This window comes from Streptococcus panodentis (assembly GCF_017884005.1).
Taxonomy (GTDB): Bacteria; Bacillota; Bacilli; order Lactobacillales; family Streptococcaceae; genus Streptococcus; species Streptococcus panodentis.
In genome coordinates this window covers 1-45720 of record NZ_QFAY01000024.1, presented here as the reverse complement: position 1 = coordinate 45720, position 45720 = coordinate 1, and the positions used below count along the sequence as shown (strand labels likewise).

Here is a 45720-nt window from a genome sequence, read left to right as displayed (position 1 = left end):
CAGCCATTGCTATAGTCTTACCCATCCTAGCGTTCGCAAGTCTAGGAGGATATATCATAAGTCAAAAAAGAAATCATCAGGAGAAGATAATCATATCTTCATCAAAAAAAGGCAACAAAGAAGCCATCAGGCAACAACAGCTTGCTTACCTCAAGAAACACGAGCAAGAAATCATCGATTTTGTAAAAGCCCAAAGTCCAAAGGTTGAATCAGTTCAGATTGATTGGGGGAGTATGCGTGTTGGGCAGTCAGGGAACGGAACACCACAGGGCGGAGGCTATAATTTAGCTATTTCTGGTAAGGTTAATAATTTAGATAATACAAAATTTTCGGTAGATTTTTACATAGAGCACCAAGACAGTATCCCAAATACTGGAGAAATGGGGATGTTTAATAAAATTTATATAATTGAAAATGGGGTCTGGAAGATATTTTCATAATATTATTGGGATTCAAATAAATTTATAGATTAGCTGAAAGTATTCGAATGAGGTGATATATGGTAAATTGGAATTTAAAAAGTTTTGATAATCTATATGTTTCATTAGCCGAGTCAGCTTACAGAGATAGACCCAAAAAGTTTCCATATGAACAATTAGATTTGGAAAGCTGAAAATACTTGATTCAGGGAAATCAATGTGACAGATACAGGTTTGTTAGCCATTCAAGAAAACAGCAGTAAAAAGGTTAAAAAGAAAAATTTTAACTTTCTTGGTGTTGTTAGAAGGATAAATTAGTAGCATAATATTAAAAGAGCAATACAAGGAGGCGCTATGGAGAAACAAACAAAAATCATAATTGCAACAATTGCATCAATAGTGGCGCTAGTAAGTATAGGAGGGTGCGCCATGACTCAAAAAGAAAGTAATAAACAAGATAAGAAAGTTGTTTCTTCAAAAAAGTTTATCAAAGATGACAAGGAAGCTATCAAACAAAAACAACTCACCTATCTCAAAGAACATGAGCAGGAAATAATCAATTTTGTGAAATCTCAAAGTCCAAAGGTTGAAACAGTTCAGATTGACTGGGGAAGTATGCGTGTTGGACAGTCAGGAAACGGGACACCACAGGGCGGCGGCTATAATTTAGCTATTTCTGGTAAGGTTAATAATTTAGATAATACAAAATTTTCGGTAGATTTTTACATAGAGCACCAAGACAGTATCCCAAATACTGGAGAAATGGGGATGCTTCATGATATATATATCAATGAAAATGGCGGTTGGAGAATATTTTCATAATATTTATTCATCTATCTCAGAAAGCTCCTACACATCTCGCCTGAATTTATTTCCTGAATTATATATTCAAAACAATTTACAGAAGTTGACTATTCAAAAAATAAAAAGACAAAGATGGCCCACTTACCCAAGATTGCAGCACTGATCTCCCCCGACCGCAGGAAGGTTTATCTTCAACCTGACAATGAAGGACTGCTTGAAAACCAAAAGACAGGCTACAATGCCTACTGTGTCACTAGTTAGGTATTTGAAGTTATTCAGGGGGACATTAGCCACAGGGTAAAAAATTGAGCTAATAACTTTCTTGATATTGTTAGACGAAAAAATTAGCGGTATAATATTAATAAAGCCATACAAGGAGACGTTATGAATAAACAAACGAAAATCATAATTGCAACAGTTGCATCAATAATAGCAGTAGTAAGTATAGGAGGATGTGCCATGATTCAAAAAGAAAGTAATAAACAAGATAAGGAAGTTACTTCTTCAAAAAAGGCTATCAAAGATGACGAGGAAATTATCAAGCAAAAACAGCTCGCTTATCTCAAAGATCATGAGCAAGAAATAATTGATTTTGTGAAGGCCCAGAGTCCAAAAGTCGAATCAGTTCAGATTGATTGGGATGGGGTTAGATGGAGTGAAGCGAGTAATGGTACTCCTCAAGGTGGGGGGGAAATGTTGCAAATTTATGGAGGCTTCAATAATGCTGACAGTTCAAGTTGGGGAATATTAATTCCAATAAATGATGATGGAACATTAAATATGGATGGGATGTTCCTTAGTAATCAATTAAGAATAAGAGGTGATCTTTTTGCCTAATTGGAATTTGAAAAATTTTAATAATATATATGCTTCATTAGCAGAATCAGCCTATAGGGATAGACCGAATGGATTTAGTTTTGAACAATTACTTCCTGAAGAACAAAAAATACTTAATTCTGGTAAGTCTTTAGTATTTGACTTCTCTAAAGATGCCAAAGATAAAAAAGGCCAAGTTACCCAAGGTGGTGGCACTGACCTCCCCAACCAAGGGAAGGTTTATCTTCAACCTGACAATGAAGGACTGCTTGAAGACAAAAAGACAGGCTACAATGCCTACTATGTCACTGATACAGATACGATTAACCAAAATACCAAACAGACCTATTTTGCCGTTCGTGGGAGCGATGGTTTCGGAATTGATATTGGTAAGGTACAAAAGGACCCAGTTGGGTACTTGAAAACTTATAATCCTAGCGATTTCAACTTCCAAGATTGGGTATACAATGATGCGGCCTTTGCTTTGACAGACGCGATTATTCCTCAAGCCAAGCATGCTACTGAAGGCATGAAGGCAAAAATAGCTGAACTAAACCAATATGCAGCACCAGATGCCAAGATGGATATAACGGCTCATTCGTTGGGGACGATGACTTCGATACAGGGAGTTGCAGGACTTAATGAGGAAGAGTTGAATAAGGTTGGCCATATTGTTCTTTTTGATGGTCCGGATCCTACTAAGAGTCTGGAAAAAGCAGGTTATGGCGATAAAATCCCACAATTAGATGCTAAAACAACTTATTATGTTAACCCTTTTGATCCTGTTAGTATGCTCAATCGTGAAAAGCCTTGGGATCAGCAGCTTGGTGATGTCAGAGTGGTAGTTCCCATTGAATATACAAATATGATGGATAAACACTCTTCCCATGACTTTGGCGCTTATCAGATAGATAGCAAGGGAAATATCTTGACTGTTTCTGAGGATTACCATCCTGAGTTATGGAAAGCTGGTCATAGACTTGCGGAATTAAACAAAAAGAGCATTGAAAATTTAAAAAAGTATATTCCGGAAAAAGCGATTGAAAAACTAGTAACCATGAGTCCGGAGGAGTTTAGCAGATTAGCAGGGCTGCTGCAAACGGGTTTAAAAGCGGAGGATCTGCTTCCTATTATAGCAGGTATAGAGAATATAAAAGAAAGATTGGGACTGAGTTGGGATGATTTTGCTGAAATTTCTAAAAATAAAGATAAACTCTCAAAAGTGTTTCAAGATTATCAAAAAGAGTATACGAAAATCATCAAGGATGCAAAGAAGGAGTCCTTGGAATGGAATCGAAAGAATCTTGACTTTAATAATCCCAATAATTTTCATGAAAGAATCAGGCGTGCAGGCAGTTACAACGAGCGCATTTTGCTGAGGACTCAGCTATTGTACATGGCTGTAGAATTGGCCGGCTCAGATATTGAACAAAAAATAGCTGAAGTAAAAACCACCTTGGCCGATGCTGAATCAAATCTTAAGGAATTTATCGAATCCAAGAGAAGTGCGATTCAGACTTTAGGGCACCTGCTGTCTGCTTCGGAGTTGGAGGATTTAATGTTGGAATTAACCTTTGAAAACTTGTGGGATTCTGGGATTTACGAATCAAATATTAATCATTTAAAAGAATTCGAAACCAAGATGACTGATTTTTCTCAAAGCATGATTCGGTGTGCACAGGCCCTTGAGGAAGTCGATGTTCAGGGCGCTGCAGATATTTTTGCAGCCTTCTCTTGATTCAGCCTAAATGCAAACGCTAGGAGTAAAGGACGATTATGGCCGAAAAAATAAATGAAAATCTAATAATACAACTATTAAAACATCAACAAAGAGCAGCTGTGAGAGCAGCAGTTACAGCCTCTGTAGCTGCTGCTAAGGCTAAGAGGGAGGCGCTTCAGCAGACGTTAAATAGCAAAGCGCAAGAACTTCAAGATTATGCAAAAAATACGTATAGCACAAATATTACGGATGGGCTGGAAGGGCAAGCAGCAGATGCAGCCAAAGACTATCTGTCGCAAATGCCAAAACCAGAGTTGACAAGCCCAATCAAAAGTTAGTCATAGGGAATAAAGATGAATGAAGAAATTTATAAACTAGATGAACAGTTTGATAAAAGCATGAGGGAGCTAAAGAAAAAAGAGGAATACCTAGAAGATAATTTGTCTTATATCCTTTATACGACGGAGCAGTTGAAAGATGAGGTTTACCAGATAGCAGATGGGGAATTGCCTGTAGAAGCCTATACAGATATTTTTCAAATGGATACCAATGCGGAACTGTTTCAAAAAGAGGTTCTGGAGCAAATCGATGATATCGATGAGAAACGTTCGAAACTTCGTTGGGATTATGAGGAGCATTTAGATGCGCTTTATAAGAAAAAAGCCAGAGAGCAAGATGACTAAGCAGGCATTGAAATTTTCTAGTTTAAGGGACGTAGGAAGCAGTTCCTAGCAGAAGTATATTTGCTGAGAATTGAGATGAAATCAGATGGAATGCTCATAAAAATGTCCCCCTGCTGCCAGCTGATGCTGTTTCACAAAAAAGCCCATTTGGTCTACACTGCAAGTAAAGAAAAAAGCAGAGGAAACCAAATGGGTATTTCTTTTATACAGCCAAACGCCGCTATCTTCAACTCAGCATGCTGCAGCTTGATCAAGTCTGCCCTGACATCGATCAAAGAATCGCTCCTGATGAGCTGGTCCACGTAAGAAGGTGAAAGAGTGCAAGTTTTCAGCTGTTTCTGTGTTGGCTTTGATGCTGTTCCAATCAGAAGCGGGTATCACATCTCATCGAACATGTTATCGTATGATTGGCAGTTTATTCGGGTTCACAGGATTTTCATCCTAATACAGAGTCCGATATTGAACATCCGCCGGCCAAATCTTTAGCAGGATTGCCATTGGAGCTGGAACGGGCTATTCGGACCTATCATTTAGGATACGTTGCCAACTGGCAGCAGGGGTAGCTATAGTTTCCGGCTATAGCTTTTTCTATTTAAAAGATTCTGATTTTTTTAATAAAAAGTGGTATAATAAAGGCGTTATATAGTCCCGATAAGGTGGTAGGAATTTCCTATCAGTGCTTTGTAACTCTATAACAATTTATTTAAGGGGGGACATTTCTATGTCAGAACGTAAACTTTTCACGTCTGAGTCTGTATCGGAGGGGCATCCGGATAAGATTGCAGATCAAATTTCAGATGCGATTCTGGATGCGATTTTAGAGCAGGATCCTGAGGCCCATGTGGCAGCTGAAACAGCTGTCTATACTGGGTCGGTCCATGTTTTTGGTGAAATTTCGACCAAGGCCTATGTGGACATCAACCGGGTGGTTCGCGATACCATTGCTGAGATTGGCTATACCGATACGGCCTATGGCTTTTCTGCTGAGACGGTCGGTGTCCATCCGTCGCTGGTAGAGCAGTCGCCGGATATTGCTCAGGGGGTCAATGAAGCGCTGGAAGTGCGCGGAAATGCAGACCAGGACCCGCTGGACTTGATTGGTGCAGGAGACCAGGGGCTTATGTTTGGCTTTGCCGTGGATGAAACGCCAGAGCTCATGCCGCTGCCCATCTCACTCAGCCATCAGCTGGTCCGCCGCTTGGCAGAATTGCGCAAATCAGGCGAAATCAGCTACCTGCGGCCTGATGCCAAGTCACAGGTGACTGTCGAGTACGATGAGCAGGATCAGCCGGTGCGCGTGGATACGGTGGTCATTTCCACCCAGCATGACCCAGAAGCGACCAATGAAGCGATTCACCGCGATGTGATTGACAAGGTCATCAAAGCCGTGATTCCGGCCCAATATCTGGATGAGCAGACCAAATTCTTTATCAATCCGACCGGCCGCTTTGTCATTGGGGGGCCGCAGGGGGATTCCGGTCTGACCGGCCGCAAGATTATCGTTGATACCTATGGCGGCTATGCCCGTCACGGCGGCGGTGCTTTCTCTGGCAAGGATGCGACCAAGGTTGACCGCTCGGCTTCCTATGCAGCCCGCTATATTGCCAAAAATATCGTAGCAGCCGGACTGGCCAAGAAAGCAGAAGTGCAGCTGGCCTATGCCATCGGTGTGGCGCAGCCGGTTTCGGTTCGCATTGATACCTTTGGGACAGGTGCTGTTTCAGAAAGCAAGCTGCAGGAAGCGGTTCGTCAGATTTTCGATTTGCGTCCGGCCGGCATTATCCAAATGCTGGATCTGAAACGGCCGATTTACCGCCAGACAGCGGCTTACGGCCATATGGGACGGACGGATATCGATCTGCCTTGGGAAAAAACGGACAAAGCAGCTGCTTTGAAAGCGGCCGTCCGATAGAACCGCTAGGTCTTGTAAATCGGACGATAGAAATATACAAAAAGGCTGGGCAAAAAGTCCGGTCTTTTGAGTTTATCGTTATTTCGTTTATCTTTTATTCCGTCGTTAGATCGCCTTGCTCCAACAGTCCGGAAGGACTGCTGGAGGCTGGGGATAAGGGCGGTGGGACAGAACTAAATTTTGAAAAAATTTAGTTCGTCGTCCCAGCCCCGCGAGGATGATTAGGAGCTTTTTGGAGTCTAAAAGATGAACAGTCTTGACACATCCTAACGGATGTTTCATCCGTAACCTCAAAGCAGTGCTTTGAGCAATCAGCTACCGCGTCAAAAGTTTTTTACCAAAACAAAGCGAGACTGAAGGACTTTTGTCTCAGCCTCGGCCCGAACCTAGAAATAGGATAGCGAGGTAGAAAGGTTGTGGATAAGTGAGGCTGGGACAGACTCCCATGATGGCTGTGTCCTCACCCACAGAGGGATGGATCTTTGGGAAGATACTGTATAAAAGAGTCCTTCAACCTCGCGGGGGTGGGAAGATGAACTCTGTTGACTTGTTTGGAGTTCTTTCCCGCCCCCCTCTTTTTTCTGTTTCAATCTTATTTCAATTTGCCCTCTCTGTCCTGATTTTTTCAAAAGTCTAGGAAATTTCGCAAATCTGTGATATAATAAATAGCAATACCTTGAAAGAGCTTAATATTCAACATGAAAAAAATTGTGATAAACGGCGGTCGCCCCTTAAAAGGAGAGGTGACTATTAATGGTGCCAAAAACAGTGTGGTGGCTTTGATTCCGGCTGTTATCCTGGCGGATGATATTGTGACGCTGGACGGCGTTCCGGCTATTTCGGATGTTGACAGCCTGATTGACATCATGGAGGCTATGGGAGCCAAAGTCAAGCGCAGTGAGGACAGCTTGGAAATTGATCCGCGCGGTCTGAAAAATATGCCCATGCCTTATGGAAAGATTAACAGTCTGCGGGCCTCTTACTATTTTTACGGCAGTCTTTTAGGCCGTTACGGCGAAGCGACAGTCGGCCTGCCCGGCGGCTGCGATTTAGGGCCGCGGCCTATCGATCTGCACCTCAAAGCTTTTGAGGCTATGGGGGCGCGGATGACCATGAGCGGCAATGCTATGCATCTGGCTACCGGCGGTCAGCCGCTTAAAGGAGCCAGTATTTACATGGATACGGTCAGCGTCGGTGCGACCATTAATACTATGCTGGCTGCTGTCAAGGCTAAGGGCCGTACGATTATTGAAAATGCAGCGCGGGAGCCAGAAATCATTGATGTGGCGACCCTCTTGAATAATATGGGAGCTCATATTCGGGGGGCTGGGACTGACATCATCACGATTGAAGGCGTTGAGCGCCTTCATGGGACCCGCCATCAGGTCATTCCTGATCGAATTGAGGCAGGGACCTATATTGCTCTGGCTGCCGCTATTGGCCATGGGATTCAGATCAGCAATGTGCTTTATGAGCACTTGGAAGGCTTCATTGCCAAGCTGGAGGAAATGGGAGTTCGGATGACTGTTTCTGAGGACAGTGTTTTTGTCGAGAAGCAGGAGAGTTTAAGAGCCATTCATATCAAAACCTCGCCTTATCCTGGTTTTGCAACTGACCTACAACAGCCGATTACGCCGCTTTTGCTGACGGCTGAGGGCCATGGAAAGATTATTGATACCATCTATGAAAAGCGGGTCAATCATGTGGCAGAATTGGCCAAGATGGCGGGCAGAATTGCCACCAAAGGGGACCAGATTGTCTATGAGGGCCCCAACCAGCTGCAGGGGGCATCTGTCAAGGCAACGGATCTGCGGGCCGGTGCAGCTCTCGTCATAGCAGGGCTCATGGCTGAAGGCAGGACCGAAATCACCAACGTGGAGTTTATCCTGCGCGGCTATTCCAATATTATTGAAAAATTGACGAGTCTGGGTGCGGATATCCAGCTCATCGAAGAATAAGCGGGTCTCGCTTATTTTTTGTAGAGGTAGCAGATGAATTTGTGGACACAGTTAGCAGCCTTTTCCTTTACAGAGACTGCCCATGCTTTTTTGCGGCCGGTCCTCTTTGAGGATGCGGCAGCCCTTTATAAAATTGCCTCCAATCCTGACAATACCCAGTTTATCTTTCCGACCGAGGCCAGTCTGCAGGAGAGTCAGTATGTAATTGCCAATTATTTTATGAAAAATCCCTTGGGGATTTGGGCTATCTGTGATAAGGAAAGTCAGGAAATGATTGGCTCTGTTAAGTTTGAAAAAATAGACGAGATAAAAAAAGAGGCAGAATTGGGCTATTTTCTGCGGCAGGATTATTGGGGACAGGGCCTGATGACAGAAGTTGTCCGAGAGATGGTTTTCCTGTCTTTTACCCAGTTTGATCTGAAGCGCTTAGCGATTATCACCCATGTGGAAAATCTGGCCAGTCAGAAAGTTGCCCAAAAGGCTGGCTTTAGGCTTTACCGCCAATTCAAGGGAAGCGACCGCTACACGCGAAAGATGCGGGATTACATGGAATATCGCTATGAGAGAGGAGATTTCAATGAGTAAGCATCAGGAAATTTTAGCCTATCTTGAAAATCTGCCTATTGGCAAGAGGGTCAGCGTCCGCAGCATTTCCAATTATCTGGGTGTCAGTGACGGCACGGCCTATCGGGCTATTAAGGAAGCGGAGAATCGCGGGATTGTTGAAACGCGGCCCCGCAGCGGCACGGTCCGGGTCAAGTCCAAGAAAGTGGTTTTGGAGCATCTGACCTATAAGGAAATTGTGGAGATTACCGGCTCGGAAGTGCTGGCCGGTGAGGCTGGTCTGAACAAAGAGTTCAACAAATTTTCTATCGGGGCTATGACCGAGCAGAATATCCTGCGCTATCTGACGGAGGGCGGGCTCCTGATTGTCGGAGATCGGACCCGGATTCAGATTTTGGCCTTGGAAAATGAAAATGCTGTGCTGGTGACCGGCGGTTTTGAGGTCAGTCCGGATGTTCTCAGGCTGGCCAACCGTCTCAATATCCCGGTACTCAGGACCAAGCATGACACCTATACGGTAGCAACCATGATCAACCGGGCCCTGTCCAACATGCAGATCAAGACGGATATACTGACGGTAGAGCAGGTCTACCGCTCTGCTCATGAATACGGCTTTCTGCACGATACAGATACCGTCCGCGATTATTTGGATCTGGTCCGCCGCAATCGGGCCAGCCGTTTTCCCGTCATCAATCAGCACCAGATGCTGGTCGGTGTTGTTACTATGCGGGATGCAGGTGATAAGTCGCCTCTGACAACCTTGGACAAGGTCATGACCCGCAAGGTCTTTATGACCGGCCTGTCAGCCAATATTGCCAATATCAGCCAGCGCATGATTGCAGAAGATTTCGAGATGATTCCGGTCGTGCGCGGTAATCAGACACTTCTGGGGGTCATTACCCGGCGGGATATTATGGAAAAAATGAGCCGGTCGCAGATTTCCAGTCTGCCGACCTTCAGCGAGCAGGTCGCTCAGAAGCTGCAGCGGCAGGATGATTTGTTTTCTTTCACCGTGGAGCCCTTTATGCTGGAGCAAAATGGAGTCCTGGCCAACGGCGTTCTGACAGAAATCCTGACCCGTATCACGCAGCAGCTCATGGTCAACAGCGGCCGCAGCCTGATTATTGATCAGATGATGATCTATTTCTTTCAGGCTGTTCAGATTGATGATCTGCTGCACATTCAGCCCCGCATTATCCGGCAGACCAGACGGACAGCCATTGTTGACTACGAAATGTATCTGGATGCCGTGCTGATTGCCAAAGCAACAATTACAGTGAAAATTAATTAAGAAGAGGAAAGAAAAGAAAGAATGATTACCTTAAAATCACAGCGTGAAATTGACTTGATGGACAAAAGCGGAGATTTTTTAGCTTCCATCCATATCGGTCTCAGAGATTTGATTCGGCCGGGGCTGGATATGTGGGAAATTGAGGAATATGTCCGCAGACGCTGCAAGGAAGACAATGCTCTGCCCCTGCAGATCGGAGTAGAAGGCTCTGTCATGGACTATCCCTATGCGACTTGCTGCTCGCTCAATGACGAAGTCGCTCATGCTTTTCCCCGCCACCAAAAGCTGGAGGAAGGCGATCTGATCAAGGTAGATATGGTAGTCGGTCTGGTGGACAAGGCCGAGCTGGATGTCTCCAAGCTGGATTTTGATAATGTGAAGCTCATGAAGCAGTATACTGAGAATTTCCGCGGCGGGGTGGCGGACTCTTGCTGGGCCTATGCAGTGGGGCAGGTCAGCCCTCAAGCTCAGCAGCTGATGGATGTGACCAAGGAATGCCTCTACCGCGGGATTGAAGCAGCCAAGGTCGGCAATCGCATCGGTGACATCGGCGCAGCTATTCAGGAATACGCTGAAAGCCATGGCTACGGCGTTGTGCGCGATTTGGTCGGCCATGGAGTCGGTCCGACCATGCACGAGGAGCCCATGGTGCCCCACTACGGCCGGGCCGGCCGCGGTCTGCGTCTGCGTGAAGGCATGGTCTTGACCATTGAGCCTATGATTTCGACCGGAACCTGGGAAATCGATACCGATTTTGAGACTGGCTGGGCCCATAAGACTCTTGACGGCGGACTTTCCTGCCAGTATGAGCACCAGTTTGTCATTAGCAAAGACGGCCCTGTGATTTTGACCAGTCAGGGAGAAGAAGGGACTTATTAGAAAGACAAAGGCTGGACTGACTCCAGCTTTTTTATAGGAGGCTGATATGAAAAGCTTTTTCAAGACCATAAGGGAACATCCATTTTTAAGGACCTTTTTCCGTTTTTACAAGTCGGCTGAGACGGATATGACCAGCATTGCGGTGGCCTATTATTTCCTGATATCGGCTTTTCCGCTCTTACTGATTGTGGCCAACATCCTGCCTTATTTCCAGATTCAGCCGGATGAGCTGCTGGCTGTCCTCAAGGACCTGCTGCCGGATTCGCTCTACAGCACAGTTGCTAAGATTGTCCAAGATGTGCTCACCAAGCCTTCCACCGGTCTGCTGAGCATTTCAATCCTGTCTGCTCTTTGGACCTTTTCCCAGAGCATCGCCTTTCTGCAAAAGGCTTTTAATAAATGCTATGGAGTCCGTCAGGGGAGGGGGATGATTTGGAGCCGGATATTTGGCTTTATCATGAGTCTGGGACTGCAGCTCCTGCTGGGTCTGTCGCTGGCTCTGACCATGTTTGGCCGCATGCTGGTGGGCTTTCTCTACAGCATGTGGCGCTTTGATCAAGGACTTTATCAGCAGCTGCTGACCATGACGGAGCCAACGGTTTACCTCATGCTCTTCCTGTCTTTGGTGCTGCTCTATTATTCCCTGCCCAATGTCAAAATTCCCAAGATTCGCTATGTCCTGCCGGGCGCAGCCTTTGTCCTTATTGTCATTTACAGTCTGATGAATCTTTTCAGTGCTTATGTAGAAGCCTATCTGAATCGCTTTTTGGATGCCCGCTTTGTCGGATCGGTCGTGCTGATTATTATTATGTTTTGGTTTATCCTCATTGCCAAAATTCTGATTGTCGGGGCTGTCCTTAATGCTAGTATCCAAAGCCTTTATGTAGACCAATTCCAAAGCCGCAGCGGAGAGCTCATCGAGCGCTTCAGGGAAGAAGAGGAGAAGATGGAGGGAGAGATGGAATCCGAAACCAAGTGTCTAAGCAGAAGAGAGAGGGGATAAAATGAAAAAAATAACCAAAGGAAAAATTATAGCACTTGCGGCTATCCTGCTTCTGGGATTTATAGGCTATCAGATCTGGGACCGATGGCAAAAGGCTCAGTTTCAGGAAAACTACGGCCAATATACTTACTATGCGCCCGAGTATCGTCTGAATTATGCCTTTTTTGAAGGGGAGAAAGCTATATTTTATAATTGGGAACTTGTCGAATCGGAAGAAGAGCAACAAATGGCCAAAGTTGAGTCGGAAGTTGGGAAATTTGATAATATAAGAACTTTTGAGTATGGCTATTTTATAAACACATACATGAAATTGAAAAACAGTCCAAAGCAATACAGCTTAGATGGATTTAACCGGAATGTACCGGAAAAGGGGGAATATTGGAAGTTAGCTGTTTATAAGCCAGAGGGAGAAAGATTAGAAAGAAAAGAATTTGATATCTTTAAGATGGTGCGTTCCTTTGATGGGAATCTCGTGCCTTCTGAAGTTGATTCAATCGGCATAAGAAAAAATGCGACTGACGAAAAGAGATATATTAGAATTATCCTCCACCCCAAACATGCTGAAAAAGATGAAGACTATAAGATTTACTTTATTGATTTGGATGAGGGGAAGATTGTGCCAGCTAGTGAGGTGAAGCTGGATAAGTCGTATCTTCAAAGTAATTTTGTTTCTGATACGAGCTTTCACGATAATCTTGAGAAACAAGACGTCGGTGTGTCTATGACAGGTGTCGACCTATATGATACTTACCCTCGAAAGAATCTTAAGAAGGCCGTTCTTGCCCAAGACTATCCAGAATTGTATAAGATTATGCAAAAGTCTGATTCTCATGTAGCTTTCTTAAAGGAAGATGTCGATATTGAGTGGGTTCAGAAGGTTGCCGAACTCTTCTTCCCTCCCGGCACCAATGTCTTTGAAAATGTGACCATTCCTGCCAAATACTCGGTAGACGGTCAAGAACATGTCGTTAATTCCGCAGAAGAGCTGCAACAATACTATAAGGAAAGGGAAAGCTAGTCAAATATATTTTTGTTAGATTAAGACAGTCACCAACTGGAAAGAGGCTTCTCCTCTTTTTCTTTTTTGGGTTATTTTATTGCATTTTCAATAAAAATATGCTATACTCGTTTCAAATAAAAACCAAAGGAGGGCTTATGTCAGTATTGCGTGAGATTGGAATCATCGCCCGGGCCTTGGATTCGATTGCCAATATTGAATTTCGCGACATAGATTTGGCGCGGGGCCAGTATCTGTATCTGGTGCGCATTGCGGAGCATCCGGGCATTATCCAGGAAGAGCTGTCCGAGCTGCTCAAGGTGGATCGCTCGACGGTGGCCCGCTCAGTCAGGAAGCTGGAGGCCAAGGGCCTGCTGGAGCAGCGGCCGGCTGCCCACAGCCGCAAAAACAAGGAGTGGTTTGTGACAGATAAAGGAGCAGCGCTGTATCCCCTCATTCTGGCAGAAAATAACTATTCTGAGCAGACAGCTCTGCAGGGATTTTCGGGCAGTGAGGCTGAGCAGCTGGAAGAGATGCTGGTTCGGATCCGCGAGAATATCACGGGCGACTGGGATTGGGTTAAAAAAGGACTGAAAAGAAAGTATTGAGGTTACACCATGAAAATTACAGTTGAAAATGAATTTTGGGAGCTTTTCCCGCAGGCACAGATTAGCATCATGGCTGTCAAGGGATTGGACAATCGTGTAGATGAGAGCAAGGATCCTTATTTCAAGTCGCTTTTGGATAAGGGAGCAAAGCGGGCGGAAGACTTTATTCCCGATGAGAACTTCACCCAGAATGAGGTTATTCAGGACTGGCGGCAGGCCTTCAGCCAATTCAAGACCAAGAAAGGAGCCCGTTCTTCTATCGAAGCCCTGCTCAAGCGGGTCAGTCAGGGACGGGAATTTAACCCCATCAATCCGCTGGTCGATATTTACAACAGCGTTTCTCTTTCCTATGCGCTGCCCTGCGGCGGCGAAGATCTGGACAAGATTGAGGGCGGTCTTCATCTGGGAAAGGCAAAAGGAGGAGAGCCATTCTTTCCGCTGGGAGCTGAGAGCGACGCGCCGGCTCTGCCAGAGGAAATCATTTACTATGATGATGAGGGAGCGGTCTGCCGCTGTCTCAACTGGCGGGAAGCCCAGCGGACCATGCTGACGGAAGAGACCCAAGATGCTGTTTTGGTCATTGAGGCCATTAATGGTGAGCAGGCAGCGCGTGCCCAGGCAGCCATGAAGGAACTGCAAAGTCTGGTGCAGGAATACTTTGCTATCAAGGGGGAGATTACCCATCTGACGGCGGAAAGTCCAAGTGCAGACATTTAAGGATCAAAAAACTGGATCAGAATTATCTGGTCCAGTTTTATTTATTAGGGCAAAGCAGCTTCAATCTATACCTCACTATATTTCTCTGCTTGGTAAGAAACTGCAGCTCATGCATTGAATGTGAATCATTATAGCCATGCTTTTTATAAAAAGACGGAGCTTGAAACTGATAAGTGTCCACAAATGAATATTTACACTTTCTTAATCTGGCTTCCTTTTCTGCCAAATTAAAAATTTTTGAGCCGATGCCTTGCCTTCGCAACCCCTCTTGCACATATAAATATTCTATTTCCAGCCAATTTCCGAAAGTTTCGGCTGCCATACCGGCAATGAGATTTCCTTCCTCATCTTCTAAATAGATGTCCAGGGCCTGACTGTCTGAGGGCTCTCTTTTGTTTCTAAGCTCAGGCTGAAAAGGTTCCCCAAACCTTTTCACTCCCAGCCCGCGAGGCTCTCACAGTCCGGGTGGACTGGGAGAGGTTGGGGATAAAACAAACGCAGTTTGTGTCAAAACAGTCCGGGTGGACTGGGAGAGGTTGGGGATAAAATAAACGCAGTTTGTGTCAAAACAGTCCGGGGGGGACTATGAGAGGTTGGGGATAAGGAAAACAGAGTTTTCCTCAATGTAGGAACTTTTTGGAGTCTAAAAGACGAACAGTCTTGACACATCCTAACCTCAAAACCTCCACTGGAGCTTTTGAGCAATCAGCTACCGCGTCAAGAGTTTTTTACCAAAACAAAGCGAGGCTGAAGGACTTTTATACAGTATCTTCCCAAAGATACATCCCTCTGCGGGTGAGGGCGCAGCCATCATGGGAGTCTGTCTCAGCCTCTGTCCCACCGCCAGTTTCTTATTTTTTATTTTCAAAGATAAAGAGTTTGCTGAAGATATAGTTGAGGACGATAATCAGCACTTGGGAGAAGAGGGATTCGATTGAATTGATCAGGCTGCGGTTGTTGCCGACAAACTGTCCGATGATATTTGGATAGATGTCCACCAGCACTTGTGCAAGGACAATGTCCAGCAAAAGTGTACCCGAGCGAGCCAAGGCAAATTTAATCAGACGCTTTTGCCAGCCCTTGCGTTCCTGCTTAAATACAACGGTGTCATTGGTGACAAAGGCAAAGAGAACGGCTGTGACATTGGCCGTAATCGTAGAGAATGTCGTATGGCCGCTGAGGGCGAAGATGGCCAGACGTGTGGACATGTAAACGAGGGTCGCTGCTGCACCGAAAAAGAGATAAGACAGGACCTCGTTGTCAAAGAAGCGTTTGATTAATTTTTTCATAAGATTAGTCTATCATATTTTACAGTTTTATGCTATACTTGAAATGCTGTGTAATTTGAATTCATGCAGCCCTTGACGCTTAGCTTCTTTCGTCAAGCATAGTAGAAGCGGTTTGGCCGCTAAAGGAGAATCTCTTATGCAAAAATTAACTGCACGCGATATGGCTCAGATTGCTGTTGTCGCGGCTGTCTATGTTGTCTTAACGGTCACACCGCCTTTCAATGTGATTAGTTTTGGAGCTGTTCAGTTTCGCATTGCTGAAATGCTGAACTTCACTGCTTTTTACAATAAGAAATATATCATCGGCGTAACGCTGGGCTGTGTGATTGCCAATTTCTTCAGTCCCATGCTGATTGATGTGCTGGTCGGCGGCGGCTCTACCCTGGTATTTCTGACTCTGGGAGTCGTTCTTTTTGGCAAATTCAAGGACCGCTTTATCTTAGGCGGCCTGATGCGTCTGGATCATTTTTACTTTTCCCTTTTCTTTTCCCTCAGTATGGTGACCATTGCTGCGGAACTGCATTTCCTGATGGGTGCGCCCTTTTTCTTTACTTGGCTGACAACAGCAGCGGGAGAGCTGGCTTCCCTCTTGATTGGAGCTCTGCTGATAAACAGACTGGCTGCTTATATTGATTTGACACAATAATCTCTTTCAACAACTGTGCGCTGTCATGGTTGTTTCTTCATTTTTGGGCATAAAAACGGGAAGATTTTGCCTACTTGTGATAAAATAGAAGTATGAAAAAGAGAATGTCAGAATTAGTAGAGTTGCTGAACCGTTACGCCCATGAATACTATACAGCGGATAATCCCAGCGTATCAGACAGCGAATATGATCAGCTCTATCGTGAGCTGGCGGAGTTAGAGAAAAAGTACCCAACTGATATCCTGCCCGACAGTCCGACACACCGGGTGGGTGGAAAGATTCTAGAAGGATTTGAGAAATATCAACACCAGTATCCTCTCTTTAGTTTGCAGGATGCTTTTTCACGTGAAGAATTAGTGGCTTTTGACCAGCGGGTGAGAAAGGAATTTCCTCAGATTTCCTATCTCTGTGAGCTAAAAATAGACGGACTGTCTATTTCTCTGGTGTATGAAAATGGCGTGCTGACAGCCGGGGCGACCCGGGGCGATGGTTCGGTCGGGGAAAACATTACCGAAAACCTCAAGCGGGTCAAGGATATTCCCCTGACTCTGAAAGAGCCGCTCAATCTGACAGTGCGCGGGGAGTGCTACATGCCCAAGGCTTCCTTTGATGCGGTCAATCAGCTGCGGCAGGAGAAGGGCGAGCCTGAGTTTGCCAACCCCCGCAATGCGGCAGCCGGGACACTGCGCCAGCTGGATACGGCGGTTGTAGCCAAGCGCAATCTGGCCACCTTCCTTTATCAAGAAGCCAGTCCGACTCAGGAGAGCAGTCAGGAAGCTGTCCTGCAAAAGCTCTCTTCCTATGGCTTTTCAGTCAATGACAGTTATGTTCTGGCGGCTTCTATCAATGAGGTCTGGGACTTTATTGAGCGGATTGCTCAGGAGCGAAACAGCCTGCCTTATGAGATTGACGGCATTGTCATCAAGGTCAATGATCTGGCCGTCCAAGAAGAGCTGGGCTTCACGGTCAAGGCGCCTAAATGGGCGATTGCCTATAAATTTCCGGCCGAGGAAAAGGAGGCCCAGCTGCTGTCAGTTGACTGGACTGTGGGGCGGACCGGGGTCGTGACGCCGACCGCTAATCTGACACCGGTCCAGCTGGCCGGCACCACTGTCAGCCGGGCGACGCTGCACAATGTGGACTACATCGCTGAGAAAGATATTCGCCAAGGCGACACGGTCATTGTCTACAAGGCAGGGGATATCATTCCGGCGGTCCTGCGCGTGGTGGAGGACAAGCGGGTATCGGAGGAGCCCTTGCAAATCCCGACAGCCTGTCCTAGCTGTGACAGTCCGCTGCTGCACTTTGAGGACGAAGTAGCTCTGCGCTGCATCAACCCGCTCTGTCCGGCCCAGATCAAGGAAGGACTCATCCACTTTGCCAGCCGTGACGCCATGAATATCACAGGGCTTGGTCCGGCAGTGGTAGAAAAGCTCTTTCAGCAGGATTTGGTCCGGGATGTAGCCGGTATTTACCGGCTGACCGCAGAAAATTTACTGCAGCTGGAAAATTTTAAGGAAAAATCAGCAAATAAATTGTATACTGCTATTCAAGCTTCCAAGGCGAACTCGGCTGAACGCCTCTTGTTTGGACTGGGAATCCGCCATGTGGGAAGCAAGGCTAGTAGGATTTTGCTGGAAACATTCCATGATATGATGACATTGTCTCAGGCAAGTCAGGAAGAGATTGCCGCTATTGACAGTCTCGGCACGGTGATTGCCCAAAGCCTGCATACTTATTTCGAGCAGGAAGGCTCCCAAATCCTTCTGGCCGAACTCAAGGAGGCAGGTGTCAACCTGGACTATCTGGGTGAAAAGGTTGCTGCTGATGCGGCCTTATCTGGTATGACAGTTGTCCTTACTGGCAAACTACAAAGACTAACACGGACTCAAGCCAAGGAAAAATTACAGAAATTGGGCGCCAATGTCTCAGGCAGCGTCTCTAAAAAGACAGACTTGGTAGTGGCCGGTGCAGATGCCGGCAGCAAACTGACCAAGGCTCAGGAACTGGGAATTGACATCCGCGGTGAGGACTGGCTTGACCGCTTATGAGGCTGAATATGAAGGATAAGACAAAACGAGCGCGACTGATTTACAACCCAACTTCCGGACAGGAAATTATCAAGAGAAATATTGCAGAGGTGCTGGATGTTTTAGAAGATGTCGGCTATGAAACCAGTGCCTATCAGACAACTCCGGAGCCCCTGTCTGCTCAGAAAGAAGCAGAACGGGCGGCCAGAGCTGGCTTTGATTTGATTATTGCCGCAGGCGGCGACGGGACCATCAATGAAGTGGTCAACGGAGTGGCCGGGCTGGAAAGCAGACCCAAGCTGGCTTTTATTCCGACCGGCACCACCAATGACTATGCTCGGGCACTGAAGATTCCGATGGGCGATCCTGTGGCCGCAGCCCGCATTATCGAAAAGAATCAGACGATCAAGATGGACATCGGCCGGGCCTACGGCAGCAAATACTTTATCAACATTGCAGCGGCTGGGACCCTGACGGAGCTGACCTACAGTGTTCCCAGCGAGGTCAAGTCCCGTCTGGGCTACTTTGCCTATGTCGCTGAGGGAGCCAAGATTCTGCCCCGCTCCAAATTCCGCAAGGTCCGCATTGAGCATGACCACGGTGTTTTTGAAGGGAAAATTTCACTGATGTTTGCTGCGCTGACCAATTCGATTGCCGGCTTTGAGCAGCTGGCGCCTGATGCCAAGCTGGATGATGGCAATTTCACCCTGATTTTGGTCAAAACGGCCAACCTCTTTGATATGCTAGGCCTGATGATGCAGGCCATTAACGGCGGCCAGCATGTAGGGGATGTCAATGTCGAGTATCTGAAAACCAGCAGACTGAAACTGGAAATTTTGGATAAAAAAGAGCCTTTCATGCTGAATCTGGATGGCGAATACGGCGGTGATACACCGGTCGAATTGGAAGTGCTGGGCAACCACTTGGAATTTTTTGCGAATATTGATGAAATAAATGAAAACGCTCTTTCCATAGAGTAACTAGAGAAGAGATTGATGAAAATGTTAGACTATAAGGTCTTAGTCCATTACCACAATCCAAAAGGAGATTATTTCTCCTATGATATGTGGCAGTGGCAGATGAATAAATGGGGCCAGGAGTCCTCCTTTTCAAAATTGGATTATTTCGGTATTCAGGGCGAGCTGTCCTTCCAGACTTGGGACCCCTTGGACCATGCCCATGTCATTATCAAACGATCGGACTGGTCCAGTCAGTCCTGCGACTACCGTATTGACCTGCTGCCCCCTCACTTAAGGACAGAGGTCTGGCTGATTGAAGGGGACCATCAGGTTTATTATTCCCTGCAGGCTGCAACGACGAGTCACCAGTATTCACGCCGGCGGCCTCATAACTTTGATATGGCTCTGAGGCCGGACTATTTTGACGAATGCTGGGGCTATCAGGGCTGGCTGGGACACCGTCAGACGGGGGAAAGCCACACCTTCAAGCTCTGGGCACCGACGGCTAAAAAAGTAGAATTGGTAATCTACCAGTCTGCCGGCAATGAAGCACCGGTCTATCAGACTTTTCCTATGGAAAAAGGGACCGTTTACTCTCAGAATCATGCTGATAATACCATCGGCGTCTGGACAGCGGAGCTGACAGAGGACTTAGCTGGGAAGGCCTATCAGTATCATGTCAGCTTTGAGTACAGGAACTTTTACAGCCGCGATCCTTATACCATAGCCACCAGTCCTGACGGCAAGCGTTCGGCTATTCTGACAGCAGAGGAGAGGCAGGTGCCGGGCTTTCATGTCCGTCAGGGCAGAGAAGCTGTCTGGCGTTTGGACAATCCCAATCAGGCCGTTATCTACGAGATGCATATTCGGGATTTCAGCAAGTCGGAGAGCTCAGGGGTTGCCGGCCGCCTGAGCGGGACCTTTCTGGGAGCCTGCCAGACCGGCACTGAAAATCATCTGGGTCAGCCTACAGGGTTTGACTATGTCCGAAAGCTGGGCGTCAATGTCGTTCAGCTGCAGCCAATCTCCGATCGGCACAAGGACTATGACCAGACAGGACAGGTCACCTACAACTGGGGCTACGACCCGCAGAATTACAATGCTCCGGAAACCAGCTTTTCCAGCAATCCTGCTGACCCAGCGCAGGCCATCCGTGATTTGAAAACGATGATTCAGGCCTACCATGATGCGGGGATCTCTGTGACACTGGATGTGGTTTACAATCATATCTATTCCACCTATGATTCGGCCTTTCAGGCGACTGTGCCGGATTATTACTATCGTATGAATGCCAACGGCTCTTTCCAAAATGGAACGGGAGTTGGCAGCGAAACGGCCAGTGAGCATGAGATGTTCCGTAAGTTCATGATTGACTCTCTGCTCTATTGGGTCAGGGAGTTCAATATCGATGGCTTCCGCTTTGATCTGATGGGCATTCATGATGTAGAAACGATGAATGCAATCCGTCAGGCGATGGATGAGGTGGATCCGCGTATCCTGCTCTATGGCGAAGGCTGGGATATGGGCACCGGACTGATGCCGGAAGACAAGGCTAAGAAAGACAATGCCTACCAGATGCCGCGGATCGCTTTTTTCAATGATACTGAGCGCGATGCTGTCAAGGGAGCAGAGGTCTATGGCGGCCTGAAAGCCGGTTTTGTCAGCGGTCAGGCTACGGAGGATATTGTGGCCAAGTCCATTCTGGGCAGCAGTGAGCTGGGCTCCTATCTGCTGCCGCAGCAGGTGCTCAACTATGTAGAAGCCCATGACAATTTCAACCTGCATGACCTGCTGGCGGATCTGCATCCGGATGATGATGAGCTGACCCGCACCAAACGGATTGAGCTGGCGACAGCTATGAACCTGCTCATGCAGGGCATGGCATTTATGGAGCTGGGGCAGGAGTTCTCCCGCAGCAAGCTGCTGGGGACCGGAGCAGAAGGCCAGATTCTGGCCAGCGACCGCGAAAGAGCTATGAACAGCTACAATGCGCCGGATGCGGTCAATCAGGTCAACTGGGACCTTATCAGCCAGCACCAGGACAGCATTGACTATATTAAAGACATCATTCATTTAAAAAAGACAGCGAAAGAATTTTCCTATCAGACCTATGAAGATATTTATAAGCATGTCTTTGTCAAATCAGCAGAGCAGGGCAGCGGCCTAATTATCTTTGAGATCAAGGATGAGCAGCATTATGAAATCATCTTTAATGCCAGCGGCCTGCCGTACTACCTAGCTAATGATGCTGACCGCCTGCGCTTAGTGGCCGGCAACAGCCGCCATAAGAAACCTTTCTATGTGGAAAATCTGACGGCAACTGTCTTTCAAGTCCTAGATGCAGAAAAAACGTAAGAATACCTGTTATTCTTACGTTGAGACTGAAGACAAAGTTATCCAAAGTCTTTCCTTAAGTGAGTGCGGACGGTAGCGACTTCCTTCGGAATTCCATACCTAAGATTTGAGCCTAAAGTCTCAAATCTTCCGAGCGCCTGAAACTAAAGAGTTTCAGGCGCTTTTCTCACAGCAGAAAGACTTGGTTGATCTTTGTTTTAATTATAGCAATGAGCTTTTTCTTAATTCTTTGTAAGAATTTATAAAATTTTTACAAAGAAAATGGAATTTGTCTACGTTCTGAGAGGCTGAGACAAAAGTCTTTCAGTCTCGCTTTGTTTTGGTAAAAAACTTTTGGCGCGGTAGCTGATTGGACTTTTTGTTCGTCTTTTAGACTCCAAAAAGCTCCTAATCATCCTCGCGGGGCTGGGACGACGAACTAAATTTTTAAAAATTTAGTTCTGTCCCACCGCCTTTTTCATTAGGATGGAGCAGCCACTGAGCTGGAGGAGGAAGAGCTGGAAGAGGCTTCCGCGCTGCCTTCTTCGTCGCTGCTGCTGGTCTGGAACTGCTCTGGATGGAGGGCGCGATAGCTTGGCGAGTTAAAGAGATCAACGGTTGATACTCCGCCCCGCTTAGAGTAAAGGCTGGTCGATTGGTCGCCCTTTTCCTTTTCAATGGCCAAGAGAGCCTTCATCGAATTGAGATAAGAGTAATCATCCGGATTGACCTTGCCCAAGTCATTGCCTTTATAGAAACGGATTAGATCGCCGGTTTGAATAGAGTCGCTGATATTGAGCTGGGTATTGGCCGCCGTCCGGATTTCTTCCAGTTCTTTCTTAATCGTTTCGTCCGGATTGGTGATTTCTTCGCCAGTCTGAGTGTAGTAGGTCCGGCCATTAAAGCTGGTGTACTTAGGGGTGACAAAGTTATTGCTGGAGCGAAAGGCAACGATTTGCTGGTGCTGCGGTGACAGCAAATCCTGACCGACCTGGAGATAGTTTTTGGAAGAGATACCTAGCAGGTGCTCCAGCGTCGGCAGCATGTCGATTTGGCCGCCATAAGTATCAATAATCTTTCCCTTGTCCATGCCCGGCACCACGACCATATAAGGGACGCGCTGCATCATGGCATTGTCATAGCTGGACCAAGTTTCCGAATTTTTGCCCAAAAGGGGAGCCAAATCCGGATTGCGGGACTGGGAAATCCCGAAGTGGTCGCCGTAAAGGACGATCACGGAGTTGTCATAAAGGCCGGATTCTTTTAGATAGTCAAAGAAAGACTTGATCGAAGCATCCAGATAATTGGCTGTCGCAAAATAGCCATTGATGGTTTCGTCCTTGGTATCAGCCAGCGGAAAGCCAATCTCATCGCCAATCAGGCTGGTGGTGTAAGGATAGTGGTTGGAGACGGTGATATACTTAGCATAGAAAGGCTGCTGCAGATGCTCTAAGTATTTGATGGAGTCTTTCAGCATGACCTTGTCATTCAGGCCGTATTGGAAGGAGTTGGTATCATCCTGCTTGGTGAAGTAGGAGGCGTCAAAGAAGTAGTTGTAGCCCCACTGCTTGTAGGCTGTGTTGCGGTTCCAGAAGCTGCCGGTATTTCCATGGAAAACAGCAGAAGTATAGTCGCCGTTTTTAGACAGGATGAAAGGGGCTGCCTGCTGGGTATTGGTTCCGCCGTAGTTGACCATAAAGGAGCCTTGGTTGAGACCGAAGAGGCCTGTTTCCAGCATGGTTTCCGCATCGGAGGTTTTCCCAGCCTTGACCTGATTAAAGATATTGGAGAAGGCCAGGGTTGAGTTGGAATGATAGAGAGAGTTGAGGAAAGGCGTTACTTCGTATTCTTTCCCGTCTTTCTGCAGCTTATAGTCGATCAGGAACTGCTGGAAGCTTTCCAGATGGAGATAAATCACATTGCGGCCTTTGGCAATGCCGTAATAGTCATTGTTTGGCTCGGCATAATGCGATTGGATATACTGAGTGACGGGTTCCAAATCTTTTTCTGAGGCCTTGGAGCGCTCTTTGTTGGCACTGTAGGTCTGATTGGCACTGTAGCCCAGAAAGGCCGGCAGGCCCAGAGCCCGGACGATATAGTAGTTGGAGAAGCCGCGGGTCAGCAGCTCAGGCCGGTCCACCTCTGCCAAAAAGAGATTGGCTGAAAAGAGCATGGCAGACAGCGAGGTGATGGCAAAGCCGGCACGCTTATTGAAGGGACGCGGATCAGTGCGGAGGTATTTCTTAAAGAATAAAAATCCTAAAATCGGGAAATCAAGGATATAGATAATATCCCAAGGCCGGAAGAGTTCCAGAGCGGCTTCGCCCAGACCTGCAGAAACACTGCTGGAAGCCAGCATGGTGTTGACCGTGACAAAATCACTGAATTCCCGATAGTAGATAGAGTTTGAAATCAGCCAGATACAAAGGAGACTGTAAATCCCCAGAGCAAAGAAATAGAATAATTTTGTTCTCTTCAGATAGAGAGCCAGCCCAATCAAGAGCAGAGCGATAGGGAAGGGATTGATAATTGCCAGAAATACTTGGTAAGCACTTTGAATGTCTAAATTAAAATCAATGGTATAGGCCCACATGGTTTTCAACCAGTAAAGGAGCAGTAAAACCAAGACAAAACCGAGTCTTGTACTCATGAAATTGAGCAAAATCTTGCTTGTTTTTTTCACAGAAAGGTACTTCCTTGTCTTATTTCCTAAAAATTTTCTTCTCTTAAGTATATCATAAAAAGACGGCGCAAGGAAAATTTGACCTCCTTTTGACGGAGGAAAAAATTTGCAGTAGTTAAATATTTAAGTTTTTTGATGGTGAAGGTTTTCTTAGGGAGATTGTGTGACAATCATTTTGCCACAGACATTAGTGAAACAGTATCGAATAGAGCTGGCCTGAAACTTGAAAAACAGCGGGAAAATAATCTAAAAAGCACTCAAAAACTATTTACAAAAAACATGGAAAAACATATAATAAAAACAAGTTGATATATCATAAAGTGGTTTTACAAAGTTTTATTACTAGTTATTAGTATGGTGTGAAAGTTTTTTTGGAAGCGCTTCAGATTGGCTATGGAGCAAAAATCTGCTCCAAAAAAGGCGGACAGGGTATATATAAGGAGGTCTCTATGAAAAAGGAATAATCGGCTGTGTGTTGCTGCTGACGGTCTTGCTGTCTGGTTGCGGCATTCTTGGCAATCAGTCTAACAAGGTAGACAGGGAGAAACTTGAGAAGGACTTGGATTTTTTGTCAGAGGTCTACCCGACAGAGAAGGTTTCGGATTTGTTTGAGAAATTTCCGAAAGGGTTTGAGATATATTATTCAGTAGCTGAGCCTTCAGATGCACATTATTTTAGTTATAAGTTGGATTTGAAGGGGGATTCAACTAATCAAGAAATAACAGGTTCATATAAAAAAGTGGACTATGTTCCAGAGACACCAGAGACGCTTGAAGAAATGCCAGTCCGCTATGTGGAGGGTCAGGGCATTGTGGCACTTGATGGTTCCCCTATTAATCCAACCTTGTCGAAAGTGGAATTTCTGTTCACAAAATTAACCCTAAACCGGCAAGTGATTTCAAAACTTGAGCTACGGAACTACTTTGAAAATCCAGTATCTGGTGATGAAAGACTTGATTACAATTTCACCAATAAATGGATAGCCAATTATCTAGGAGTAAGTGATAACACCAAGATTGAACTCTCAATTGATTTTTTGCATCCTAGTAAAACTTATGCAAGCAAAACTATTGTTAGAGCAAGCAAATTTGATATTTACGAAACTATTTATGGAGTTATCCATGAAGATAATGAAAATTAAAGGAGAAGGACATGGAACTGGACAATTCAACTTATGTCATGCTGACGAGTTATTTGATTGAAAATTTATATCTGGATGGATTATCAATATCACAGATAGAGAAACATATAAACTCGATTAAAGTTTATAATAGAGACAGTAATGAATATCCAAAACCGAAAAATTTGGAATTTTTGGATGCCAAGCATGATTATCGCACTGGTATGACTGGCGTTGCTTTTAGGGATATTTCAACCGGTAAGATTATCATTGGATATACAGGAACTAACCTCAGAAAAGGCGAGAAGGATAAAGATTTAATTCTTACGGATATTATTTTTATCGGATTAGGAGTTGGCGGACACTATGAAAGTGCATTTAAGTTTTACGATTATATTGCCAGTACTTACGGGAAACCTTCTCTGGTGACTGGTCATTCGCTTGGGGGGAATTATGCGCAGCGGAGTGCTTAGCAATGGAAGGAGGACGGGATGAAAAAATTATGTGCATTAGCAAGCCTATTGCTTGCAGGAATCATATTAGTGGGGTGCTCCATCATGGAAAACGCAAAAAGACAGGAATTTGAAGAGAGATTTTCACGAATCTCGGAAGTTTACCCGACTGCCAAGGCAGAGGATTTGTTTAAGAAGTTTCCCAAGGGATTTAAAATTAGACATGTAGTTGATAAATTTGAAAATAATTTAAATGTTACACATGAGATAAGTTTGGAGGGGAAACCAGACACAAAAACAATTGAGGGCACTTATATTAAGACGGTTTATAAAGATGAAATCCCATCAGCAGAGGAAGTTGTCAGAATACCGATTTCTTATTCTGATAAGGATGGGGTTCAAACACTGGATGGACAAATTTTAGAAGATAGTGTAAAAAATATAAAATTCTTTTTTACACGGATGACCATTGACAGTGCTTACCTAAGTTCACTTAATCTTGAAGCTGTGATGGAAAATCCAGTATCCAGAAAATATACCCTGCGTTATCAAGTGAAAGATAAAGTTATAAATGAATATATAGGCACATCCTATGATTCTTCAGTTATTTTTGAATTAGGGGGGATCCACAATATGATCTATCTGAAAAATACTACTCTAGTATTTCGGTTCAAAGAGGTTTAAAAGCATATTTTTTTGAAGCTATTACAGTAGAATAAAAATTTAAGTTTATAGGAGAAAGTAATGAATAAAGAGTTCACAAGCTATATTATGGATGTAGTTTATTTTGTAGAAGATGAATGGCGTGCAAATATTCTTTACAACAAAAATCTTCCTTCAAAAGTATCGGATGATTTTATAAATAAGCAACTAATAAAAAATAGACCAATTCCTGATGGTTTAGTATATTTACACAGCCGCCATGATCCGAAGACTAGTATGACCGGTGTTGCTTTTCTGGACACCAAGAAAAAAGAGGTGATTGTCGGCTATGCAGGGACCAATAACTCGACAGATGCCGCTAATGACTGGCTGACGGACCTGATTGATATTGGATTGGGTCAGGGCGGCCACTATCAGTCTGCCTTTGACTTTTACAGGGAAGCGCAGCGAATTGCAGCGACAAAAGGGGCTAAGATTACAACCTTGACAGGTCACTCACTGGGCGGCAACTATGCCCAGCGAGTGGCACTGGAGTTCAACACCCCTAAGACGGTTGTCTACAATGCAGCGCCGCTATATCTCTTGTTTTCTCTTCCAGTATTTGCGGCTGTATTAAAGAAAAGCCCCACACTAGCAGCCGAACTCTTCTTCAAGTACATGAAGACGGTGCAGGACATTGAAAGCCGCCGAAAAGGCTTTACCGGGGAAGTCATCCGCTTCCGCTCGACAGATGATGTCTTGAATATGCTTTCAAATCTTGGCGGCGGTTTCTATCTAGGGTTTGAGTATGAATTTCCAGATACAGGCTGGCACTTGCAGGGGAATTTCTTAGAAGCTAGAGCTCAGAAGCATATCAAAGATATTTTATCAGTCTTTGAAAAGGGTGAATATTATCCATCAAATAATAATCTATTTTCAGGATTTAAAGCTGTTGATAACTACACCCTAAAAAATCTTGAAAACTTTCTAATTGTCAATCCTTTGAAAAAACTAACAGAGGATTTCAGTCCTGAGCAGAAGGAAATACTCGGAAAATTACTTATTATAAATGGGCTGGCAAGTAAAAGGGTGGTAGATCGGACCTTTAGTGAAGACTTAAGAGGCGGAATCTCTAATGATGCTATAGACGGTCAAAATGGTGATGATACTATTTATGGAGAAGGAGGTTCCGATCGATTGACCGGTGGTGCTGCAGGAGATGTCGAATTTCTGGATCTTAGAACCTGTATTCACAAAAAATGTTAAACTAGAGTTATGACACGAAAAGCATATGATACTGACTTAACCGATCAAGAATGGGCTAAGATTGAGCCCTATTTCTCCAACCACCGCACCTATAAATGGTCTAAACGAGAACTTGTTAATGCGACTTTGTACATCACTAAAACCGGCTGTCAATGGCGCATGCTCCCTCATGACTTCCCTCCCTATCCAACGGTGTGGAGTTTCTTTCGTCGTGCCAAGGTGAGTGGTTTGTGGGATACCATCTTGACAGAGCTTGTAAAAAAAAGCGACTAAAAGCTGGCAGAGCAGCCTCTCCAACCTATGCTATCATTGATTCTCAAAGTGTGAAAACAACGGATGCTGCAGAGGAGCGAGGCATTGACGGCGGTAAAAAAGTCAAAGGGAGAAAGCGGCACATTGTGGTGGATACCATGGGGAATCTTCTTGATGTTGTAGTTCATGCAGCGAATCTTCATGACACAAAATCAGGAATTTTAGTAGCGCGTCAAGTGATGGCAGAATTTCCGACAATCAAGGCTTTTTCAGCTGATGCTGGTTATCGAAAAAGTTTTGAGGAGATGATGGCACAGGAGTTTCAGTGTCCAGTAGATATTTCTGAAAAAATCAAAGGAAGTTGGCGCATCATCCCAAAGCGTTGGGTCGTAGAGCGGACTTTCTCATGGCTGAATCATTCCCGAAGATTAGCCAAGGATGTTGAGAAATCGGTATCATCTGAGGTTGCGTTTGTAAAACTATCTCACATTAGTCGAATTTTAAAGACTTTATGAGGTTGTGAATACAGGTTCTTAGCGGAAAGGGAGCGGATGGAGATAGGATAAACAAGTAACCGCAAGGTCTTTTTTTATGCTCAAATTTCCACAAAACTGGATAGAATTTAGGAATCTGTCTTTAAAAACGCTTCCGAAAAAACCGTAAGTCCGGTATAATATATGAAAAAAAAATAATAAGGAGGAACCGCAATGGTTTTTGTGAATGAGCTAGTACCTTTGGAATATAAGGAAATGCTTGAAAATTTAGGATTTGATGATATTCGATTTGAGCAGCAGTCATGGACAGCAGACAAGGGAAAAGGAGTCTTTTTATGGATTACCCGTAATCCGTACCGTGATGATTATTCAACAGACTATATTTTAATTTGGGAAAATCAGGTGATTGAATTAAATATTACAACTGTTGATACTTCTGCACGTCCTGTTTGGGATGAAGCTGGAGAGATTTTAGTACAAAAAGGCTTAGCTAAGGAAAGAATAAATGCAATCAGAGTTCCTGAATCAGTCCTTTCAAAAGAGCAGGAATTATTAAAAATTATTGAGGAAGTATTCAAATATGTCGATAAAGAATGGGAGACGGAGTTTGTCAGTGTTCCTAAGCTGACAGTATTACAAAATTAAAAAAGAAATATTGGGAGATTAAAAGATGTATAAAACAAAGCAGGATATCATTGATTTTGTCAAAAATTATCAGGGAAAGTTAAACACAGACGGAGATAAAGCCAAGTTTGCGGCTGAGCTAGGCGAACAAATAAAGCAGATGGACTTTCGAGCTAAAAATGGCGGAGCAGCTATTGCTTACTCCGGCTGGTTTGGCAATGAGTCTGGAGTCCAGTCTCAGATTTTCCGAACGGCCCAAAATATTTCAGAGCATAGCAATGGGGCCTATAGTTTCATTAATGATGCTGGAGAAAATCTGTTGAATGATAGCTATTTTGTTGATGAACTGAGAGAGAAGATAGGTAAAAATGCAGCTGCAGAACTTATAGGCGGTAAATGGACTGACAAAGGCTGCAACAAATATGTCTTTGGCAGTGATAATGTCTTAACAATCAACGACCTTGTCTCTGACAACTACATGCGTGTCAATGCCCGTGGGGATGTGCTGGTCCTGATGAATGCTGATTCGCCGGCCGACAGTGTCTTGGGGCAGACCGAGCTTCCGCGCCTGATTGACCGGCATCCGGATGTGACAGCTATCAATGGCGTACCGGTCGAGGAACTGAGAAAGCTGACTCCAGAGCAGCGCTTCCGAAAGGTGGCGGAGGCCTCAGTCCGCATCCAGGAGACTGCGACCTTCTACCGGGGATCCTATCCCGGTGCTGCAGGAGATGTCGAATTTCTGGATCTTAGCGGCAAGGGAGCGGATGGAGATAGGATAAACAAGTAACCGCAAGGTCTTTTTTTATTGCACAAATTTACCAAAACTGGATAGAATTTAGGAATCTGTCTTTAAAAACGCTTCCGAAAAAACCGTAAGTCCGGTATAATATAAGAAAAAAATAATAAGGAGGAACCGCAATGGTTTTTGTGAATGAGCTAGTACCTTTGGAATATAAGGAAATGCTTGAAAATTTAGGATTTGATGATATACGATTTGAGCAGCAACTGTGGACTGCAGACAAGGAAAAAGGAGTCTATTTATGGATTACTCGTGATCCATATAGAGATGATGACTCTACAGAGTTTATTTTGCTTTGGAAAAATCAGCAGATTAATTTGAATGTGACTACGGTTGCAAATTTAAAATGGTCAGAACGTGATGAAATAACAGGCGAGTTGAAAAAAGGCCTGGTTGCTAAAGCAATAAATTATATTCATATTCCTAGTAATTTAAAAAATAATAAAAAGGAAATTATTGAAATAATTAAACAAGCTCTTCAAAATTTAGACTATCGAAATGATGTAGAATTTCGATCAATAGCCGATCCGGAAGTGCGCTAAATATTTAAAGGGAGAATGAAGAAGTGTATAAAACAAAAGCGGATATTATTAATTGGGTTAAGCATTTTGACGGACCCTTGGAGACAAAAGCAGATTTTGCCAAGTTTGCCGCTGAGCTAGGCGAACAAATAAAGCAGATGGACTTTAGAGCCAAAAACGGCGGAGCGGCTATTGCTTATTCCGGCTGGTTCGGCAATGAGTCTGGTGTCCAGTCTCAGATTTTCCGGACGGCCCAGAATATTTCAGAACATAGCAATGGAGCCTATAGTTTCATTAATGATGCTGGTGATAACCTTTTGAATGATGGGATATTTAAAAAAGTACTGAATGATAAAATTGGCGACAAAGCAACGGATGAACTTATAGGTGGCAAGTGGACTTCCAAAGGCCGCAACAAATATGTCTTTGGCAGTGATAATGTCTTAACAATCAACGACCTTGTCTCTGATAACTACATGCGTGTCAATGCCCGTGGGGATGTGCTGGTCCTGATGAATGCTGATTCGCCGGCTGACAGTGTCTTGGGGCAGACCGAGCTTCCGCGCCTGATTGACCGGCATCCGGATGTGACAGCTATCAATGGCGTACCGGTCGAGGAACTGAGAAAGCTGACTCCAGAGCAGCGCTTCCGAAAGGTGGCGGAGGCCTCAGTACGCATCCAGGAGACTGCGACCTTCTACCGGGGATCCTATCCCGGTGCTGCAGGAGATGTCGAATTTCTGGATCTTAGCGGCAAGGGAGCGGATGGAGATAGGATAAACAAGTAACCGCAAGGTCTTTTTTTATTGCACAAATTTACCAAAACTGGATAGAATTTAGGAATCTGTCTTTAAAAACGCTTCCGAAAAAACCGTAAGTCCGGTATAATATAAGAAAAAAATAATAAGGAGGAACCGTCATGGTTTTTGTGAGAGAAGACATTCCTGAAGAATATTGGGGGATGCTTAAAGAAAAAGGTTTATATAACGAGTATACATATTTGGATATGTGGACAGCCGATAAAGAAAGAGAAATTTATCTTTGGATGACTCGCTTTCCTGATCGGGATGACGAATCAGCGGATTATGTTTTGCTTTGGAAGAATCAGGTTATCGAGCTGAATGTAACAACAACTGATACATCACAAGATGAACCAATTTGGGATGAGCATTATAAACAGATATTAAAAAAAGGAATCATTAGGAAAAAGGTTAATTCAATCAAGATACCTGAATCGTTGGTTTTTGAAGAAATAAAGCTGCTAGAAATCATCAATGAGGTTTTTCAGCATACAAACAAAGAGTGTGAAATTATTTTTGACAGTATCGCAAAGCCGGTAGTTAGGTGATTTGAAGGAGTTGGGGAGATTGAAAGATGTATAAAACAAAGCAGGATATTATTGATTTTGTCAAAAATTATCAGGGAGATTTAAACGAAAAAGCTAATAAGGCCAAATTTGCGGCTGAGTTGGGAGACCAAGTCAAGCAAATGGACTTTCGAGCCAAAAATGGCGGGGCGGCTATTGCTTACTCCGGCTGGTTTGGCAATGAGTCTGGTGTCCAGTCTCAGATTTTCCGAACGGCCCAGAATATCTCAGAGCATAGCCAAGACAACCGCAAGGTCTTTTTTTATTGCTCAAAATCCCCCAAAACTGGATAGAATTTAGGATTCTGTCTAATAAGCTGCTTCCTAGAATGACAGCTATTCAGTATAATAGAATCAGACTGTGATAAGGAGGATGAGATGGGAGAAAATCATAAGAAAAAACCGCAGTTTTTCAAACAATGGGACGATGGATGAGGAAAAGGAGAAAGTAAGGTTATGAAAAAAATAGTTTTAGCAGCAGTCTTGCTGCTTACAGGAATATTACTAACAGGATGTACAGCCATGAAAAGAGCAAAAATCGAAGAGAGATTTTCACGAATCTCTGAAGTTTATCCGACCGCCAATGCAGAAGATTTATTTAAGAAGTTTCCGAAAGGGGTTAAAGTCAGACATTTAATGTATCAAGATGAAAATGTGGTGCATGAAATACTTTTGGAAGGCTATCCTTCAAAAGAAAAAATTGAAGGAACATATATCAAGACAATTTATAAAGATCCTGCATTATCAGCTGATGAAGTGACTAAAATACCAATATCTTATTCTGATAAAGATGGAGTTCAGGCTCTTGATGGACAGATTTTAGATTCCAAAGTTAGAAATGTAAAATTTTTCTTTACAAACATGATGATGGATGCTGAATTATTAAAGGAGTTTCAATTAGATTTCATAACGGAAAATCCTGTTTCCAGAACATATAGTATAGGATATCAGGATGTTCAAAATAAAATGTTGAATCAGTACATTGGTCTATCACCAGATGAGAAGCTAAATTTAGAATTGTTTGGAGATCCCAAATTTGATAGAAAAGATAAATATTTTATAGGAATAAGTGTAAAAGCAGCTGGAGATAGTTTGTTGGAATATTTCAGCGAAATCATTGAGGAAAAATAAGCATAGAGGAGATTATATATGTCAATCGAATACACAAGCTATATCATGGATGCAGTTTACACTGTAGAGGACGAGTGGAGAAATAAGAAATTATTTTCTAAGAAAAGTAGTCAAAAAGATATTTCAGAAGAAATTAAAAATAGCTTAAGCAGGAAGAATTCTATCCCCACCGGCCTAGAATACCTCTACAGCCGCCATGATCCGAAGACTGGTATGACCGGTGTTGCTTTTCTGGACACCAAGAAAAAAGAGGTGATTGTCGGCTATGCAGGGACCAATAACTCGACAGATGCCGCTAATGACTGGCTGACGGACCTGATTGATATTGGCTTGGGTCAGGGCGGCCACTATCAGTCTGCCTTTGACTTTTACAGGGAGGCGCAGCGAATTGCAGCGACAAAAGGGGCTAAGATTACAACCTTGACAGGTCATTCACTGGGCGGCAACTATGCCCAGCGAGTGGCACTGGAGTTCAACACCCCTAAGACGGTTGTCTATAATGCAGCGCCGCTATATCTCTTGTTTTCTCTTCCAGTATTTGCGGCTGTATTAAAGAAAAGCCCCACACTGGCGGCCGAACTCTTCTTCAAGTACATGAAGACGGTGCAGGACATTGAAAGCCGCCGAAAAGGCTTTACCGGCGAAGTCATCCGCTTCCGTTCGACAGATGATGTCTTGAATATGCTTTCAAATATTGGCGGCGGTTTCTATCTAGGGTTTGAGTATGAATTTCCAGATACAGGCTGGCACTTGCAGGGGAATTTCTTAGAAGCTAGAGCTCAGAAGCATATCAAAGATATTTTATCAGCCTTTGAAAAGGGTGAATATTATCCATCAAATAATAATCTATTTTCAGGATTTAAAGCTGTTGATAACTACACCCTAAAAAATCTTGAAAACTTTCTAATTGTCAATCCTTTGAAAAAACTAACAGAGGATTTCAGTCCTGAGCAGAAGGAAATACTCAGAAAATTACTTATTATAAATGGGCTGGCAAGTAAAAGGGCGGTAGATCGGACCTTTAGTGAAGACTTAAGGGGCGGAATCTCTAACGATGCGATAGACGGCCAAAATGGCGATGATAGCATTTATGGAGAAGGCGGTTCCGATCGATTGACCGGTGGTGCTACAGGAAAAGTCGAATTTCTGGCTCTCAGTGGAAAGGGAGCGGATGGAGATAGGATAAACAAGCAATCGCAAGGTCTTTTTTTATTGCTCAAAATCCCCCAAAACTGGATAGAATTTGGGATTCTGTCTAATAAGCTGCTTCCTAGAATGACAGCTATTCAGTATAATAGAATCAGACTGTGATAAGGAGGAGACATGGGAGAAAATGACTAGGATAAACCGCAGTTTTTCAAACAATGGGGCGATGGCTGAGGAAAAGGAGAAGGTTATGAAGAAAATTTTAAAAATATTCATTATAATTTTAGGCGGGTTAATAATGATGACAAATTTGTCAGGCTGTCGATATTTGGAAGAACAAAAGTTTTCGGATTTAGGGAAGGTTTACCCGACCAAGAATCCATATGACTTATTCAAGGTTTTTCCCAAGGGATTTAGAATTTTTAATAGTCAGTTGTTTTACGATACACATTATTATTTGGATTTATATTCCCAGGATAATGGTATTATTTCCGGAACGCTAAAGATTACGGAGAATTTGGAGACAGTGGTGAAGATTGAAATAGAAGTTGATAAGACGGGAAAACTGATGCCTAGCAAAAATTTAACCGGGAAATATCAGGAATGGCTGGAAAATTTTATCTTTCTTTTTCAAATAATGGATTTGAGCCAAGAACAACTGCGTTCATTTAAGGAGAATGGTTCTTATAGCAATGCGATTGGCGATTATACCCGTCTTTATATCCTTAATGATAGTAGGGTCGCATCTTATTTAAAAATCCAAGGGACTGAATTTGGTATAAGTATTCATGGTAATACTGATTATGAGAAGCAATTTGATTTTTATAGAGAAGTTGAAATTGGTAGGGATGATAGTTCCATAAAAGAATTTATTACAAGCGGTGGGGGAGAATAGATACTGTTGTCTCAGCCTCTTTTTTTATGCAACGAACAAACTAAAATAAAAGAGTTTTTTTGTAAAAAAATAAAAATATAGCCTTCTGCCCCCTTGTATTTTTGTCAGAAATTCATTTTTGCTTATCCCTTTGTAAAATATGTTTTGAGAATTTTCACAATCTTTGGTATAATAAACGTTATGAATAAACTTACTGTGAATCAGCAGGCAGAAGAGAAGCTGAGAAAGGGCCTCTTTTTACTGGAAAAGAAAGACTTTCCGCATCTTTCGCTGACCAACCAATGTGTGGAAGTGCGAAATGCGGCAGGAAAGTTTCTGGGAACAGCTTATCTCTCCGCTCAGAATAAGGGGATTGGCTGGCTGATTTCCCATGAGAGAATCACAGCGGATGCGGCCTTTTTTCGGGGGCTGTTTGCTCAGGCCAAGGATAGGCGTTCGGCCTATCGTCAGGCTGCCCATACCAGTGCCTACCGCCTCTTTAACCAAGACGGCGACGGCTTTGGCGGCTTCACAGTAGATTTATATAATGACTTTGCGCTTTTTTCTTGGTATAATGAATTTGTCTATGCCATTAAAGAAGAAATTTTGACGGCTTTTCGGGATGTTTTTCCGGAAGTTGCGGGGGCCTACGAAAAAATCCGCTTCAAGGGCTTGGCTTATGAGTCAGCTCATGTATATGGAGCAGAAGCGCCGGATACTTTTATCGTCTTAGAGAACGGTGTCCGCTATCAGGTCTTTCTCAATGACGGTCTCATGACGGGTATTTTTCTGGATCAGCATGATGTGCGGGCCAGTCTGGTGGATGGCTTGGCTGCAGGTAAAAGCCTGCTCAATCTGTTTTCTTACACTGCGGCTTTCTCTGCTGCGGCTGCCATGGGCGGAGCCCGTCAGACGGTTTCGGTGGATTTGGCTAAGCGCAGCCGTGAGCTGTCAGAAGCCCATTTTCGGGCAAATGGGCTGGCTCTGGATCAGCATCAATTTGTGGTCATGGAGGCTTTTGACTATTTCAGATACGCCAAGCGCCATCATCTGCAGTATGATGTAATCGTCCTTGATCCGCCCAGCTTTGCCAGAAATAAAAAGCAGACATTCTCGGTTGCCAAAGATTACCATAGGCTGATTCGGGAGGCTTTGGAGATTCTCAGCCCTCAGGGGCTGCTGATTGTCAGCACCAATGCAGCCAATCTTTCCAAGAGTAAATTTAAAGAAGAAATCGAAAAAGGGTTTGCCGGGCTTGGGCACCGCTATTTAGCAGAATACGGCCTGCCAGCAGACTTTGTATACAATAAAAAAGACAGGAGCAGTAATTACCTCAAGGTATTTACAATAAAGGTGGACAAATGAAATTAGTCGTTTCTGTAATGCCAAAGAGTTTAGAAGAAGCTCAGGAAATTGATGTGACCCGCTACGATGATGCCGATATTATTGAGTGGCGGGCAGACTTTCTGGCCAAAGATGACATTCTCAATGTGGCGCCAGCTATTTTTGAAAAATTTGCCGGGCGTGAGCTGATTTTCACGCTGCGGACACGCCCAGAGGGCGGAGAGATTGATTTGACCGATGATGAGTATGTGGCCCTGATTAAGGAAGTGGCCGGTTTTTATCAGCCGGATTATATCGACTTTGAGTACTATTCTCATAAGGATAAGTTTGAGGAAATGCTGGAATTTCCCAATCTGGTCCTGAGCTACCATAACTTCGAGGAAACTCCGGAAAATATGATGGAAATCCTGTCTGAGCTGACCAGTCTGACGCCCAAAGTGGTCAAGGTTTCGGTCATGGCCCACAATGAGCAGGATGTGCTGGATCTGATGAACTATACCCGCGGCTTCAAGACGCTGAATCCTGAGCAGGATTTTGTCACTATTTCCATGGGAAAAATTGGCAAGATTTCGAGACTGGCAGCTGATTTGACTGGCTCCAGCTGGTCCTATTCCAGCGTAGAGCAGCCCAGTGCACCGGGGCAGGTTTCCTTGCCTAATATGAAAATCGTTCGGGAGATTTTAGATGAAAATTAATGGGCATACCCGCATGGCTGCTGTTGTAGCCAATCCAATCAAGCACAGCATTTCCCCCTTTGTCCACAACTATGCGTTTGAAAAAACGGGGGTCAATGGTGTGTATGTGGCCTGGGAGGTCACCAGAAAAGATTTAAAGATGACAATTGAGAATATCCGGCGCTTTAATATGTTCGGCGTCAATCTTTCTATGCCTTATAAGCAGGCTGTCATTCCTTATTTGGATGAGATTGACCCAGTTGCCCGCCTGATTGGTTCTGTCAATACAGTTGTTCATCGCAATGGTCGTTTAATCGGTTATAACACAGATGGCAAGGGCTTCTTTCAGAGCTTGCCGTCTTTTGCTATTAAGGGCAAAAAAATGACCATTCTGGGGGCTGGCGGCGCAGCTATGGCTATTATCGGCCAAGGAGCTCTGGACGGTGTTGCTGCTGTTGATGTCTTCACTCGGACGGCTTCGCTGGAGAAGGCTCAGAAGCGGATTGAGGCCATTGAGCAGGAGACTGGGGTTCCTATTCGGATTTTTTCACTGGAGGACCAACTGCTCCTGCAGGAGCGCATTCAGGATGCGGAGCTATTTGTCAATGCGACCGGTGTCGGCATGAACGGCCGGGCCCTGCCGATTACTTCTGAATTTATTTTCCCCCAGGAGATCATTGTCGCGGATATGATTTATCAGCCTTTTGAATCCCCTTTCCTGAAGCTTGCGGCCAGTCAGGGGATTCAGACTGTCAATGGACTCGGCATGCTGCTCTATCAGGGGGCAGAAGCCTTTAAACTCTGGACAGGCAAAACCATGCCCAGCCAAGAGATTTGGCAAAAATTAGAAGAAATGTATAAGTAAGCCTTGAGATGAAGAAACGAATAAAGTCTATTTTAATATCAGTCATAATTCTTTTATCCATTGTCGGAGCTGGCATTTATATGTACAATAAAATCACGAAGCCCAATCTTGGCCCTCAAACGACCAAGCTTTACCAGCGCGGTTTTCGCTTGCTGGAGGAGCAGATTGGGATTTATATCAAGGAGCATTATTCAGGAATTGAGAAGATTGAATTTTCTCCCATTTATGTCACGGGGGATGACGGTTCGTCTATGATTGATGCCTATGTGCGTCCGACGATTTATGATAAGCATGGCAACCAAGCGACTCTAGGAACGAAAATTAAAAGATTCACACCTTCCAGCTATGGTTTAGTTGCAGATATGATTCTTGATTATGATGGGTTTGGTAAAGAAGTCATAGAATTGATGGATTCAGAAGATAACTACATTGATGTTTCTAGTGAAAAGCATTTGCCTGATGAAGCTAGGCTAACAAGTGCAATAAGAACGGATGACAATATTAAATTACTGGTGGAAGATGGTCAATTAAAAGGTGTTGTCAAGAATGAAAAAGGCAGTCCGGAGGCTCAAATTATCTATAATGTTGAACTGAAGAAGGGGGAGTAGTGATATGACATTGACAAAATTTTATATGACATTACCTAAAAATTATGCTATACAATAAGAAAGCGGTCTATAAAAGCGTTGTTTTATAAAATACTATAATTGAGGTTTATCCATGAAGAAACGAATAAAGCCTATTTTAATATCAGTCATAATACTTTTATCCATTGTCGGAGCTGGCATTTATATGTACAATAAAATCACGAAGCCCAATCTTGGCCCTCAAACGACCAAGCTCTATCAGCGCGGATTCCGGCTGCTGGAGGAGCAGATCGGGATTTATATCAAGGAGCATTATTCAGGAATTGAGAAGATTGAATTTTCTCCGATTTATGTGACGGGGGATGACGGTTCGTCTATGTTGAATGCGGAAATGGTCCCTATTATTTATGATTCACATGGGAATAAGGCTAGATTTGGAGGAGAATTTAAAAAATTTCAACATCCTGCGTATGGTATCATAGGTTATTTACGCCTTGGGTTTTATTATTCAGGAAAACATTCTATTGAATTAAGTACCGATTCTGGGGAAATGATAGAGGTGACTTATGGGAAGCCTATCCCGGAAGAAGTAAAAAGGAATGAAATGAAAGATGTTGATCTGAATTTTGAGACCCTAATATCAGAAGGAAAGTTAAAGGGGGTTGAAAAATCAGATACCGGCAGTCCGGAGGCCCAAATTATCTATAATGTTGAGTTGAAGAAGGGAAAGTAGTGATATGACACCCCTCAAGCATTATGCTATCCTATAAGAAAGCGGTCTATAAAAGCGTTGTTTTATAAAATACTATAATTGAGGTTTATCCATGAAGAAACGAATAAAGCCTATTTTAATATCAGTCATAATTCTTTTATCCATTGTCGGAGCTGGCATTTATATGTACAACAAAATCACGGAGCCCAATCTTGGCCCTCAAACGACCAAGCTTTACCAGCGCGGTTTCCGGCTGCTGGAGGAGCAGATCGGGATCTATATCAAGGAGCATTATTCAGGAATTGAGAAGATTGAATTTTCTCCCATTTATGTCACGGGGGACGATGGTTCGTCTATGATTGATGCCTATGTGCGTCCGACGATTTATGATAAGCATGGCAACCAAGCGACTCTAGGAACGAAAATTAAAAGATTCACACCTTCCAGCTATGGTTTAGTTGCAGATATGATTCTTGATTATGATGGGTTTGGTAAAGAAGTCATAGAATTGATGGATTCAGAAGATAACTACATTGATGTTTCTAGTGAAAAGCATTTGCCTGATGAAGCTAGGCTAACAAGTGCAATAAGAACGGATGACAATATTAAATTACTGGTGGAAGATGGTCAATTAAAAGGTGTTGTCAAGAATGAAAAAGGCAGTCCGGAGGCTCAAATTATCTATAATGTTGAGCTGGAGAAAGGAGAGTAGTGATATGACATTGACAAAATTTTATATGACATTACCTAAAAATTATGCTATACAATAAGAAAGCGGTCTATAAAAGCGTTGTTTTATAGAATACTATAATTGAGGTTGGTCTATGAGAAAAAAGGTTGTTGCAGGTCTGGCAGTTTTGTTCGTTCTTATTTCAGGAGGTATATTTTATATGGTGAATTTACAAAAAACTTCTTCTGGACTTGATGTTAAAGAGGAAAAACTTATCAAGCATGGTTTTCGTCTGCTGGAAGAGCAGCTGGCTACCTATATTAAGGAACACTACTCTGGAGTCAGTAAAATTGAGTTTTCACCGATTTTCATTGAGGGCGGGAAGGATAATCCCCCTTTTACAGCTGATATTGTTCCCGTTGTCTATGATGAGGAGGGGAACAGGGCCGTGCTGGGAACACAAATTGGTAATACGGGTTATCCATCCTACGGAAATATTGCGAATTTAGACATTGACTTTGATTATGCAGGCAATGAATTTATTTATTTAAAAAGTTCTTCTAAAGGTTTAGATGTTGATATCAATGTAAGTAACCAAGAAACTTTGCCTGAGGAAGCTAAAATCAAGACAGAGATAAAAGGGATGGATGCCAATATAGAAGCTTTAGTTAAAGATGGTCAGTTAAAGAACATTACTAAAAGCGAGATAGGGAGTCCAAAAGCTGAAATTAACTATAATTTGGAGATTAAGAGAGGAGATTATTCAACATGGAAATAACCCATAGAGAAATCCAACAATTGCATGATAAGGTTAGGAAATGGAAAGGGTTAGAAGAAGGGACTAAAAAAGATTTAGAAAGCAGTGGCCAACAATACGAAATCATCAATTCAGAAAATTCTGTAACAGAAGCTGTTGCTGTTGCGCCGGTGGTTTAAGTAATCAGTATGATTCAGATAGATATTAGTGGAACTTTGACTGATTTTATATGACATTGCCCCAAAATTATGCTTTTCTATAAGAAAGCGGTTTATGAAAACGCTGTTTTATAGAATACTATAATTGAGGTTGGTCTATGAGAAAAAAGGTTGTTGCAGGTCTGGCAGTTTTGTTCGTTCTTATTTCAGGAGGTATATTTTATATGGTGAATTTACAAAAAACTTCTTCTGGACTTGATGTTAAAGAAGAAAAAATTATCAAACACGGTTTTCGTCTGCTGGAAGAACAGATTGCGACTTACATTAAAGAAAACTATTCCGGTGTTTCTAAGATTGAGTTTTCGCCGATTTTCGTTCAGGGTGGGAAAGATAATCCCCCTTTTACAGCTGATGTTCTGCCAGTCGTCTATGATGAGGAGGGGAATCGAGCTGTTTTTGGAACTTTAATTGGTAATACAGGTTATGCATCCTATGGGATACCTTACAGTATCTTCCTTGACTTTGATGCTGATGATAAAGAATCTATTTTACTGAGAAATTCAATTAAGGAACAGATTGAAGTTGCTGATAAAGAAAAATTACCGGATGAAGTAAAATTAACTTCTAATCCTGCGATTGATGATAACATAAAGGCCTTAGTTGACGATAGTCAATTAAAAAATGTTATTAAAAGCGAGACAGGGAGTCCAAAAGCTGAAATTAACTATAATTTAGAGATTAAGAGAGGAAGTTATTTAGAATGGAAATAAGCCACGAGAATATTCAAATACTTCATCGTGAGGTAAGGACTTGGAAAACTTATAAAGCAGGCACGAGGAAAGCGACTGATGATGGTCAGCAATACGAAATCATCAATTCAGAAAATTCTGTAACAGAAGCTGTTGCTGTTGCGCCGGTGGTTTAAGTAATCAGTATGATTCAGACAGATATTAGTGGAACTTTGACTGATTTCATCTGACATTCCTCAAACGTTATGCTATACTATAAGAAAGCGGTTTATCAAAGCGTTGTTTTATAGAATTGTATAATGGAGGTTCATTTATGAAGAAACGACTAAAGCCTATTCTAATATCAGTCATAATTCTTTTATCTCTTGTCGGAGGAGGTATTTATATGTACAACAAAATCACAAAGCCTAATCTTGGTCCTAAAACGACCCAACTCTATCAACGAGGTTTTCGCCTTTTAGAAGAGCAGATAGGGATTTACATCAAGGAACATTTTTCAGGAATTGAGAAGATTGAATTTTCTCCGATTTATGTCACGGGGGACGATGGTTCGTCTATGATTGATGCCTATGTGCGTCCGACGATTTATGATAAGCATGGCAACCAAGCAACTTTAGGAACGAAAATTAAAAATTACACTCCAGCTAGCTATGGTTTAATTACCGATATTTTTCTTGCTTATGATGGATTTGGTAAAGAAGTCATAGAATTGATGGATTCAGCAGATAACGACATTGATGTTTCTGATGCTGAACATTTGCCTGATGAAGCTAAACTGACAAGTGCTAGAGGGATAGATGAAAATATCGAATTATTAGTAGAGGATGGTCAGTTAAAAAGTGTAGTCAAGGATGAAAAAGGCAGTCCAGAAGCTCAAATTATCTATAATGTTGAGTTGAAGAAGGGGGAGTAGTGATATGACATTATCAGATCAAGAAATTCAAAGATTACAGCGAGGGCTTAAAAATAGAATAAAAAGTAGTGATGATATAATAAATATTGGAACAAAAGACCATCCCAAACGCTATAAAATTATTAATCGACAGGATGATGTAACCCAGGCTCTAGCTGTTGTGCCGGTAGACAATGCAGACGTGGCTAATCCAAATTATCAGGAAACAACCATTCTTGTCGCTGGTACCCAAGTTCCCTTTGAGCATATGAAATATTGGGACGACCAGTCTTATTTCTGGAAAAAAGATTTTGATATTACAGAATCTTCTGCAAATGCCTTTATTACCAGTGGTTGGTTTGGAAGTGTTCAAGGTGGATTGACGCCTCAGGCTGCTGATATTGATCAGTTTTATCAAGAAACTTTGAAGAAGGTCAAATCTGAAGACAAAAATGCTTTTATTTCCAATATGTCCGGTCATAGCCAAGCAGGTCCCGGAGTGGCTTATATAGCTTCAAAGTATGGTTTGCAGGAGCATCGTTCGATTAAGGTAACAAACTTTATGGATTTTGAGGCCCATGATGCAGTAGCGAGCGGTGCCATATCAAAAGAACAGGTTGCCTATCTCAATAAGAATGCGACTATTTACCGGGACAGCCGAGGCGATGTTGTTGTTCTTGATGGGGACGGCGGAGATGTGCCTTATGGAAAGACGATGCGATTTGAAGTGGTTGAGGGTGAGGATGGGCATTCACCTCAAACTCCTAAAATGAAGGGAAATAAGCTGGATGTAGACTGGTATTATAAAAGAAATTTATTTGCTACCGGCATGACCGAAAAGCAGGTACGGGAAATTGCCAAGAAAAAAGCAGAAAATGCCAAACTGAACAAAATTACTGCTAATTATGGTTTGGGGACTGATAAACTAGACCCTGAATACTATGTCAAGGAATACAAGAAAATCTACGGCGCTTTTGCGTCCGAACCGTCTCGGCTGCAGCTGCTTGAGCACAGCCGGAAGCGGATTGCGGAGCTGCAGTCCGGTCTGACCGGCCGTTCAGGCAGTCAGCTTATCCGTCTGAGAGAGGAGCTGCTGCTGGAAAATGTGCAGACAGCCCGTCTGCAGCCGGAGGAATTTGCGGCAAGACTCAATGACCTGATGTCGCAGACCAAAGAAGGAGCGGAGGCCCACATTTCAGAGGCCCACTCAGCTGCCTATCAGCTGGCGACTTTTCTGACGGATGCCGAAGTAGAAGCCATCTTGTCTGAGTTTACCCTGGACAGCTGCTGGGATGCCGGGCTGGAAAGTGCCAATATCAGTCAGGCCAGCAGCTACCAGACTAAGCTGGGAGATGTGGCGGACAAGCTGGACAAAGCGGCTAAGGACATTAAGGCCGCTGATCAGCAGGGGGCGAATTTATTTGCATAAAAAGGGGGAAGATAATGCTGGAACCATGGACAGAAGACCGACAGGAAGCAGAACGAATTCAGAGGAAAATCAAAAAAATGCAGGAGGAAGCGGCTATCCGCTCTATTATCACTGCTAAAAGAGCTCTTATCAGACAGGAGGGAGCTGAGCTGCAGACAGCTCTCCATGCTTTAGCAGAAGAGATGCATGCTTTTTCAAGCAACAGTTTGGTCTCTGGTCTGACCGGCGGCTTGTCAGGTGCGGCGGCCGATGCAGCCGGGAATGTCCTGCAGGCCATACCTCAGCCGGCTTTTACCAGTCCCGTTATCTAGGAGGCGCAGATGAACCATCTTCAAAGAAAAAGGGACGAGCTGGAAGATCAGCATATCCGCCGTACCCGTCAGTTCAATGAACTGGAGTGGGAGTATGATAATATGAAGCGGGATATGCGGCAGCACACTGAGGAAATGGGCGAATGGGTTGCTTACTTTTTCCGGAATGTGCCGGATGTCAGCCTGTCTTATGAGCTGGAACAGCAAACGAATCTGCAGGAAGACTTTATGAGACGGGTCAGACGCTACGAGGACCGGTTGGACGAGGCCAGGGAACAGGAGAGAAAGCAGTATTGGAAGAATTTAGATAATTTGGAAAAAGAAGAAAGGAACAGCTGATGAAATTAAATGTAAATATCCCCCAGCATCCCTATGATATTGTCATCGAAAGAGAAATTTTAGGGCAGGCGGGAGACTGGCTGAGTCAGCTATGGCAGCCGCAAAAGGTGATTATAGTGACTGATAATCGGGTGGCTGCTCTTTACGCAGAGAAGGTGAAGCTGAGCTTGGAAGCTGCCGGTTTTGAAACCTATGTTTTTGACTTTCTGGAAGGCGAAGCCAGCAAAAATCTAAGGACGGTCAATAAGCTTTATGAGTATATGGTCAAGCTGGGCATGACCCGCAGCGACGGCATGGTGGCCCTGGGCGGCGGTGTTGTCGGTGATCTGGCAGGCTTTGCGGCCTCTACCTATATGCGGGGAATTCATTTTGCGCAGATTCCGACCAGCCTGACTGCTCAGGTGGACTCCTCTATCGGCGGAAAGACTGGGGTCAATAGCCCTTGGGCTAAGAACATGATTGGTACCTTTGCTCAGCCGGATGGGGTTTTGATTGACCCGGAAGTCTTGCAGACTCTGGGCCGGCGCGAGCTGATTGAAGGCATGGGCGAGGTTGTCAAATACGGCTTGATTGAGGATAAGGAGCTCTGGGAGGAGCTGCTGGACATGGATGGCAGTCCGGAGTCTATCTTAGAGCATGCTGACAGTATCATCTACCATTCCTGTGATGTAAAGCGCAAGATCGTGGTGGAGGATGAGCTGGAAAATGGTGTTCGCATGTACCTGAACTTCGGCCATACGATTGGCCATGCCATTGAAGCGACAGCTGGCTATGGCAAAGTCATGCACGGAGAAGCTGTGGCTGTCGGCATGGTGCAGATTGCCCGGGCTGCTGAGCAGCGGGGGTTGATGCCGGCTGGTATCACGGATGAAATAGCAGCTATGTGCCGGAAATTCGGTCTGCCGGTGGAGCATGAGCCTTGGGATGTGGACCGGCTGCATGAAGCACTGAGCCATGACAAGAAAGCCCGAGGCAGCAATATCAAGCTGGTCTTGGTGCCAGAATTAGGCTCAGCTGCCATTCACCAGATTTCACTGGATGAAATGAAGGAATTTCTGCAGCGATAAGGGAAAATGTTGCCTGATAGACAAAGAAAATCGAAGATGACAAGGGATGAGAGCAAAGTTGACGGCGGTGGGACAGAACTAAATTTTGAAAAATTTAGTTCCCTTCACTCTTTTGTTTCTAAGCTCAGGCTGAAAAGGTTCCCCAAACCTTTTCACTCCCAGCCC

General features: G+C 44.0%; 53 protein-coding genes and 1 riboswitch. Of the genes, 50 read left to right on the top strand and 3 right to left on the bottom strand.

Annotated elements, in window-relative coordinates; translation table 11 throughout:
• The first annotated feature begins 5 nt into the window (after nt 1–5).
• The 16 genes from DHL47_RS10575 to DHL47_RS10500 all read left to right on the top strand — a co-directional run bounded on the left by DHL47_RS10575 (nt 6) and on the right by DHL47_RS10500 (nt 14371).
• The gene (locus DHL47_RS10575) at nt 6–440 is read left to right on the top strand and encodes a hypothetical protein (RefSeq protein WP_338060119.1); all 435 of its coding nucleotides are present in this window, start codon (nt 6–8) and stop codon (nt 438–440) included.
• 333 nt (nt 441–773) lie between these two features.
• Nucleotides 774–1241: a hypothetical protein gene (locus DHL47_RS10570; protein ID WP_209551853.1), complete on the top strand. Its 468-nt coding sequence runs from the start codon at nt 774–776 to the stop codon at nt 1239–1241.
• Between the two features lie 366 nt (nt 1242–1607).
• Nucleotides 1608–2060 carry a hypothetical protein gene (locus DHL47_RS10565; RefSeq protein WP_209551852.1) on the top strand — a complete coding sequence of 151 codons (453 nt, stop codon included), beginning with the start codon at nt 1608–1610 and terminating at the stop codon, nt 2058–2060.
• On the top strand, nt 2044–3777 hold the full coding sequence (locus tag DHL47_RS10560) for a hypothetical protein (RefSeq protein ID WP_338060118.1): 1734 nt from the start codon (nt 2044–2046) through the stop codon (nt 3775–3777). The genes DHL47_RS10565 and DHL47_RS10560 overlap by 17 nt, the downstream gene beginning before the upstream one ends.
• Nucleotides 3778–3815: 38 nt before the next feature.
• Nucleotides 3816–4097 (top strand): hypothetical protein, encoded by a 282-nt coding sequence (locus DHL47_RS10555; RefSeq protein WP_128836117.1) that lies wholly within the window; start codon nt 3816–3818, stop codon nt 4095–4097.
• Between the two features lie 15 nt (nt 4098–4112).
• Entirely contained in the window at nt 4113–4442 is a 330-nt protein-coding gene (locus DHL47_RS10550; protein WP_209551850.1) for a hypothetical protein, read from the top strand.
• Nucleotides 4443–4849: 407 nt separating this feature from the next.
• On the top strand, nt 4850–5005 hold the full coding sequence (locus DHL47_RS10545) for a hypothetical protein (protein WP_209551849.1): 156 nt from the start codon (nt 4850–4852) through the stop codon (nt 5003–5005).
• A gap of 158 nt (nt 5006–5163) precedes the next feature.
• Nucleotides 5164–6354 carry a methionine adenosyltransferase gene (gene metK / locus DHL47_RS10540; RefSeq protein ID WP_209551848.1) on the top strand — a complete coding sequence of 397 codons (1191 nt, stop codon included), beginning with the start codon at nt 5164–5166 and terminating at the stop codon, nt 6352–6354.
• A gap of 698 nt (nt 6355–7052) precedes the next feature.
• Nucleotides 7053–8312 carry a UDP-N-acetylglucosamine 1-carboxyvinyltransferase gene (locus DHL47_RS10535; RefSeq protein WP_128836123.1) on the top strand — a complete coding sequence of 420 codons (1260 nt, stop codon included), beginning with the start codon at nt 7053–7055 and terminating at the stop codon, nt 8310–8312.
• 33 nt (nt 8313–8345) lie between these two features.
• Entirely contained in the window at nt 8346–8897 is a 552-nt protein-coding gene (locus DHL47_RS10530) for a GNAT family N-acetyltransferase (protein WP_128836125.1), read from the top strand.
• Complete coding sequence (spxR, locus tag DHL47_RS10525; RefSeq protein ID WP_209551847.1) at nt 8890–10167, top strand: CBS-HotDog domain-containing transcription factor SpxR; 1278 nt, start codon at nt 8890–8892, stop codon at nt 10165–10167. Before DHL47_RS10530 ends, spxR begins: the two co-directional genes overlap by 8 nt.
• A gap of 21 nt (nt 10168–10188) precedes the next feature.
• Entirely contained in the window at nt 10189–11046 is an 858-nt protein-coding gene (locus DHL47_RS10520) for a methionyl aminopeptidase (protein WP_209551846.1), read from the top strand.
• A 46-nt stretch (nt 11047–11092) separates the two neighbouring features.
• Nucleotides 11093–12049, top strand: coding sequence for a YihY/virulence factor BrkB family protein (locus DHL47_RS10515; RefSeq protein ID WP_209551845.1), 957 nt, complete (start codon nt 11093–11095; stop codon nt 12047–12049).
• Between the two features lies 1 nt (nt 12050).
• Complete coding sequence (locus DHL47_RS10510) at nt 12051–13067, top strand: hypothetical protein (protein WP_209551844.1); 1017 nt, start codon at nt 12051–12053, stop codon at nt 13065–13067.
• A gap of 137 nt (nt 13068–13204) precedes the next feature.
• Nucleotides 13205–13654 (top strand): MarR family winged helix-turn-helix transcriptional regulator, encoded by a 450-nt coding sequence (locus DHL47_RS10505; RefSeq protein WP_209551843.1) that lies wholly within the window; start codon nt 13205–13207, stop codon nt 13652–13654.
• 9 nt (nt 13655–13663) lie between these two features.
• Nucleotides 13664–14371 (top strand): B3/B4 domain-containing protein, encoded by a 708-nt coding sequence (locus tag DHL47_RS10500; RefSeq protein ID WP_128836135.1) that lies wholly within the window; start codon nt 13664–13666, stop codon nt 14369–14371.
• A gap of 37 nt (nt 14372–14408) precedes the next feature.
• Here the strand turns inward: DHL47_RS10500 and DHL47_RS10495 are convergent, their stop codons facing one another.
• Together DHL47_RS10495 and DHL47_RS10490 are read right to left on the bottom strand one after the other, a co-directional pair.
• Nucleotides 14409–14813 carry a GNAT family N-acetyltransferase gene (locus tag DHL47_RS10495; protein WP_209551855.1) on the bottom strand — a complete coding sequence of 135 codons (405 nt, stop codon included), beginning with the start codon at nt 14811–14813 and terminating at the stop codon, nt 14409–14411.
• A gap of 409 nt (nt 14814–15222) precedes the next feature.
• Nucleotides 15223–15660: a GtrA family protein gene (locus tag DHL47_RS10490; RefSeq protein WP_128836137.1), complete on the bottom strand. Its 438-nt coding sequence runs from the start codon at nt 15658–15660 to the stop codon at nt 15223–15225.
• Between the two features lie 28 nt (nt 15661–15688).
• A riboswitch (PreQ1 riboswitch) is annotated at nt 15689–15799 on the top strand.
• Between DHL47_RS10490 and DHL47_RS10485 the strand changes: the two genes are divergently transcribed.
• The 4 genes from DHL47_RS10485 to pulA all read left to right on the top strand — a co-directional run bounded on the left by DHL47_RS10485 (nt 15797) and on the right by pulA (nt 21650).
• Nucleotides 15797–16306 (top strand): QueT transporter family protein, encoded by a 510-nt coding sequence (locus DHL47_RS10485; protein ID WP_128836139.1) that lies wholly within the window; start codon nt 15797–15799, stop codon nt 16304–16306. Its footprint overlaps the riboswitch before it by 3 nt.
• A 92-nt stretch (nt 16307–16398) precedes the next feature.
• Nucleotides 16399–18357, top strand: a complete 1959-nt coding sequence (ligA, locus tag DHL47_RS10480) for an NAD-dependent DNA ligase LigA (RefSeq protein ID WP_209551842.1) — start codon at nt 16399–16401, stop codon at nt 18355–18357.
• 8 nt (nt 18358–18365) lie between these two features.
• On the top strand, nt 18366–19316 hold the full coding sequence (locus DHL47_RS10475) for a diacylglycerol kinase family lipid kinase (RefSeq protein ID WP_128836141.1): 951 nt from the start codon (nt 18366–18368) through the stop codon (nt 19314–19316).
• A gap of 21 nt (nt 19317–19337) precedes the next feature.
• A complete protein-coding gene (gene pulA / locus DHL47_RS10470; RefSeq protein WP_209551854.1) occupies nt 19338–21650 on the top strand; it encodes a type I pullulanase in 2313 nt (770 codons plus the stop codon).
• Nucleotides 21651–22110: 460 nt separating this feature from the next.
• Here pulA and DHL47_RS10465 read toward each other — a convergent pair whose 3' ends face one another.
• Complete coding sequence (locus DHL47_RS10465) at nt 22111–24312, bottom strand: LTA synthase family protein (RefSeq protein ID WP_209551841.1); 2202 nt, start codon at nt 24310–24312, stop codon at nt 22111–22113.
• 472 nt (nt 24313–24784) lie between these two features.
• Here DHL47_RS10465 and DHL47_RS10460 point away from each other — a divergent pair, with 472 nt between their 5' ends.
• The 30 genes from DHL47_RS10460 to aroB all read left to right on the top strand — a co-directional run bounded on the left by DHL47_RS10460 (nt 24785) and on the right by aroB (nt 45555).
• Complete coding sequence (locus tag DHL47_RS10460) at nt 24785–25453, top strand: hypothetical protein (RefSeq protein WP_209551840.1); 669 nt, start codon at nt 24785–24787, stop codon at nt 25451–25453.
• Nucleotides 25454–25464: 11 nt separating this feature from the next.
• A complete protein-coding gene (locus tag DHL47_RS10455; protein WP_209551839.1) occupies nt 25465–25905 on the top strand; it encodes a hypothetical protein in 441 nt (146 codons plus the stop codon).
• An 18-nt stretch (nt 25906–25923) separates the two neighbouring features.
• Entirely contained in the window at nt 25924–26568 is a 645-nt protein-coding gene (locus DHL47_RS10450; RefSeq protein ID WP_245335611.1) for a hypothetical protein, read from the top strand.
• Between the two features lie 60 nt (nt 26569–26628).
• Complete coding sequence (locus DHL47_RS10445) at nt 26629–27792, top strand: Tle-like phospholipase domain-containing protein (RefSeq protein ID WP_209551838.1); 1164 nt, start codon at nt 26629–26631, stop codon at nt 27790–27792.
• A gap of 9 nt (nt 27793–27801) precedes the next feature.
• Nucleotides 27802–28065: a transposase gene (locus tag DHL47_RS13665; protein ID WP_128836154.1), complete on the top strand. Its 264-nt coding sequence runs from the start codon at nt 27802–27804 to the stop codon at nt 28063–28065.
• The gene (locus DHL47_RS10435) at nt 28023–28559 is read left to right on the top strand and encodes an IS5 family transposase (RefSeq protein ID WP_164828395.1); all 537 of its coding nucleotides are present in this window, start codon (nt 28023–28025) and stop codon (nt 28557–28559) included. The genes DHL47_RS13665 and DHL47_RS10435 overlap by 43 nt, the downstream gene beginning before the upstream one ends.
• Before the next feature lie 192 nt (nt 28560–28751).
• Entirely contained in the window at nt 28752–29183 is a 432-nt protein-coding gene (locus DHL47_RS10430; protein WP_209551837.1) for a hypothetical protein, read from the top strand.
• Between the two features lie 25 nt (nt 29184–29208).
• Complete coding sequence (locus tag DHL47_RS10425) at nt 29209–29952, top strand: hypothetical protein (protein ID WP_209551836.1); 744 nt, start codon at nt 29209–29211, stop codon at nt 29950–29952.
• A 131-nt stretch (nt 29953–30083) separates the two neighbouring features.
• Nucleotides 30084–30506: a hypothetical protein gene (locus tag DHL47_RS10420; protein WP_209551835.1), complete on the top strand. Its 423-nt coding sequence runs from the start codon at nt 30084–30086 to the stop codon at nt 30504–30506.
• A 23-nt stretch (nt 30507–30529) separates the two neighbouring features.
• Nucleotides 30530–31273, top strand: a complete 744-nt coding sequence (locus DHL47_RS10415; RefSeq protein ID WP_209551834.1) for a hypothetical protein — start codon at nt 30530–30532, stop codon at nt 31271–31273.
• Between the two features lie 131 nt (nt 31274–31404).
• The gene (locus tag DHL47_RS10410; protein ID WP_209551833.1) at nt 31405–31833 is read left to right on the top strand and encodes a TM1812 family CRISPR-associated protein; all 429 of its coding nucleotides are present in this window, start codon (nt 31405–31407) and stop codon (nt 31831–31833) included.
• A gap of 26 nt (nt 31834–31859) precedes the next feature.
• On the top strand, nt 31860–32144 hold the full coding sequence (locus tag DHL47_RS10405) for a hypothetical protein (RefSeq protein WP_209551832.1): 285 nt from the start codon (nt 31860–31862) through the stop codon (nt 32142–32144).
• Nucleotides 32145–32306: 162 nt separating this feature from the next.
• Nucleotides 32307–32981 carry a hypothetical protein gene (locus DHL47_RS10400; protein WP_209551831.1) on the top strand — a complete coding sequence of 225 codons (675 nt, stop codon included), beginning with the start codon at nt 32307–32309 and terminating at the stop codon, nt 32979–32981.
• A gap of 18 nt (nt 32982–32999) precedes the next feature.
• On the top strand, nt 33000–34292 hold the full coding sequence (locus tag DHL47_RS10395; RefSeq protein ID WP_209551830.1) for a Tle-like phospholipase domain-containing protein: 1293 nt from the start codon (nt 33000–33002) through the stop codon (nt 34290–34292).
• Nucleotides 34293–34377: 85 nt separating this feature from the next.
• Nucleotides 34378–35022 carry a hypothetical protein gene (locus DHL47_RS13440; RefSeq protein ID WP_245335610.1) on the top strand — a complete coding sequence of 215 codons (645 nt, stop codon included), beginning with the start codon at nt 34378–34380 and terminating at the stop codon, nt 35020–35022.
• A 180-nt stretch (nt 35023–35202) separates the two neighbouring features.
• Complete coding sequence (locus DHL47_RS10385; protein ID WP_209551829.1) at nt 35203–36366, top strand: class I SAM-dependent rRNA methyltransferase; 1164 nt, start codon at nt 35203–35205, stop codon at nt 36364–36366.
• Nucleotides 36363–37040 (top strand): type I 3-dehydroquinate dehydratase, encoded by a 678-nt coding sequence (gene aroD / locus DHL47_RS10380; protein WP_209551828.1) that lies wholly within the window; start codon nt 36363–36365, stop codon nt 37038–37040. Before DHL47_RS10385 ends, aroD begins: the two co-directional genes overlap by 4 nt.
• Nucleotides 37030–37884 carry a shikimate dehydrogenase gene (locus tag DHL47_RS10375; RefSeq protein ID WP_128836171.1) on the top strand — a complete coding sequence of 285 codons (855 nt, stop codon included), beginning with the start codon at nt 37030–37032 and terminating at the stop codon, nt 37882–37884. Before aroD ends, DHL47_RS10375 begins: the two co-directional genes overlap by 11 nt.
• Nucleotides 37885–37892: 8 nt before the next feature.
• On the top strand, nt 37893–38492 hold the full coding sequence (locus tag DHL47_RS10370) for a hypothetical protein (protein ID WP_209551827.1): 600 nt from the start codon (nt 37893–37895) through the stop codon (nt 38490–38492).
• Nucleotides 38493–38604: 112 nt separating this feature from the next.
• Nucleotides 38605–39204 (top strand): hypothetical protein, encoded by a 600-nt coding sequence (locus tag DHL47_RS10365; protein WP_209551826.1) that lies wholly within the window; start codon nt 38605–38607, stop codon nt 39202–39204.
• Between the two features lie 91 nt (nt 39205–39295).
• On the top strand, nt 39296–39895 hold the full coding sequence (locus tag DHL47_RS10360) for a hypothetical protein (protein WP_209551825.1): 600 nt from the start codon (nt 39296–39298) through the stop codon (nt 39893–39895).
• Nucleotides 39896–40007: 112 nt separating this feature from the next.
• Entirely contained in the window at nt 40008–40631 is a 624-nt protein-coding gene (locus DHL47_RS10355; RefSeq protein WP_209551824.1) for a hypothetical protein, read from the top strand.
• Nucleotides 40622–40789 carry a hypothetical protein gene (locus DHL47_RS10350; protein WP_209551823.1) on the top strand — a complete coding sequence of 56 codons (168 nt, stop codon included), beginning with the start codon at nt 40622–40624 and terminating at the stop codon, nt 40787–40789. Before DHL47_RS10355 ends, DHL47_RS10350 begins: the two co-directional genes overlap by 10 nt.
• A 137-nt stretch (nt 40790–40926) precedes the next feature.
• Complete coding sequence (locus DHL47_RS10345; protein WP_209551822.1) at nt 40927–41538, top strand: hypothetical protein; 612 nt, start codon at nt 40927–40929, stop codon at nt 41536–41538.
• Entirely contained in the window at nt 41529–41693 is a 165-nt protein-coding gene (locus DHL47_RS10340; protein ID WP_164828360.1) for a hypothetical protein, read from the top strand. Before DHL47_RS10345 ends, DHL47_RS10340 begins: the two co-directional genes overlap by 10 nt.
• 137 nt (nt 41694–41830) lie before the next feature.
• Nucleotides 41831–42430 (top strand): hypothetical protein, encoded by a 600-nt coding sequence (locus tag DHL47_RS10335; RefSeq protein WP_209551821.1) that lies wholly within the window; start codon nt 41831–41833, stop codon nt 42428–42430.
• A gap of 4 nt (nt 42431–42434) precedes the next feature.
• On the top strand, nt 42435–43838 hold the full coding sequence (locus tag DHL47_RS10330) for a hypothetical protein (protein WP_209551820.1): 1404 nt from the start codon (nt 42435–42437) through the stop codon (nt 43836–43838).
• A gap of 14 nt (nt 43839–43852) precedes the next feature.
• Nucleotides 43853–44149, top strand: coding sequence for a hypothetical protein (locus DHL47_RS10325; protein ID WP_209551819.1), 297 nt, complete (start codon nt 43853–43855; stop codon nt 44147–44149).
• Between the two features lie 9 nt (nt 44150–44158).
• Nucleotides 44159–44488, top strand: coding sequence for a hypothetical protein (locus DHL47_RS10320; protein ID WP_209551818.1), 330 nt, complete (start codon nt 44159–44161; stop codon nt 44486–44488).
• Nucleotides 44488–45555: a 3-dehydroquinate synthase gene (gene aroB, locus DHL47_RS10315; RefSeq protein ID WP_209551817.1), complete on the top strand. Its 1068-nt coding sequence runs from the start codon at nt 44488–44490 to the stop codon at nt 45553–45555. Before DHL47_RS10320 ends, aroB begins: the two co-directional genes overlap by 1 nt.
• Nucleotides 45556–45720 lie beyond the last annotated feature (165 nt).

Excerpts from the sequence above, each read along its gene's own strand:
- DHL47_RS10570 (WP_209551853.1), top strand. The coding sequence starts at position 774 with ATGGAGAAACAAACAAAAATCATAATTGCAACAATTGCATCAATAGTG.
- DHL47_RS10565 (WP_209551852.1), top strand. The coding sequence starts at position 1,608 with ATGAATAAACAAACGAAAATCATAATTGCAACAGTTGCATCAATAATA.
- DHL47_RS10555 (WP_128836117.1), top strand. The coding sequence starts at position 3,816 with ATGGCCGAAAAAATAAATGAAAATCTAATAATACAACTATTAAAACAT.
- DHL47_RS10550 (WP_209551850.1), top strand. The coding sequence starts at position 4,113 with ATGAATGAAGAAATTTATAAACTAGATGAACAGTTTGATAAAAGCATG.
- metK (WP_209551848.1), top strand. The coding sequence starts at position 5,164 with ATGTCAGAACGTAAACTTTTCACGTCTGAGTCTGTATCGGAGGGGCAT.
- DHL47_RS10535 (WP_128836123.1), top strand. The coding sequence starts at position 7,053 with ATGAAAAAAATTGTGATAAACGGCGGTCGCCCCTTAAAAGGAGAGGTG.
- DHL47_RS10530 (WP_128836125.1), top strand. The coding sequence starts at position 8,346 with ATGAATTTGTGGACACAGTTAGCAGCCTTTTCCTTTACAGAGACTGCC.
- spxR (WP_209551847.1), top strand. The coding sequence starts at position 8,890 with ATGAGTAAGCATCAGGAAATTTTAGCCTATCTTGAAAATCTGCCTATT.
- DHL47_RS10520 (WP_209551846.1), top strand. The coding sequence starts at position 10,189 with ATGATTACCTTAAAATCACAGCGTGAAATTGACTTGATGGACAAAAGC.
- DHL47_RS10515 (WP_209551845.1), top strand. The coding sequence starts at position 11,093 with ATGAAAAGCTTTTTCAAGACCATAAGGGAACATCCATTTTTAAGGACC.
- DHL47_RS10510 (WP_209551844.1), top strand. The coding sequence starts at position 12,051 with ATGAAAAAAATAACCAAAGGAAAAATTATAGCACTTGCGGCTATCCTG.
- DHL47_RS10505 (WP_209551843.1), top strand. The coding sequence starts at position 13,205 with ATGTCAGTATTGCGTGAGATTGGAATCATCGCCCGGGCCTTGGATTCG.
- DHL47_RS10500 (WP_128836135.1), top strand. The coding sequence starts at position 13,664 with ATGAAAATTACAGTTGAAAATGAATTTTGGGAGCTTTTCCCGCAGGCA.
- DHL47_RS10490 (WP_128836137.1), bottom strand. The coding sequence starts at position 15,660 with ATGAAAAAATTAATCAAACGCTTCTTTGACAACGAGGTCCTGTCTTAT.
- DHL47_RS10485 (WP_128836139.1), top strand. The coding sequence starts at position 15,797 with ATGCAAAAATTAACTGCACGCGATATGGCTCAGATTGCTGTTGTCGCG.
- ligA (WP_209551842.1), top strand. The coding sequence starts at position 16,399 with ATGAAAAAGAGAATGTCAGAATTAGTAGAGTTGCTGAACCGTTACGCC.
- DHL47_RS10475 (WP_128836141.1), top strand. The coding sequence starts at position 18,366 with ATGAAGGATAAGACAAAACGAGCGCGACTGATTTACAACCCAACTTCC.
- pulA (WP_209551854.1), top strand. The coding sequence starts at position 19,338 with ATGTTAGACTATAAGGTCTTAGTCCATTACCACAATCCAAAAGGAGAT.
- DHL47_RS10455 (WP_209551839.1), top strand. The coding sequence starts at position 25,465 with ATGGAACTGGACAATTCAACTTATGTCATGCTGACGAGTTATTTGATT.
- DHL47_RS10450 (WP_245335611.1), top strand. The coding sequence starts at position 25,924 with ATGAAAAAATTATGTGCATTAGCAAGCCTATTGCTTGCAGGAATCATA.
- DHL47_RS10445 (WP_209551838.1), top strand. The coding sequence starts at position 26,629 with ATGAATAAAGAGTTCACAAGCTATATTATGGATGTAGTTTATTTTGTA.
- DHL47_RS13665 (WP_128836154.1), top strand. The coding sequence starts at position 27,802 with ATGACACGAAAAGCATATGATACTGACTTAACCGATCAAGAATGGGCT.
- DHL47_RS10430 (WP_209551837.1), top strand. The coding sequence starts at position 28,752 with ATGGTTTTTGTGAATGAGCTAGTACCTTTGGAATATAAGGAAATGCTT.
- DHL47_RS10425 (WP_209551836.1), top strand. The coding sequence starts at position 29,209 with ATGTATAAAACAAAGCAGGATATCATTGATTTTGTCAAAAATTATCAG.
- DHL47_RS10420 (WP_209551835.1), top strand. The coding sequence starts at position 30,084 with ATGGTTTTTGTGAATGAGCTAGTACCTTTGGAATATAAGGAAATGCTT.
- DHL47_RS10410 (WP_209551833.1), top strand. The coding sequence starts at position 31,405 with ATGGTTTTTGTGAGAGAAGACATTCCTGAAGAATATTGGGGGATGCTT.
- DHL47_RS10405 (WP_209551832.1), top strand. The coding sequence starts at position 31,860 with ATGTATAAAACAAAGCAGGATATTATTGATTTTGTCAAAAATTATCAG.
- DHL47_RS10400 (WP_209551831.1), top strand. The coding sequence starts at position 32,307 with ATGAAAAAAATAGTTTTAGCAGCAGTCTTGCTGCTTACAGGAATATTA.
- DHL47_RS10395 (WP_209551830.1), top strand. The coding sequence starts at position 33,000 with ATGTCAATCGAATACACAAGCTATATCATGGATGCAGTTTACACTGTA.
- DHL47_RS13440 (WP_245335610.1), top strand. The coding sequence starts at position 34,378 with ATGAAGAAAATTTTAAAAATATTCATTATAATTTTAGGCGGGTTAATA.
- DHL47_RS10385 (WP_209551829.1), top strand. The coding sequence starts at position 35,203 with ATGAATAAACTTACTGTGAATCAGCAGGCAGAAGAGAAGCTGAGAAAG.
- aroD (WP_209551828.1), top strand. The coding sequence starts at position 36,363 with ATGAAATTAGTCGTTTCTGTAATGCCAAAGAGTTTAGAAGAAGCTCAG.
- DHL47_RS10375 (WP_128836171.1), top strand. The coding sequence starts at position 37,030 with ATGAAAATTAATGGGCATACCCGCATGGCTGCTGTTGTAGCCAATCCA.
- DHL47_RS10370 (WP_209551827.1), top strand. The coding sequence starts at position 37,893 with ATGAAGAAACGAATAAAGTCTATTTTAATATCAGTCATAATTCTTTTA.
- DHL47_RS10365 (WP_209551826.1), top strand. The coding sequence starts at position 38,605 with ATGAAGAAACGAATAAAGCCTATTTTAATATCAGTCATAATACTTTTA.
- DHL47_RS10360 (WP_209551825.1), top strand. The coding sequence starts at position 39,296 with ATGAAGAAACGAATAAAGCCTATTTTAATATCAGTCATAATTCTTTTA.
- DHL47_RS10355 (WP_209551824.1), top strand. The coding sequence starts at position 40,008 with ATGAGAAAAAAGGTTGTTGCAGGTCTGGCAGTTTTGTTCGTTCTTATT.
- DHL47_RS10350 (WP_209551823.1), top strand. The coding sequence starts at position 40,622 with ATGGAAATAACCCATAGAGAAATCCAACAATTGCATGATAAGGTTAGG.
- DHL47_RS10345 (WP_209551822.1), top strand. The coding sequence starts at position 40,927 with ATGAGAAAAAAGGTTGTTGCAGGTCTGGCAGTTTTGTTCGTTCTTATT.
- DHL47_RS10340 (WP_164828360.1), top strand. The coding sequence starts at position 41,529 with ATGGAAATAAGCCACGAGAATATTCAAATACTTCATCGTGAGGTAAGG.
- DHL47_RS10335 (WP_209551821.1), top strand. The coding sequence starts at position 41,831 with ATGAAGAAACGACTAAAGCCTATTCTAATATCAGTCATAATTCTTTTA.
- DHL47_RS10330 (WP_209551820.1), top strand. The coding sequence starts at position 42,435 with ATGACATTATCAGATCAAGAAATTCAAAGATTACAGCGAGGGCTTAAA.
- DHL47_RS10325 (WP_209551819.1), top strand. The coding sequence starts at position 43,853 with ATGCTGGAACCATGGACAGAAGACCGACAGGAAGCAGAACGAATTCAG.
- DHL47_RS10320 (WP_209551818.1), top strand. The coding sequence starts at position 44,159 with ATGAACCATCTTCAAAGAAAAAGGGACGAGCTGGAAGATCAGCATATC.
- aroB (WP_209551817.1), top strand. The coding sequence starts at position 44,488 with ATGAAATTAAATGTAAATATCCCCCAGCATCCCTATGATATTGTCATC.